Origin of the sequence: Paenibacillus sp. ALJ109b, from assembly GCF_010747435.1 — a bacterium.
Taxonomy (GTDB): Bacteria; Bacillota; Bacilli; order Paenibacillales; family Paenibacillaceae; genus Paenibacillus; species Paenibacillus taichungensis.
This window is the reverse complement of record NZ_JAAIFP010000039.1, coordinates 1-57,671: the sequence shown is the minus strand read 5'-3', so window position 1 is coordinate 57,671 and position 57,671 is coordinate 1. Positions and strand designations below refer to the sequence as shown.

General features: G+C 46.9%; 59 protein-coding genes. 44 read left to right on the top strand and 15 right to left on the bottom strand.

What is annotated here, in order from left to right:
- Nucleotides 1–28: 28 nt before the first annotated feature.
- Nucleotides 29–1,243, bottom strand: coding sequence for a sugar efflux transporter (locus G3352_RS29840; RefSeq protein WP_163761602.1), 1,215 nt, complete (start codon nt 1,241–1,243; stop codon nt 29–31).
- 205 nt (nt 1,244–1,448) lie between these two features.
- On the bottom strand, nt 1,449–2,825 hold the full coding sequence (locus G3352_RS29835; protein WP_163761601.1) for an MFS transporter: 1,377 nt from the start codon (nt 2,823–2,825) through the stop codon (nt 1,449–1,451).
- Nucleotides 2,826–3,036: 211 nt separating this feature from the next.
- Between G3352_RS29835 and G3352_RS29830 the strand changes: the two genes are divergently transcribed.
- From G3352_RS29830 to G3352_RS29805, 6 genes are all read left to right on the top strand, one after another.
- On the top strand, nt 3,037–3,360 hold the full coding sequence (locus G3352_RS29830; protein WP_053780179.1) for an ArsR/SmtB family transcription factor: 324 nt from the start codon (nt 3,037–3,039) through the stop codon (nt 3,358–3,360).
- A gap of 141 nt (nt 3,361–3,501) precedes the next feature.
- The gene (locus G3352_RS29825) at nt 3,502–3,690 is read left to right on the top strand and encodes a hypothetical protein (RefSeq protein WP_072735590.1); all 189 of its coding nucleotides are present in this window, start codon (nt 3,502–3,504) and stop codon (nt 3,688–3,690) included.
- Between the two features lie 84 nt (nt 3,691–3,774).
- Nucleotides 3,775–4,695 (top strand): helix-turn-helix transcriptional regulator, encoded by a 921-nt coding sequence (locus G3352_RS29820; protein ID WP_163761600.1) that lies wholly within the window; start codon nt 3,775–3,777, stop codon nt 4,693–4,695.
- 25 nt (nt 4,696–4,720) lie between these two features.
- On the top strand, nt 4,721–5,719 hold the full coding sequence (locus tag G3352_RS29815) for a C39 family peptidase (protein ID WP_240343287.1): 999 nt from the start codon (nt 4,721–4,723) through the stop codon (nt 5,717–5,719).
- A gap of 13 nt (nt 5,720–5,732) precedes the next feature.
- A complete protein-coding gene (locus G3352_RS29810; RefSeq protein WP_163761598.1) occupies nt 5,733–6,749 on the top strand; it encodes a hypothetical protein in 1,017 nt (338 codons plus the stop codon).
- Between the two features lie 230 nt (nt 6,750–6,979).
- Complete coding sequence (locus G3352_RS29805) at nt 6,980–7,162, top strand: aspartyl-phosphate phosphatase Spo0E family protein (protein ID WP_163761597.1); 183 nt, start codon at nt 6,980–6,982, stop codon at nt 7,160–7,162.
- A gap of 61 nt (nt 7,163–7,223) precedes the next feature.
- Here G3352_RS29805 and G3352_RS29800 read toward each other — a convergent pair whose 3' ends face one another.
- Together G3352_RS29800 and G3352_RS29795 are read right to left on the bottom strand one after the other, a co-directional pair.
- Nucleotides 7,224–8,102 (bottom strand): ABC transporter permease subunit, encoded by an 879-nt coding sequence (locus G3352_RS29800; RefSeq protein WP_163761596.1) that lies wholly within the window; start codon nt 8,100–8,102, stop codon nt 7,224–7,226.
- A gap of 12 nt (nt 8,103–8,114) precedes the next feature.
- Entirely contained in the window at nt 8,115–9,074 is a 960-nt protein-coding gene (locus G3352_RS29795) for an ABC transporter permease (protein ID WP_371129284.1), read from the bottom strand.
- A gap of 265 nt (nt 9,075–9,339) precedes the next feature.
- Between G3352_RS29795 and G3352_RS29790 the strand changes: the two genes are divergently transcribed.
- From G3352_RS29790 to G3352_RS29750, 9 genes are all read left to right on the top strand, one after another.
- A complete protein-coding gene (locus tag G3352_RS29790; RefSeq protein WP_163761595.1) occupies nt 9,340–11,100 on the top strand; it encodes a sensor histidine kinase in 1,761 nt (586 codons plus the stop codon).
- Nucleotides 11,075–12,667, top strand: coding sequence for a response regulator transcription factor (locus tag G3352_RS29785; RefSeq protein ID WP_163761594.1), 1,593 nt, complete (start codon nt 11,075–11,077; stop codon nt 12,665–12,667). The genes G3352_RS29790 and G3352_RS29785 overlap by 26 nt, the downstream gene beginning before the upstream one ends.
- Before the next feature lie 99 nt (nt 12,668–12,766).
- Nucleotides 12,767–14,419: an extracellular solute-binding protein gene (locus G3352_RS29780; RefSeq protein ID WP_163761593.1), complete on the top strand. Its 1,653-nt coding sequence runs from the start codon at nt 12,767–12,769 to the stop codon at nt 14,417–14,419.
- A 303-nt stretch (nt 14,420–14,722) separates the two neighbouring features.
- Nucleotides 14,723–16,411: a DUF6138 family protein gene (locus G3352_RS29775; RefSeq protein WP_163761592.1), complete on the top strand. Its 1,689-nt coding sequence runs from the start codon at nt 14,723–14,725 to the stop codon at nt 16,409–16,411.
- Nucleotides 16,412–16,480: 69 nt separating this feature from the next.
- Complete coding sequence (locus G3352_RS29770; RefSeq protein WP_163761591.1) at nt 16,481–17,527, top strand: hypothetical protein; 1,047 nt, start codon at nt 16,481–16,483, stop codon at nt 17,525–17,527.
- Nucleotides 17,528–17,774: 247 nt separating this feature from the next.
- Nucleotides 17,775–18,533, top strand: a complete 759-nt coding sequence (locus G3352_RS29765) for a hypothetical protein (RefSeq protein WP_163761590.1) — start codon at nt 17,775–17,777, stop codon at nt 18,531–18,533.
- 42 nt (nt 18,534–18,575) lie between these two features.
- On the top strand, nt 18,576–19,538 hold the full coding sequence (locus tag G3352_RS31365) for a hypothetical protein (protein ID WP_240343286.1): 963 nt from the start codon (nt 18,576–18,578) through the stop codon (nt 19,536–19,538).
- A 51-nt stretch (nt 19,539–19,589) separates the two neighbouring features.
- Nucleotides 19,590–20,276 (top strand): hypothetical protein, encoded by a 687-nt coding sequence (locus G3352_RS29755; protein ID WP_163761607.1) that lies wholly within the window; start codon nt 19,590–19,592, stop codon nt 20,274–20,276.
- Nucleotides 20,277–20,294: 18 nt separating this feature from the next.
- Nucleotides 20,295–20,564 (top strand): DUF4176 domain-containing protein, encoded by a 270-nt coding sequence (locus tag G3352_RS29750; RefSeq protein WP_090904639.1) that lies wholly within the window; start codon nt 20,295–20,297, stop codon nt 20,562–20,564.
- Nucleotides 20,565–20,656: 92 nt separating this feature from the next.
- Here the strand turns inward: G3352_RS29750 and G3352_RS29745 are convergent, their stop codons facing one another.
- The 3 genes from G3352_RS29745 to G3352_RS29735 all read right to left on the bottom strand — a co-directional run bounded on the left by G3352_RS29745 (nt 20,657) and on the right by G3352_RS29735 (nt 22,889).
- Nucleotides 20,657–20,932, bottom strand: a complete 276-nt coding sequence (locus G3352_RS29745; RefSeq protein WP_163761589.1) for a WXG100 family type VII secretion target — start codon at nt 20,930–20,932, stop codon at nt 20,657–20,659.
- Nucleotides 20,933–21,159: 227 nt separating this feature from the next.
- On the bottom strand, nt 21,160–22,263 hold the full coding sequence (locus G3352_RS29740; RefSeq protein ID WP_163761588.1) for a stalk domain-containing protein: 1,104 nt from the start codon (nt 22,261–22,263) through the stop codon (nt 21,160–21,162).
- A 419-nt stretch (nt 22,264–22,682) separates the two neighbouring features.
- Nucleotides 22,683–22,889: a hypothetical protein gene (locus tag G3352_RS29735; RefSeq protein WP_063567093.1), complete on the bottom strand. Its 207-nt coding sequence runs from the start codon at nt 22,887–22,889 to the stop codon at nt 22,683–22,685.
- 335 nt (nt 22,890–23,224) lie between these two features.
- Here G3352_RS29735 and G3352_RS29730 point away from each other — a divergent pair, with 335 nt between their 5' ends.
- A complete protein-coding gene (locus G3352_RS29730) occupies nt 23,225–24,853 on the top strand; it encodes a copper amine oxidase N-terminal domain-containing protein (RefSeq protein ID WP_163761606.1) in 1,629 nt (542 codons plus the stop codon).
- Nucleotides 24,854–24,928: 75 nt separating this feature from the next.
- Here G3352_RS29730 and G3352_RS29725 read toward each other — a convergent pair whose 3' ends face one another.
- Nucleotides 24,929–25,564 carry a nitroreductase family protein gene (locus tag G3352_RS29725; protein WP_163761587.1) on the bottom strand — a complete coding sequence of 212 codons (636 nt, stop codon included), beginning with the start codon at nt 25,562–25,564 and terminating at the stop codon, nt 24,929–24,931.
- A 125-nt stretch (nt 25,565–25,689) separates the two neighbouring features.
- On the opposite strand from G3352_RS29725, the gene G3352_RS29720 reads away from it, so the two are divergent.
- The 5 genes from G3352_RS29720 to G3352_RS29700 all read left to right on the top strand — a co-directional run bounded on the left by G3352_RS29720 (nt 25,690) and on the right by G3352_RS29700 (nt 29,171).
- Nucleotides 25,690–26,040 (top strand): winged helix-turn-helix transcriptional regulator, encoded by a 351-nt coding sequence (locus tag G3352_RS29720; RefSeq protein ID WP_163761586.1) that lies wholly within the window; start codon nt 25,690–25,692, stop codon nt 26,038–26,040.
- A 127-nt stretch (nt 26,041–26,167) separates the two neighbouring features.
- Complete coding sequence (locus tag G3352_RS29715) at nt 26,168–26,620, top strand: disulfide oxidoreductase (RefSeq protein ID WP_163761585.1); 453 nt, start codon at nt 26,168–26,170, stop codon at nt 26,618–26,620.
- Between the two features lie 17 nt (nt 26,621–26,637).
- Complete coding sequence (locus G3352_RS29710; protein WP_163761584.1) at nt 26,638–27,084, top strand: FixH family protein; 447 nt, start codon at nt 26,638–26,640, stop codon at nt 27,082–27,084.
- Nucleotides 27,085–27,257: 173 nt separating this feature from the next.
- Nucleotides 27,258–28,739 carry an alpha/beta hydrolase family protein gene (locus G3352_RS29705; protein ID WP_163761583.1) on the top strand — a complete coding sequence of 494 codons (1,482 nt, stop codon included), beginning with the start codon at nt 27,258–27,260 and terminating at the stop codon, nt 28,737–28,739.
- A gap of 24 nt (nt 28,740–28,763) precedes the next feature.
- Nucleotides 28,764–29,171 carry a MerR family transcriptional regulator gene (locus G3352_RS29700; RefSeq protein WP_163761582.1) on the top strand — a complete coding sequence of 136 codons (408 nt, stop codon included), beginning with the start codon at nt 28,764–28,766 and terminating at the stop codon, nt 29,169–29,171.
- A gap of 118 nt (nt 29,172–29,289) precedes the next feature.
- Here G3352_RS29700 and G3352_RS29695 read toward each other — a convergent pair whose 3' ends face one another.
- The 4 genes from G3352_RS29695 to G3352_RS29680 form a co-directional block, all read right to left on the bottom strand.
- Nucleotides 29,290–29,967: a M14 family metallopeptidase gene (locus G3352_RS29695; protein WP_163761581.1), complete on the bottom strand. Its 678-nt coding sequence runs from the start codon at nt 29,965–29,967 to the stop codon at nt 29,290–29,292.
- 95 nt (nt 29,968–30,062) lie between these two features.
- Nucleotides 30,063–31,031, bottom strand: coding sequence for an ABC transporter ATP-binding protein (locus tag G3352_RS29690; RefSeq protein WP_163761605.1), 969 nt, complete (start codon nt 31,029–31,031; stop codon nt 30,063–30,065).
- A 22-nt stretch (nt 31,032–31,053) separates the two neighbouring features.
- On the bottom strand, nt 31,054–31,854 hold the full coding sequence (locus tag G3352_RS29685) for an ABC transporter permease (protein ID WP_072735579.1): 801 nt from the start codon (nt 31,852–31,854) through the stop codon (nt 31,054–31,056).
- Entirely contained in the window at nt 31,851–32,627 is a 777-nt protein-coding gene (locus G3352_RS29680; protein ID WP_024631448.1) for an ABC transporter permease, read from the bottom strand. The genes G3352_RS29685 and G3352_RS29680 overlap by 4 nt, the downstream gene beginning before the upstream one ends.
- A 305-nt stretch (nt 32,628–32,932) precedes the next feature.
- Here G3352_RS29680 and G3352_RS29675 point away from each other — a divergent pair, with 305 nt between their 5' ends.
- The 10 genes from G3352_RS29675 to G3352_RS29630 all read left to right on the top strand — a co-directional run bounded on the left by G3352_RS29675 (nt 32,933) and on the right by G3352_RS29630 (nt 41,962).
- Nucleotides 32,933–33,775: a DegV family protein gene (locus G3352_RS29675; protein ID WP_163761580.1), complete on the top strand. Its 843-nt coding sequence runs from the start codon at nt 32,933–32,935 to the stop codon at nt 33,773–33,775.
- 135 nt (nt 33,776–33,910) lie between these two features.
- Nucleotides 33,911–34,630, top strand: a complete 720-nt coding sequence (locus G3352_RS29670) for a response regulator transcription factor (protein WP_345940825.1) — start codon at nt 33,911–33,913, stop codon at nt 34,628–34,630.
- Nucleotides 34,627–35,559 carry a sensor histidine kinase gene (locus tag G3352_RS29665; RefSeq protein WP_345940824.1) on the top strand — a complete coding sequence of 311 codons (933 nt, stop codon included), beginning with the start codon at nt 34,627–34,629 and terminating at the stop codon, nt 35,557–35,559. Before G3352_RS29670 ends, G3352_RS29665 begins: the two co-directional genes overlap by 4 nt.
- Before the next feature lie 129 nt (nt 35,560–35,688).
- Nucleotides 35,689–36,612 carry an ABC transporter ATP-binding protein gene (locus G3352_RS29660; protein WP_163761579.1) on the top strand — a complete coding sequence of 308 codons (924 nt, stop codon included), beginning with the start codon at nt 35,689–35,691 and terminating at the stop codon, nt 36,610–36,612.
- On the top strand, nt 36,605–37,303 hold the full coding sequence (locus tag G3352_RS29655; protein WP_163761578.1) for an ABC transporter permease: 699 nt from the start codon (nt 36,605–36,607) through the stop codon (nt 37,301–37,303). Before G3352_RS29660 ends, G3352_RS29655 begins: the two co-directional genes overlap by 8 nt.
- 104 nt (nt 37,304–37,407) lie before the next feature.
- Nucleotides 37,408–38,220, top strand: coding sequence for a bifunctional hydroxymethylpyrimidine kinase/phosphomethylpyrimidine kinase (gene thiD / locus G3352_RS29650; protein ID WP_063567104.1), 813 nt, complete (start codon nt 37,408–37,410; stop codon nt 38,218–38,220).
- Nucleotides 38,221–38,462: 242 nt separating this feature from the next.
- Nucleotides 38,463–39,143: a response regulator transcription factor gene (locus G3352_RS29645; RefSeq protein ID WP_076291204.1), complete on the top strand. Its 681-nt coding sequence runs from the start codon at nt 38,463–38,465 to the stop codon at nt 39,141–39,143.
- Nucleotides 39,092–40,897 (top strand): ATP-binding protein, encoded by a 1,806-nt coding sequence (locus G3352_RS31645; RefSeq protein WP_163761577.1) that lies wholly within the window; start codon nt 39,092–39,094, stop codon nt 40,895–40,897. Before G3352_RS29645 ends, G3352_RS31645 begins: the two co-directional genes overlap by 52 nt.
- A 20-nt stretch (nt 40,898–40,917) precedes the next feature.
- Entirely contained in the window at nt 40,918–41,463 is a 546-nt protein-coding gene (gene pssA / locus G3352_RS29635; protein ID WP_063566539.1) for a CDP-diacylglycerol--serine O-phosphatidyltransferase, read from the top strand.
- 13 nt (nt 41,464–41,476) lie between these two features.
- The gene (locus G3352_RS29630; RefSeq protein ID WP_053780148.1) at nt 41,477–41,962 is read left to right on the top strand and encodes a DedA family protein; all 486 of its coding nucleotides are present in this window, start codon (nt 41,477–41,479) and stop codon (nt 41,960–41,962) included.
- 138 nt (nt 41,963–42,100) lie between these two features.
- Here the strand turns inward: G3352_RS29630 and G3352_RS29625 are convergent, their stop codons facing one another.
- Complete coding sequence (locus G3352_RS29625; protein WP_163761576.1) at nt 42,101–43,291, bottom strand: cation:proton antiporter; 1,191 nt, start codon at nt 43,289–43,291, stop codon at nt 42,101–42,103.
- Nucleotides 43,292–43,665: 374 nt separating this feature from the next.
- Here G3352_RS29625 and G3352_RS29620 point away from each other — a divergent pair, with 374 nt between their 5' ends.
- From G3352_RS29620 to G3352_RS29600, 5 genes are all read left to right on the top strand, one after another.
- Nucleotides 43,666–44,250, top strand: coding sequence for a DUF420 domain-containing protein (locus G3352_RS29620; protein WP_170867957.1), 585 nt, complete (start codon nt 43,666–43,668; stop codon nt 44,248–44,250).
- Nucleotides 44,251–44,322: 72 nt separating this feature from the next.
- A complete protein-coding gene (gpmA, locus tag G3352_RS29615) occupies nt 44,323–45,066 on the top strand; it encodes a 2,3-diphosphoglycerate-dependent phosphoglycerate mutase (protein WP_063566542.1) in 744 nt (247 codons plus the stop codon).
- Nucleotides 45,067–45,292: 226 nt separating this feature from the next.
- Nucleotides 45,293–45,466: a hypothetical protein gene (locus G3352_RS29610; protein ID WP_163761566.1), complete on the top strand. Its 174-nt coding sequence runs from the start codon at nt 45,293–45,295 to the stop codon at nt 45,464–45,466.
- 153 nt (nt 45,467–45,619) lie between these two features.
- Nucleotides 45,620–46,528 (top strand): aldo/keto reductase, encoded by a 909-nt coding sequence (locus tag G3352_RS29605; protein WP_163761575.1) that lies wholly within the window; start codon nt 45,620–45,622, stop codon nt 46,526–46,528.
- Between the two features lie 84 nt (nt 46,529–46,612).
- A complete protein-coding gene (locus tag G3352_RS29600; RefSeq protein ID WP_024631432.1) occupies nt 46,613–46,939 on the top strand; it encodes a thioredoxin family protein in 327 nt (108 codons plus the stop codon).
- Between the two features lie 208 nt (nt 46,940–47,147).
- On the opposite strand, the gene G3352_RS29595 is transcribed toward G3352_RS29600, so the two are convergent.
- Complete coding sequence (locus tag G3352_RS29595) at nt 47,148–47,936, bottom strand: undecaprenyl-diphosphate phosphatase (RefSeq protein ID WP_240343288.1); 789 nt, start codon at nt 47,934–47,936, stop codon at nt 47,148–47,150.
- A 239-nt stretch (nt 47,937–48,175) separates the two neighbouring features.
- On the opposite strand from G3352_RS29595, the gene G3352_RS29590 reads away from it, so the two are divergent.
- The 5 genes from G3352_RS29590 (at nt 48,176) to G3352_RS29570 (ending at nt 51,695) form a co-directional block, all read left to right on the top strand.
- The gene (locus G3352_RS29590) at nt 48,176–48,808 is read left to right on the top strand and encodes a TetR/AcrR family transcriptional regulator (protein ID WP_163761573.1); all 633 of its coding nucleotides are present in this window, start codon (nt 48,176–48,178) and stop codon (nt 48,806–48,808) included.
- Nucleotides 48,809–48,982: 174 nt separating this feature from the next.
- Entirely contained in the window at nt 48,983–49,816 is an 834-nt protein-coding gene (locus G3352_RS29585; protein ID WP_163761572.1) for a substrate-binding periplasmic protein, read from the top strand.
- Between the two features lie 31 nt (nt 49,817–49,847).
- Nucleotides 49,848–50,492: an amino acid ABC transporter permease gene (locus tag G3352_RS29580; RefSeq protein WP_024631428.1), complete on the top strand. Its 645-nt coding sequence runs from the start codon at nt 49,848–49,850 to the stop codon at nt 50,490–50,492.
- Nucleotides 50,493–50,508: 16 nt separating this feature from the next.
- On the top strand, nt 50,509–51,255 hold the full coding sequence (locus tag G3352_RS29575; RefSeq protein ID WP_163761571.1) for an amino acid ABC transporter ATP-binding protein: 747 nt from the start codon (nt 50,509–50,511) through the stop codon (nt 51,253–51,255).
- Between the two features lie 17 nt (nt 51,256–51,272).
- A complete protein-coding gene (locus tag G3352_RS29570) occupies nt 51,273–51,695 on the top strand; it encodes an OsmC family protein (protein WP_053780142.1) in 423 nt (140 codons plus the stop codon).
- Between the two features lie 93 nt (nt 51,696–51,788).
- On the opposite strand, the gene G3352_RS29565 is transcribed toward G3352_RS29570, so the two are convergent.
- A complete protein-coding gene (locus G3352_RS29565; RefSeq protein WP_163761570.1) occupies nt 51,789–52,400 on the bottom strand; it encodes a TetR/AcrR family transcriptional regulator in 612 nt (203 codons plus the stop codon).
- A 144-nt stretch (nt 52,401–52,544) separates the two neighbouring features.
- Between G3352_RS29565 and G3352_RS29560 the strand changes: the two genes are divergently transcribed.
- The 3 genes from G3352_RS29560 (at nt 52,545) to G3352_RS29550 (ending at nt 57,298) form a co-directional block, all read left to right on the top strand.
- Entirely contained in the window at nt 52,545–53,723 is a 1,179-nt protein-coding gene (locus tag G3352_RS29560; RefSeq protein WP_163761569.1) for an MFS transporter, read from the top strand.
- A gap of 193 nt (nt 53,724–53,916) precedes the next feature.
- Nucleotides 53,917–55,707, top strand: a complete 1,791-nt coding sequence (locus tag G3352_RS29555; protein ID WP_163761568.1) for a sensor histidine kinase — start codon at nt 53,917–53,919, stop codon at nt 55,705–55,707.
- Nucleotides 55,700–57,298: a response regulator transcription factor gene (locus G3352_RS29550; protein ID WP_163761567.1), complete on the top strand. Its 1,599-nt coding sequence runs from the start codon at nt 55,700–55,702 to the stop codon at nt 57,296–57,298. The genes G3352_RS29555 and G3352_RS29550 overlap by 8 nt, the downstream gene beginning before the upstream one ends.
- Nucleotides 57,299–57,671: the final 373 nt, after the last annotated feature.

Here is a 57,671-nt window from a genome sequence, read left to right as displayed (position 1 = left end):
ATTCACTCAGGATTGCATGCGGGTTTACTTAGAGTGAAAGTGTCTGACGTTTTTCTTTTGATAATTGTTGTGTGACAACAAGCATACCTAATGAAATCAGAACAAGGAGTAGACATACCCAATAGGAATTTCGATACCCCCACACTCCCGCTGTCCATCCCCCGACCAGACTACCAAATAATCTTCCCAACGTGGAGGCATTGGAATAGAGAGTTGACGCATAACCGGGCATGGACGGAAGCAGATCCTGCATGTAACTGATCCCGATAGCAGAGATGACGGCGACAAAGAATGCGAGCAATAGTTGTCCGGCCAGCAAGTGCCACAGTTCCGTGGAGAACAAAACGATTACATAATAAGCGGCACCCATCAGGGAGCCCCATAACATGAGTGAGCGGTTGGGATATTTTGAGGCGAGCAGACCCAAACCTAGCATAATGGGAATTTCAAGCCCCGCGCATAAACTGGAGATCCAGCCAACTTCCCGGGTTCCCCCACCCAGATGATGAATAATGAACAGAGAAGCATTCAGGTTATTCATCCAGTGTGCCATATACAGAAGTGTGGTAATGAGAAACGGCATGTAGATTCTTGCATCCTGATGCAATTTTATGTGTATGCCACCCGAAGATGCACCGATGGAGGAAGGCTCGGGAGCTTTTTTTAACAGAAAGAAAAATAATAACGCATTGATCAAAAAAATAAAACACGTTGAACTGAAAATGCCGATGTACCCAATATACGCAATCAATAAAGTTCCGAGTAAAGGTCCCGTAATAAACCCCAATGAAAACGCGGAGCGCAGGGTTGAATTGGCCACAGCATGATCTACGTCCGTTGCGGAATTAACCGCTTCTCTTGCAGCTGCGAACAATTGTGGCATAGCGGGAGATCCGAGCGCAGTCAATACCGTCATATAGATGAATAATAAAGTGAAGTCGTGAATCCACAGATACCCGGCAAATGCAAGAGCATTGCAAATCATGGCAGACACCAGAATTTTTTTGCGAGCCCCGGGTTGATCCGATCGTCTGGCGATCCAGGAACTGAACAGCACACCCGCCATAAGTGTTACTGCAGTGAATAATCCGAATGTTGCGATGGATACTTCAAGGCGGGTTGTAAAGTAGACCGCAAGAAAGGGCGCGCTGATTGAAATAGCCATACCTTGCAACAACATACAAACGAGAAACAGCCGGTATGTAGGGATACGAAATAGTGAATTAAACTGTTGAAGCTTCATGTGCGAAAGACATCCCCTTGATTTTATCATTTTCAAAATATCTATACGATCTGTTTATAATATAAGAATAACAGAGATAAAGTAATACGTATTGATATCTTATAGTCTAATAACAAACAAAAAAGCCAGAGATCAGACCCTATCGGTCCAATCCTGGCTTTCTTATATGAAGAATCTATTATAAGTAAGATCCTTTAAAACCTGCTTAGTGTGAAGCAACGGTTTTCTTCCGAGACTGCATTCTCAGATACACCTGGGAGAAAACAATGGATGCCAGAGCAACCACAGTCATGCCCCAGAAAATATTTGTATAAGCTGATGATAATGGCAATTGCTGCATGGCTGTCAATGCGACGCCAGTTACGGCAACACTAAATGCTCCACTGAAGAACTGGCTAAGCTGGAACAGTCCCATGCCTGCGCCTACCTGATCCATCGTCAGATTGCCCGACAACTCATTGGATACACTCGTTGTCAGTGCAGAGAAGCCTACGCTAAGCAGAATGTATACGGCCATAATGGCATAGATGCTGTCGTCTGCAAAAAGAGCAAACAATCCGGCAGCAGCGAGCAGCAACCATGGTGCGAACTTGAGCAGTTGTGTATTTCCGTGTCGGTCAATCATGCGGCCAATCCGATTGGATAACAGCATAGATACGATTGCACCCGGGAAGATGACAAGCCCGGACTGGGCCGGAGTCAGGCCATACAGATGTGCCAAAATTTGCGGCAATAGGAACAGCGTCGAGAAGTTGTTAATATACGATACAATCCCCAGTGAGCTGAGCATCATATATTTTTTGTTTTTGAACAGAGCTGGTTGAACAAAGGGATCAGCCGCACGGCGAATTCGTAACCAGAACAGGACGAGTGCAGCCGCACCAACAACGAGGGTTACCCATTCACGTGAAGTCAGGAATAGCAGGACACCGGTTGTTCCGATCGCCAGTAACAGCGCGCCGAGCAAGTCGAATGAACCCTTTTGCGGCATCTCACTTGGAAGCAGTCTGAAAAATACAGGGATCAGAAACAAGGTTAGTCCGGTAACGATAAACAGATCATGCCATCCGAGGAACTGTGTAATACTGCCACCGATCACAGGTCCGAGTCCAAGACCCAGTGAGCTGGCAGACATGACAACAGCCATGGATTTACCTCGGCGGTCACTCGGAATGTAACGAGTAATAAGAACAATAGCAAGCCCGGGTACAGAAGCTGCACCCGCAGCCTGAATCAGACGTGCAAGGAGCAGAAGGATAAAATGGTTACTGAAGAAACCAAGAACGGATGCCGCACCAAGCAGTGTAAGACCGGTCGTAAACAGAGTGCGAATTGGCACAAAATCCGATAGACGTGAGAACGTGATCGAGGAAATAGCAAAAACGATGGAATAACCGGTGACAATCCAGGAAGAAGAGACAGATGAGAGCATAAATTCAGCTGCAATTTTGGGCAGGGCCAGATTGAACATCATCGTATTCATAACGACAAGCACAACCGTAAAGCCCAGCAGACTTACGATTAACCCTTCCTGTATTCCTGCTGTCCGTTCCCCAGATGATGCAGTTGCGGTGTTGTTCATAAAAACCTCCTAGATTGATGTGTATTTCGCAACATTTCAGAAACGGTGTGTAACATTTGCAAAATGTGGTATAGAGTGAATCCCATGCTTGGCAGCAGGGGATACATAAACGAAATATGTTTGTAAGTTCGATTGGTATCGAACATTAGAAATATATCATGGAATTATGCTAAAATACAATGGATAGTCTGAAAAAAAGGAGACTACAACGATGAAAATTTTGCACCATCCTCAAGTGGAGGATATTGAACTTTCTTCCGTATTGTACGCTTTAAGTGATCCCATCCGTCTTGGGATCGTAACAGAAGCAGCCAGAAATGGTGAACAGCCATGCAGTCATTTTCGTGCACCTGTTGTGAAATCCACGATGTCACACCATATTCGGACACTGCGGGAAGCCGGAGTCATTCGAGTGAGAGTACAAGGTACACAGCATTTCCTGACACTAAGATCCGAAGATCTGGAAGTGCGTTTTCCTGGTCTGTTGCAGCCTTTGTTACAAGCGGCAGCTCAGTCCGAAATACATGATTCCTAGATAATGTCCTTTCTTCAAGTTGAAGAGGGGACATTTTTTTATGCTTGGTATATTCCATACTGCTGCGACATTCTATGTCGTACCACGTCCTCTATAATAACGGTGAACACACAAACCATATCGAAAAGAGGTTCACAAACGTTGGCAAAAACAAAAAGAGGACGCGTCCTGTGGAATCTACCATCCCGAGGAAGAGGAACTTGCCCGGTGTGCAGCAGCACCCGGATTAAATTGTTGTATTCGCAAACGAAAACAGATGGTACGAGTTTGAAAGTATGCAAAAAATGTTCCAAAGCTGTGCAGTCCAGAGTGGATAAGGTAACCGTGTAACATAACAGGCCTGTTCTTCGGAACGGGCCATGTCTTTTGGTATAATACAATTACGAAATACGGAATGAGCCAGGGGGCAGGGAAATGAGCAATATGCATCGTATTCATTGGTTTGACGAACAGATTCGGAGTGGACGTTTTCCGAACAGCAGCTGGCTTGCACGTGAATTTGAAATATCCCGGCGCCAGGCCCAGCGTGATATTGAATATATGGCGATTTCTCTCCGTGCCCCCCTGGTGTATATAGCAAAATATCGGGGGTATTGTTACGAGGATCAGACCTACCGGCTGCCCCATTTATATATGACGGAAGAAGAACAGCGGGTGCTTAAGTATCTGGCACATCGTTATCGGCATTACAATTATGATCAATCAGATGCGGTAAAGCGTGTGGCGCATTTGCTGGAGCGTTTTACGCTCGAGGAACAGCAGACAGGAAGCAGTCAGCTTCCTGTGTTTAAAGCAGATCCGCAGCAGCTTCAGTTCTTTGAGATTTTGTCCCATGCGATTGCCGAATCCCGCAAAGTACATATCCATTACAGAGATCATGCCGGAGAACGGCAATTTACCTGGTGTCCATTGAAGATGCTGTCCCAGTTCAACGCCGATTACGTGGTTGGTTATGAAATGGACCCTTTACAGCAAACGGCCATCCGGCTGGAGGGCATGATTCATGTGCAGATGATGAACGAGACGTTTCAGTGTCAGACAGACGGGTTGCTGGGTGCATGGGAAGAGGCGCTGCCTGTCCGTAAACCGTTTGTCGCTGAGATAAGACTGAGAGAAGTGCAGCAAACAGAGCTGTGGCAAGGATATCGAATTCGAGAGAAGCAAGATCAGGTTCACTGGATTGAATTTTATGATACGGATGCTTTCCTACAGCATTTGTTCATTAGCGAGTGGGAGGAACTGTTGTCTCCAACGTGGCTTAGACGAAAGCTTCAGCAAAGTGCTGAAGGCATAATCGATAGGCTCGCCGTACAGCGCAAGGCCAACGTGAATTAGAACAACCATGGAGAGGGGATTTTTTTTGACTGAAGTTGTGTTAGACAACCTGATCATGAAGAGGGAGTCCAAATCGTATGTGGATAGCCTACACGCTGTATTGACCCATGCGGGTCTGTTTCAGGGTTCCAAGTATGTGCTCGCTGGATATACGGGTATGGCATTCAAACTTTCAGTGCATCGCAGACTGCTGCCCATGTCGGTTACAGCCTATGGTCAATGGGGAGAATCTCATCGCCCTGGGATCGATAACTTGGGGATATTCACGATCTGGGATGGGGGACGTACACGTCATCCCACATTTGGGTATTACCAGCGGGATGCGGTAAATTGGGTGAAGCGCAGTCTGGATGAAGGCATCGGGGTGATCTACTGGATTCCGGAATTTGGTGTCATTCATGGGTATGATGACGGTGATCGCATCTTTTATGTGCAAGATGGCTGGAGCAAGGAACCACAGATTATGCTGTATGACAATTTCGGATTAAACTTCACCGGGTTCTGGTATTGTCAGGTCTTTGGTGAGCAGGTACATATCCCTGAACAAGAGATGCTGTTGGAATCATTGAGATTGGCGATTGAGGATTGGGATATCCCTTATCGTCTACTGCCTGATCGGAATATCGCTTCGGGCAGACTGGCGTATGATGTGTGGGTGCAAGCCCTTCGGAGTGGAGATTACGATGAATCGGGTGCTGTGTATATTTTGGAATCCTATTGCCAGTCCCGAATTGAAATTCAGATGTATTTGCAGAATGCGCGGGGGATATGGACCGAACTGGACCAAGCCTATGCATGTTATGAACAGCTTGGAGCATTGATTATGCAGATGAAGGGATGCCTGATTCAGGAACATAACAGATGGATTATGCAGGCAGACGCCACAGAGAAGCTGGCACAGGCTTTATTTGAAGCGAAAGTATTGGAAGAACAGGCTGTGGATTATTTTCGTTTGATATCCCTAAAGTATCCTGACCGCAAACGTTCCACTGTGCCACGTTGGGGAGCGCACTCGGCGAGATAGGAAGGAGGAAAGGATGGGAAGCAAAATACTGCCGGATTGGATTCATTCTACACAGAGCAGGAATTCTTCACGTGAACACGTATCATGGAACGGAGCGGGCTCCTATACAGATGCGATGTACCGAATTCTGGTGCATAAACAGTGGACGGATTTACCGCGTCACATGATTGCGGGCATGACCGCAAGCGTGTTTCGATTAGTAGTGGATCGGCGTCTAACGACAGAATCGATTTCGGCGTACAACTGGATGGCCGAGAACTTTGTAGCTTCTGATTTCATTGGTGTCACGACCGGACAACACGGGGGATTTTCGTTCGTGCCAACCTTTCCGCTCTATCAGAAGCAGGCCCTGCTGGATATCAAGGCTTCTATTGACCGGGGTGTGGGCGCTATTCTTTGGCATGATCAGTTTGTTATTTGTGCTGGATATGATGATGGGGAGCAGATGCTGTTCATTTGTGAAAGTGAAGGAGATGAGGTTGTTCATCTGCCCTATGATTCTTTTGGTCGGAACAGTACACCATACTGGTACTACCAGGTGCTTGAATCCCATGCAACCGTAGACGTATGGGAAGTGTGTAAGGAATCATTAATTCAGGCTGTGTACAAATGGGAGACCCATGATTACATGCTACCACCTCAGGATTACGCCTGTGGACCCGCTGCTTATGCAGCTATTGCTGATGCCCTACAATCTGGTGCATATGAAACCGATCAAGCTACCATTGTTTTGCGCTATTATGCCCAATCAAGAAATGATATGGCCTCCTATGTTGCAGAGCTTGAGCATTTGTCCAGTCAGATGAATCATGTGGTGCAGGCGTACGCGTTACTCGCAGACCTATATGCTCAGATGATGGAGAAGGTTGAGGATTCAACAGCTTGGGATGCGAAGGAACCAGGGCATGTGCTAAGGGTAATCAATCTGATTGAGCAAGCAGGGGAAACGGAACAGCGCGCCATTGATGCCATTAAACTGGCCTTCCCAGAGACGATTGGTAACCGTTTTGAGGATATTGGATTACGATGAATGGGCAGCGCATGGGGACAAAAAATACCGGATAAGGCTGGAAAGCCTATCCGGTATTTTTTTGTATTTTGCCACATCTGAGTCCGTTGCTCATCCTTATTTCAACCTGTACAAGAAAAAATAACCATAAATTTGATTTTGGGGTAATGTACAGCTCCCTTTGTTCCGAATATTATAATAGATGGTCTTTTTTGGATGGAGGATATTGAAGGACAACAGGGGGCGGGAGTATGGTGCATAATCCGGAAACCATTCAGGAATGTATCGAAAAGGCACGACAGAGACTCTACCAGATTGCAAATTCTCATAAAGAACTGTGGCATCCGGAGGTCATTCGTCAATCGATGGTTCTGGATGAACTAATTAATCAATATAACAATGCCATTCGCGGAAAGTCATCCCGAAGTAAATAACAGCGCGTTATAAATCTCGGGATGTAATGATGCGAATGCATTCAGTTATAGTATACGAACCCTATTCTTTTACAGCCCCAAGCACAATTCCTTTTACAAAGAAACGCTGCAAGAATGGATACACGAGCAGGATTGGCAGTGCCCCAATAAAGATCTGGGCTGCGTTAACGGTACGCTGCGACATGTTCTGAAGCTGCGTCGCATCGACATTCATATTGGAGAAATCCTGCTGCACAATAATGGTTTGCATTAACGTAGCGAGCGGGTATTTGGCTGCGTCATTCATATAGATCAACCCGTCGAACCAGGAATTCCACTGCCCCACCATCGTGAATAGAGAGATCGTAGCAATGGCCGGCATGGACACAGGCAGATAGATGCGGAACAATGTGGTGATATGGTTGGCGCCATCGATGAACGCTGCTTCTTCGAGCTCTTTGGGCACGTTACGGAAGAAGTTCATCATGAGAATCAGGTTCCAGACTGCCACAGCGCCCGGCAAAATCAGAGCCCACAGGGTGTTGATCAGTCCCAGCTTTTGAATCAGGATATAGGACGGGATCAGTCCGCCGCTGAACAGCATCGTGAAGATGAAAAACCACGCATACAGCGAACGTCCCTTGAAGTTCAGACTTTCCTTGGATAAAGGATATGCCGTCAGGGTGACCAGCACCATACTGAGCAGCGTACCGAACACGGTACGTTGCACTGAGATCCAGAGCGCGCTGAGAAAGTTACTGTTACCAAACGTTTTGGTATAGGCATCGACTGTAAAATCAATCGGCCAGAGCGTTACCAGATTGGCGGAAGCTGCCGCTTTACCGCTGAAGGAAACCGCCAGAATGTGGATAAGCGGCAGCACACACAGCAGCGAGACGGCCGCGATGAAGAACAGGTTGAAGCCGTTAAATATACGGTATCCGGTCGTTTTGTGATACACCTTAATTCCTCCTTAGAAAATGCGGTAATTGGCGATTTTGTAAGCCATCCGGTAGGCAGTAATAACGAGGAACATAGCAACAAAGGATTTAAACAAACCAACCGCAGTCGCAAAGCTCATTTTGCCATTCAAAATACCCATCCGGTAAACAAACGTGTCAATAATATCGCCTTTATCATATACAAGTGGATTGTACAAGTTAAAAATCTGGTCAAATCCGGCATTAAGAATATTCCCCAGTGATAGCGTTCCCACCACAATGATCATCGGCACGAGTGCAGGCAGCGTAATGTGTAGGGTCTGTTTAAGTCGTGTTGCCCCGTCAACTTCGGAAGCTTCGTACAGAGCAGGGTTAATGCCCGCAAGGGCTGCTAGAAAGACAATGGTACCAAATCCGAATTCCTTCCATACATCACTGATGACCACGGTTACACGGAACCAGTCGCCATCTCCCAGAAAGAAGATCGGTTCAACGCCAACGGCCGCCAGAACCTGGTTAATCAGTCCGCCTTCGGGGGAAAGCATGTCCAGCAGGATGCCGCCCAGTACAACCCAAGACAAGAAGTGGGGAAGGTATACCAGCGTCTGTGAGAACCTTTTGAACGTGGAGTTCCGTACTTCATTCAGCAAAATGGCAAACACAACCGGGGCCACGAGTCCGGCCACAATTTTCATGGCAGCAATCAGCACCGTGTTCCAGATGACCTGAACACTGTCCGGATATTCGAACATGAATCGGAAGTTATCCCATCCTACCCATTTGGAGCCGGTGAATCCCAGCCATGGTTTGAAATCCTGAAACGCAATAATAATGCCGCCCATAGGCACATAGGCGAACAACAATGTGAGCAGTACCGAAGGCAGCAGCATCAGATGCAGCGGCCAATTGCGTTTGAAATTCCAGCGGGTACGTTTACGTGGATTGTGTGTTGCCTGCCGCACCGGCGTATTGGTCGTTAGTGGTTGTTCCATAGCCATCAGGTCCCTCCTTTATATCGTCCAGCCTCTGCATAATGAGGCCAGTCAGCCTCTGCAAATAGTGGAGCAACTGAATTATAGCAATGGAAACGAGCGGGCTATAGAACAACATTTCAAGGCGGATGTTGATTTATTAACTTGTTAAAAATGTATACCGAATAGTGACTCATTTGAAATTCAGTATAGATATGTAAGGGGTTTCAATATAAAATAGGACTTCGATGTGTATCTTTACTTTAATCCGGGACAGGGTGAAGCAATGAAATTTACAGTATTCTCAAAAACAGTCATACTGCTGGTCTGCTTGCTGGTACCAATCTTGTTGCTCTATACCTACGCGAATCAGGCGAACGTGGATATGATCGTCGAGGAGAAGCAGCAGTCCAGCTTGAACCAGTTCAATTATTTTAGCTCTCAGGTGGATAAAAATATTGAACAGCTCTCGCTCTATGGGCTGACTTTACTGCGTGATCCAAGCATTCTACACTATCGTTACATGACAGAATCGACCAGCCAATATGAGAAAAACAGCATCTATCTCGATATTCTCGACAAATTGTCACTATACCAGTCCACCAGTCGTTGGAAGAACGATATTACCATTGTGCTGCCTCAGGCAGAGTTGGTATTGTCCACCATGTCGAACCGGACGGTCTTCAATGAGAAGATGTTGAAATTTCCACAGCCAGGGCGATGGCAGTTGGACGAAGGCAGCTTCACTTATTTCTTTACGGATAACTACGAGTGGAGTGAAAAACCTGTGACCACGGATGTACGGACGGTGATGGAGATTGATTTTGACCCGATGAACATTGTTGCCATGCTGGATGATTTCAAGGAGGCTCAGGGTGGAGATCCTTTTCTTCTCGTCCCTGGAAACGAGCCACTGTTAAATCGGAGTGCGGACCCCGAGCTCGTGGAAGCCGTGATGCGGGACATGCCATTAACCGAATTGGATAGTGAAGGCAACCATCAGCTAGAGGCGGGGGGCAAGCAGTACTTGGTCAGTTATGTGCTCTCCAAACAGCTAAACGGAATTTATGTTAACCCGGTTGTGCTGGATGATTTGCTCACGCCGATGGACAAGAGCCGAAATATGTTTATAACCTCGATTTTGCTGCTGCTTGTGCTCAGTATTGGCGCTGCTCTCTTGTTATATCGAAAGGTACAGGTGCCGATACAACGTCTAATGAGGGGCTTGCAGCAGATTCGCAAAGGACAGCTGTCCACACGAATTCCCGTCGATCATTCCCGTGATGAATTCGCTTATCTGACGCAGAGCTTCAATCACATGGCCGAGCAGATTCAGGAACTGATCGAAAAGGTATACGAGGAACGCATTCGCTCACGGGAAGCGACGTTGAAGCATCTGCAATCACAGATCAATCCTCATTTCCTGTACAATTGTCTGTTTTATATTAAAAATATGACGCAGCTCGGCAACCGCGAAGCGGTTATTGCCATGTCGCTCAGTCTGGGAGATTATTATCGCTACATCACACGTGATGAGAACGATATGACGACCGTGGAAGAGGAAATCCGGTTGTTGGACAATTATTTGTCCATCCAACAGATGCGAACCAACCGTTTGTCGTATGAGATTGCCGTACCGCAAGAACTGATGCAGCAGCACATTCCAAGGCTGCTGATCCAGCCTATCGTGGAGAATGCAGTCATTCACGGCATTGAACCGATGGAGGGTAGCGGTCACATCGTAGTTACAGGCATGGCAGCACAAGAGCAAATCGATGGAAGGGAATACACACGATACAGTCTGTTTGTCGATAACGACGGTGTCACTTTGACGCCGGAAGAGATTGCTAGTCTTGAACGGGAAATTAATGAACCGATGGGTGAAGAAATAGGCACGGGTACCTGGAATGTACACCAACGACTCGTTACACGATATGGTCATTCTTCAGGGCTTCATTTTGGAGCGATCCCTTATGGGGGTCTCAGTGTGGAAATACGATGGTTTGAGGAGGAATATCCTAATGATGAATCTAATGGTCGTGGATGATGAACATTCAGCGGTGGAATCGATTGCAGCCTCCATACCGTGGAGAGAGCATGGGATTGGGCATGTATATAAGGCGTACTCGGTGAAAGAGGCATTGCAGCAAATGGCGGCACATCAGGTCCATATTATCATCACCGATATTCGTATGCCGGGCTTGTCCGGTCTAGATTTGGTGAGTCATATTCGTCAAAAGTGGGAACGGACTAAATGTATTATTTTATCTGGACACGCATCCTTTGATTATGCGAAGCAGGCACTCCGGCATGGAACAGTGAGTTATCTGCTGAAGCCAGTTCGGGATGAGGAGCTGATCGAAGCTGTGCAGCAGGCCTCCGTCCAGATTCGGCTGGAGGGAGAGAAACAGTTGATGCACCAGCGCGCCATGTATTCGGTGAGGGAACATTTACCGGAGAAGCGGGCGGGATTAATGAAGGATGTACTGCTCGGACATAAATTTGTAGAGAGCGAACTTGTGGAGAAGCTGGAGCAATTAGAGATTGGATTCCGTCCCCAGGATAAAATGCAGCTGTTGCTCATCCGTTATGATGACCCACAACCAACGCACAAAGCATTCCGTTTGATGAAATACGCCATCTCCAACGTCGTGGAGGAAATCTTTGGCAGCAGTTATCATCTCTGCCATACGGACGATGCGTATGATGATCTCGTCTTCATGGCAAGTCCGAAACAGGCACAGTCTGAACCTGAACTACTGATGGGGCGGCTCGGAGAACGGCTGCTTCACAGTGTGAAGCAGTATTTGAATGCGACGATTTCACTGTCAGTCAGCCGGATAGGCCGTTTTCCAGAGCATGTTCCACAATTGTATCATCAGGCTGTGAGTGCCTTACGCAAGCAGGCGGAAGCAGGCAAAGGACTACATCTCAATGTGGCTGCCGGCTCCCATGGAGCAACATTGAAATCACTTGCTGCGCTGTATGAGCCACCCGGATTAACCTCACTGTTGGAAGCAGGACGGATGGAGGATGCAAATCGCAAAATTGATTCGATTTTCGCGGAGTTATCGGATAGCGTGTTCCCGGAGCATGTCTATGTTGCTTTTCACTATCTCGCAGCCGCTTTCTCGTACATGGCTCATCGGGAGGGCAGACAGTTATCGGATGTCCTTGGTGAGCAGTATCAGCAACTGTTGAAGGATGGTTACGGCGTGTCACTTCGTAGTCTGGAAGCATGGACCCGGAGCGTGATGGAACAATGGGCTCTAAGCACAACCGACACGGGCCAGGAAAGTGGATCGAGCATGATCAGGCAGGTTCAGCAATGGATTGACCATCATCTGGGCGAAGATCTTTCCTTGCAGGTTATTGCCGGGGAGGTACATCTGCACCCGGTATACTTATCCAAAATGTATAAACAATCGACGGGTGAAGGCATCAGTGATTACATTATCCGTTCCCGAATGGAACGTGCTGTTCACTTGCTGAAGCACACGGCTATGAAGATTTATGAAGTCGGTCAGGAAGTGGGATATAACAATACTCCTTATTTCATTCAAGTATTCCGCAAACATTATGGCTTGACCCCGCAGGATTTTCGGAACGGTTAACAAATCAATATGAACATTGAAATTGTGATATATGTTTGCTTCCCCGGCTGCACTATCCTTTTCATGTAAGGGCATTCAAAGTGATTGAGGAGGGGTTTCATGTATAGAAAAATGATGACTGCATTGCTTGCACTGACGATGGTTGCCGTAACGGCATGCAGTTCGGGGGCAAAAGAAGAACCATCCAAGGAAGCGGCTACGCCACTTGCGCTGCAAGACGGTAAGTATGAACCTGCGGTTCAGATGAGCTATTTGCGAGCCTGGAATGATGATACAAAGTTTAAGAACGGAGAGACTGCACAGAACAACGTGCACACCAAATGGGCCAAAGAACGTTTGGGCATCGACCTGACCACACCGTGGGCTGTCTCCGTGACCAATGATGCTTTTTACACGAAGCTTCGTCTCTCCCTGTCAGCCAATGAAGAGCTGCCGGATATCGTCTCCATTCGTGGTGACTACAATCTGGTACGTGAGTTGATTGAGTCGGGTAAATTCGCCGATGCAGGTGAACTGTTCGACAAGTATGCATCCGACACATGGAAAGGGGCTGCCGAATCCGCACCGGAAGAGTGGTACCCGTACATGTATGAAGGCAAACGGTATGGTATCCCGATCTTCGACTATGCCTACAACGGCGACCCGGTTATGTTCATCCGTGAAGACTGGCTGAAGAAGTTGGGACTGGAAGAACCTAAAACGATCGATGAGCTCGTCACGGTGATGGATGCATTCACGAATAAAGACCCGGATGGTAACGGTAAGAAAGATACGTACGGTCTGACGGTCGGCATGAAAATTGCTCTCAATACCTGGATGACCGAATCCGGCTGGATCTTCGGAATGTATAACACGATGCCAGGACAGTGGAATCTGAATGCAGAAGGAACACTGGAATACGGCTCGATTCAACCGGGTGTGAAAGAAGGACTTGCAACGATGAAAGACTGGTTGTCCAAAGGCTATCTGCCGAAGGAAGCCGGCGTATATGATGAAATTAAGGCAGCCGAGCTGTTTACAGCAGGAAAAGCCGGAATCATTGTGGGACCACACTGGATGCCGAACTGGCCGATTGATGATGTGAAGAAAAATGTGGACGGCGCTACCTACAAAGCAATTGCCCTACCAACCGGACCGACTGGCGAGAGCCATCACCACGGTTCAGGTGCCGGCAACGGGGTCGTGTTGATCAATAAGGATATGGCAAACCCAGAAATTTTCTTCACATATCAAAATTATTTGTTTGATAACTTCGCCAATCCAGAAGTGGGTGGGGAGTTCGAACATGGCTTTGCCCAAGGGTATGACTTTGATATTGTAGACGGCAAAGTGCTTGGTGAAGCTGATTTGAAAGACGGCGTATCCCCGCTGAAGTATACACTCACTTATGATGGTGCGCGTATTCCGAACCTGATGATGGATACACTGGCTGAGCTTGCTACAGGCAAGGAGCCTGAAACACCATTTGAGAAAAATACAAGTATTGCAAACAAACCGGAAGTGTTCGCTGCGGCTCAAGTCGTGGTAGCTCATAAGGATGATGCAATCAAGAACAAATTCACGGGTGCACCTACGGATACGATGAAAATGAAGAAAGATGCGCTCGACAAGCTGGAGAAAGATACGTTCAGCAAAATTATTTACGGTCAGGTTGGCATCGATGAATTTGACGCGTTCGTGACTAAATGGAAATCCATGGGCGGCGATCAAATCACAACGGAAGTCAATGAATGGTTCAAAACAGTTAATTAATACCGTGAATAATTCACCAGATGAATCATACTAAAGTAATACAAGAAGGAAGAAGTATTTCGTGAATATACCGGATTTGGGCGGAAAGTCGCCTGAATCCGGTGTTTTTGTTTTGTGTACGGAATGCTTAGACATGTAAGAAAGAGCTTATCCATTAATTTCTCTGCGTACAACCGTGCGTAAGACTTATTGTTTCGCAGATGCGTGAGAGAGTAAGATAATAGGTAATATACGAACATCAATACGTATTTTTAGCATAGATGGTTTGAGGAATGATCTGATAAATGGGAAGGCGGTCGAAGCATGAGTACACTCTATGATCAGGCAATGGAAGAGATGATTGAGGTCATTGAAGAATGGTTTAGTGAACAGATGAAGCGGGATGACAAGGAAAAGGCCGTGAAGCGAACAACGCTGCAAATGGGGATCTTTAATGATATTTTGCTGGATTACAGACCTGGACGGACCACGGTAGACAGTGTGGATCTTGGATTGGATGAGGGATTGAAATCGAAGAATCCTGGTCCCTTTACGGGGGAACAGGTGCGGAATGAGATCCAGCCCAAGCTTGTAGAAGTGATTCAAGAGAAATTGGACAAGCTGGCGGATACACCGTTGATCGACTATCGGTTTACCTTTCGCGGGAAATTCCCAACGACAGAAGGAAAGCTGCAAGTGACCATGCTCGAATATATCAACGAAGAGAAAAGGCAGCAGTTGCTTGAGCGCATTCATACATACGTAGACCAGAAGCTGCTGAAAGGTTCATATCCAACAAAGCCGTTGGAATCCTTTTTTTTGACGCGTCACCTGCTTGACCCGAAATTGTTCCCTGAACTGGACGTAGCGTGGACTACAGCGCAATATGATCGCATACAGGAGTTAAATAAAGGGCGTCAGGAAGCTCTGGCGGAGCACCGTGGTGATATTATTCGTGCGATAACGTCATGGGCGGAGAATCATTTTTTGCCACGCTACTTTGATGTACAGTCTTCTGCATACAGCGCCAATGTATATACACTTAAGCCAGGTGCTTCTTTGGAGGAGGACCAGCCCCAGAGTGAGCATGGGCAGCATATGGCAAAGCCTATCGATCTGCTGCTATATGCAGCCGTGATGATTCTTCGTTATGAGCCTAGTTACAGTAAACCGAAAGGCCTTACTTTCTTGGAACTGGCCAAACAATTGGGCAGTAGCCGCGCGGTTCGTATGATGACGGAAGGTAGCGGAACCTATGCCAAGGAAGATATCCATTTGAAAAATGAGCAGGTGGAGTGCACCGCGAACGATGTGTTCTCGATCATTACTATCATCATTCGAAAGGAAGAAGTGTCTGCGTATGAACAGGCTATTGCTTTTATCACCCGTTTGTTGAAGCAGGGCTTCCCCAAAAGTTACAAGATCAAGCTCAAATCCAGCGTGAAGCAGTATCTGTCGATTAAAGGGCTTGCGAAGTCGGATACCCATCGATTTTTCGCAAACGCGCTGGAGTACCCGGAGCTGCGTCCACTGCTTGAAGAATATGCACGTGCAGCGATCGAAGAGTTCGAATTTTATGCAGATACAGAGGGTGAAAAGAACTGTATGCCAGGCAGCTATGCAACCTTCGGACTTGGGTTGGCAAATGAGCGGTATTTCCCGTTGGTTGAATATTACATGGGTGAAGTGGATGATGAGCACCAGTTGGTACAGGACAAATTCACCGTTGCCTTTGCTGAGACTCATGGTGTAACGGCCAGTTCCATACCTGCATTAGTTGCCTGTTTGCGTCGTTCTACGGATTCCCTGAAGCTGAAGATCCAGCCTGAGCTGGAGGATGAGGAGAAGCTTGAACTTCTGGTCCAATCGCTGCAAGGAATGGAAACCTATGAAGTGGAGCGTGTGGTGTATCCGATCTGGGGAAAGGTAGAGAAGCTTGCAACGCTATCACGCAAGGCTGAGGGAAGACGGAAAGAATTACTGTTGGGGCTGTTAAAGGCTGCGGGGAAATAAGGATATGGCCGTGAGGGCTCTACAAGGTTGATGTGATGTATAAGGATACAAGTAAAGGTGGATGAATGTATGAAGCCATTAAATCGGGATGTATGGGAAGGGATGTCCGCTCAGGAAAAGGAGGAGCGGCTGCGTGATTTGGTCAGTCATTTTCCCACAGGTATGAAGTATGGAGGATTGGAGACATTTGAACGATTCGGTCAGCGAATCGAGACAGTTGTATTTTCGTATGATGAGCAGAGATTTGTGTTTGTGCCTGGTGATCGGGTGACACTCGGCTGGGATCGTTGGCAGGATGGGATGAATGAGCAGACCTCCTCAGATTTACTGGAGACAGTCAGTGAGTATGGTGTGGAGGACGTGGATTCTTTTTTAAGTAGCCAGATGTCCTCGGTTAGGGAAGTGAACATTGCTCCCATGCTGGTGGAGTGCAGCAACCATTCACTTGGTTGGTTTGAAGTGACGGAAGCTGAAGCGATGGCACAAGAGAGTACCTATTTTGTAGAAGAGTTGGAGAAGTTTAAGCTGTCCGATCTGAACCAGTATGAACTGCATCAAGAGTTCCGTCTGGTTCGTCAAGGTGAGGCAGTACAGATATTTTGGTTCAATGAAGATTTGACGTTGGAGTATTTAATCGAGGAAGAAGCAAAAGCGGGTTTTGGTTTGCTTACTGAAGATGAGTGGGAGTATCTGTACGGAGGGGGTTGTCGCACGTTATTTCCATGGGGGGACAGCTTCGACTACACGATGAAATTGAAATATTTTGGAAGCCTCGAAGAGGTGGAGGGGATTGTGGAAGAATCGGCAGAGTCGAACCCTTCTCTAGTAGTCGAGAATGACCGTCCGTATGATCTGGAGCTGCCCAATTTTTTTGGTGTCCAGTTTGCTGGAGATCCCTATAACTATGAGCTTACGCTTGATGTTTCTGGAAACATGATACCCAAAGGTGGCGACGGTGGCGCGATGATCTGTGGTGGCATGGGTCCGTTGGTCGGTTTCCTACCTGCTGCGGCCGTATACTATCAAGACGGTAATACAGGGGAGTTGGACTGGGAGGATATGATCGATTATATGAACTATCGGAGAGTGATTCGTTTAGCGGATTTGGTAAGTTGAATTTTATAGTGGACAAATTAGTAGGGAGACGGCGTCATTTGCTGTGCCCCTATGCATTTTTTGGGTAAATATAATCAGGTTGATCATCCCAATATCAGGAGCGTGGGCGCATTGAGCACAGCTACATATCCTTTTACAATAAAATGATAGACTTTTCCATATCATCTTTAACCCTATACTAAGGAAAAGAGGGAATGACTTGCCTTCATATACATCGTTTGAATGTTCCGGCCGAGAGGCCTTGTTTTTGTTTCAACTGATGAATATTCCCGAAGCGGACCAGCTTATCAGGGATCTGAATGATCCTTCATTGGAGGGTGAGCAGGCGGAGTACATGTATAAACAAGTTGTTAACCGTCTGGTTAAAGATAGTGTCATTGAAGTAGATGATGGACAAGTCACCCTAGATCCGCAAGTACATAGCCTGCTGATGGGGTGTAAGCTTAGTAGTGCAGTTACCCGACTTGATCTGCATATAGCGGATGGTGAATCGTCCGTGACTTATGGTTTTTTGTCAGGCATGCAAATTGTAGAATGGGTATGGGTACTCACACGGGATCAGGCGGTACTATCTTCTTACGAGGAATTGCAGGATCTGTTCCAGGTCATCGGGAACCGGATTGAGTTGCCCGATACGGCAGAGGAAATGATGCGCACACCCATTCAGGCAGAAACATTGCAGCAACTATCTGCGTTACCGATCGGATCAGACATCGAGACCATGCAATCGATTCTACAGCAGGACCATCATCTCAATGAATCGTTGATCAACGAGTTATCCCATGCTTTCGAGACGATCCGGAAACGGGGACAATTTGACGTGTACACTCGCGGCACGGAGGGTAAGCCGCAAACCATATACTTTCTGGGCAGTACCAATGGCAATTGGTTATTCCTTGAAGGGAAAGATACAGATCTGACAGCATTCAAGGTGACCGAAGAAGAGTTGGTGCAGAGTCTGTTTTTACTAACGACACGTTCATTATCTACGTTGCCTGTGGTCTAAACCACATGGAATCATCTACGTAAGTTGAAGGAGGAAGTCCAGTTGACCAAAATTATCATGAAAGCGGACTACCTGAACTCCCTTGCACAGCAGATTGAACAGGTTACCGCACAGCTGCAGCAGGTAGATGGCACTCTGCAACGTTCCATTCAGGGTGCAGCCTGGCAGTCGGGGAATCGTGAAACTATCATCGGGTTATACCAGACACACCAGCAACGGTTTCAGAACGCTGGACAGAATATGCAGCAACTGGCGGCATTTGTGAAAACCACCCGTGAGCGAATGGAACAGGAGGATCAGTCAGGTGGTACATTTGGGCTGACCGGAATTAATCCAATCGCTCCATTTGACGGACCAGGAAGTACGGTAGGAACACTGACGGGAGCCGCGGCTGTTGCCCGGTTGGGATATCGCGTGAAAAATGGCTACATGGTCAAGCCACAGCTGGACCGGAATACGCCACGTATTTTGGTTCGTGAAAGTTACGATTCGGTCAAAGATAACAAGATTGTGAACGGCAGACCAAGAGACTACAAAATTCATTATGTCCGTGACATCGAAGCCAAACTTACCAATGGAACCGCTACCCCGCAGATCAGGGAAATAGCATCTATGGTCAAGCCGGGTTATGCGGTCAAATCTGCATTAACAGACAAGCTGGGATGGGCAAGTGTTGGCATTGATGTTTTCACAGATACCCAGGAGAACATTAGCCATAATGCATCTAGTGACAAAATTGCTGGCGATATTATCGGTAACGTTGTTGTCGGCGGAGCAACAACCGTCGGCGCGACACTCCTGACAGCGGCTATTCTGCCTGCAGCAGCACCTGTGTTGGCAGTAGGCGCAGTTGGTTTGGGCGTATCCGTAGGCCTGACTTATCTTGCGGAAGGAGTAACGATGAATATGGATCTGGATGGCGATGGGAAGGATGATTCTGTGAAGGATGTCGTTAAGCATGGTGCAAAGAAAGCCTGGTCTACAGTAGCGGGGTGGTTTAAATAAATGGCAAGCAAAAAACGTAAAACTTCAACGACCATCGCCTCGGTTTCTGCGATGTATGAAGGAACGCCCTATCATCGGGATACATTCGAAAATTATCTGGCTGTATATGCGGTAGATGGCATTCGATTCAGTGCAGGGACGCTGGTGCTTTTCTTTCTTAATATATTCCTGTTAATTCCCGTATTCAGTGTTCCGTTCCAATCCGCATACGCCTATATTCTCCTGCCACTGCTAGCCGTGATGAATGTGTGGGCCATCGCGCTGATTGTGGCACCACGAAGGTTGCAGCTGAATTATGTCCTGTTTCGGGGTGTGTTTGGGATCGTCTGTTCTTTGGGTTTTATGGTCATTGTGCAAAAGTTCGCATATGGCATGTTAGGCCTTACAACGCCGTGGTACGCCATTGGATCATTTGTCTTATATGGATTTGCCTTATATCAGTATGCGAAGTTTCATTTGCGTAAACTGCAACAGTACCCTCAGCGGAAAAAAGGGGATACGGGCGCTAGAATGCCAGTAGCTACGCTAACGATGTTAACGGGAGCTGGATATCTTCTGGCCAACATTTCACTGGCGTTTGTTACGCAGCAGACCGTAGCTGTTGTGCTCATCTGTGTGTACATTATGCTGGCTTTTGTCGTATTTCACTTTATTATGGATGTGCACCGATACTACTGGCTTCGCCGGGTGTTGATCAAGTCTGATGAGGTTCATGCCAATAATAAAAACATAAAATGATAAAGGAGGACGATCACTATGGAAAAAGAAACATCCACTTTATTGCCTACTGGCTCCGTCATCCTTTTAAAAGAAGGCACCAAAAAGCTGGTCATCTATGGACGCAAGCAAATGTTGATGACGGAACCACCACGTCAGTTCGATTATATTGGCTGTTTGTACCCGGAGGGGTATATCAATGCGGATTATACGTATGTATTTAATCATGAAGATATCGAAGAGATTATTTTCAGGGGTTATGCAGATGAGGAAGAAGAGGCGTTTGCTGTAAGTTTGAGTGAATCATAGAAATTGCAAAAAGCCATGGCCTTGAAGGAATGATAACTCATCTTCGGGTACATGGTTTTTTTTGGCAATGTGATGTGGAATGTGCTTTTGCGTTATCGGGACTGATCCGCTTCACGAAAACGGGTCGCCGTCTGCTGAAGACTATTGCTTGTCTCCTGCAAACCACGCAAATAATGGCTCACAGACGTCAGGCTATCATTCATTCGTTGTAGAAACTCACGCTGACGCTCACCTTCCCACTGACCTTCAGACTGGTCAATCATCGTTTTGAGCTGCGTAAGGATATCATGTCCATTCTGCGAGGCCTTGTTAAATTCACTTGCAAGTTGCTGCAGTTCCTCTGGGGATAGGTCGATCCGCTGGTTCATTAAGTACACTCCTTATCTTTTCTTCTGTTAGGTGCAGTATACTTCATTATAACGCTATTCATTATGAAATGAATCCGGACAAAAGCAGTGTTTTCAGAATCATAGAGATCATCTTGTATAGGACAAAACACACATCTAATCTGTTCCTCAGCACAGGAAGAACAGAGTGATATGTGTTTGTTATGTTGTATGATTTTCCGTATGATTCCTTGATTTTTGCTGCGAAATTATTTCACTTTTTGCACAGATACAGCCATTTGTTCCAGCTGTGTGTGAGTCAATGCATTATTTGCCGAGCTGAGGGTCACATAGCGATCATCCAATTTGAACGTCAGCATGTCGGTTTGATCCGGTGTGTACCACTTGCCGGTAACGCCGTTTGGCAGTTTAACATTTTTGCCATCATAGCTGAAGGAATAGTCTTTAGGTGACACCGTGACATTCATGTGATTGAAGACAAAGTTTACACCATCACCGCCAGCAGCAACACTTTTGAATGAATCCCCGGCAATCATGTGTTGTGGTGCGTAAGCAGTCTCAAATCCTTGGAATTTCGCAAATGCTTTGCGGATGGCAGCCGACTGGTCTTGTGTATATTTCACATCAGCGAAGCCCGTAACGCCCTGATCGTTACCTTGTACCTTTTGCACAGATACAGCAACTTGCTGCAACTGAGCCTGAGACAGCTTATGGTCAGGTGAGCTTATTGTGACATAACGATCATCCAGTTTGAACGTGAGCATACCCGTTTGATCGGGTGTGTACCATTTGGCTGTGACGCCATTGGACAATTTTACGTCTTTGCCATTGTAACCGTCCGAATAATCTCTTGGAGACACATCCACTTTCATATGGTTAAAAGTAAAGCTTACTCCATCTCCGCCAGCGCCTACACTTTTGAACGTATCACCTGCAATCATCTGTTGAGGAGCGTATGCTGTCTCGAAGCCATCGAACTGTGCAAACGCCTTTTGAATGGTTTCTTTTTGCGCTGCGCTATAGGTTACATTGCTCAATGTGGAAGGATTGCTTGGAGCTTCTCCGATGATCACCTGTCCTTTTTTACCGTCATACGATACAGGTACATGCAGCGCATCAGCAATCGCACGTACAGGCAGATAAGTTGAATTGTTGTAAGTGATTGGAGCCAGTTTCTTGCCGTTGCCATCCGTTGGTGAGTATGCCGCACCATTTACATTGAAGCTGATCCCATGATTGAGATATGCCGAGATTTTCTCGAGTTGTGTTCCTGCGAATACACCCGTTGCTCCTGTTAATGTCATGCCCAGTACCATCATCGTTGCTGCGGATTTCTTCAAGTTTTTCTTCATGTGTATAACTCTCCTTTAAATTGTGTTTTTTATAATGGCTTGCTGTCCTTATGGCTTTATATTACCCGCTGAACATATCCAGAATAATTCTGAATTATCTCCAACTTGTAAACATGTGTAAGGATCTTGGCATTTGGAATTTGTTATTTATAGAGGAGAGCATTCACATTATAGATGTTGAAGAAGCAAGGAGAGAGAATTAGAAGAGATTGCAGCTGACTTTGAACAGGGATATATACAGGAAGGTAAGTCTTTCCGCAGGAAAAGTCTTTACGAACAATTACATACGTGGGTGATACGTGGACTCTTGGCCATCATAAGAGAGAGGGGAATGGTTCGCCAAACCATCCCATATGTACAACGAAACCTTGAATTAATCAAAAAGTTCAGGCATGTACTTTGCTGAGAGTAAGGGCTATTCAGTTCACTAAATACAGGACGAAACCGCCTATGCCGAGAACGATGGCACCAACGTATACATAGGTAAGTTTGCTCAGATTTTGCTTGGTCCTGCGATCATACTCGGGATTACTGGTTTGATTCGCTTTTGAATTCCCGATGATCATGGTAGCAATTCCACCAAACAGGGCAATGCCAATAATTAAAATATAGGGCAGCAATGTCATGCGATGACCTCCTTCATTGAAATCAATCGTTCTTTTCATTGTACTTCAAGTTCACCTTGGATGTAAGCTTTTATTGATAAATTAAGGAAAATAAAGTTCTTCACTTACAGTATGTATGCAGTGCTGAATGGAGTGGATCACTATAATTTTTAAAATTTTAAATTTGAGATATACATTGTTGTGGCGCGTATTTGCGGCTTTCCTGGACGGAGGCTGCAATTTTTTTGACCAGAGAGGTGATCCAGATTAAAGAACCCTGCGTTACACCCTATGAAGACGACGACGAGGAAACAAAGGATAAACAAAACTAACCGAGGAGTGAACACGTAATGAAAATGAAAATGAAGAAATTTATCGCACCTATGCTGAGCTTGACGTTATTGATGCCAGGAATCGCCGGGGCTGCTGCAGCACCACAGACACCAATGAATACAATGAAGGCAAGTGTAAATACACCTGCTGCTGACCTGAGAGCGAGCCTGGATCACCTGTTATCCGAACACTTTGCACTCGCAGTAACCGCAATGGCGAAGGCATACGATGGAGCAAAAGATGCAGACGCAGCTTACAAAGCACTCGACCAAAATGCTCTGGATATGCAGCCGGCGATCGCTTCCCTATACGGTGATGCAGGAGCCAAAGAATTCGAACGTATCTTCCGCACTCATAACAACTATACAGATGATCTTGTGAAAGCAACTAAGATGGGTAACCAGGCTGGAATCAAACAGGCACAGAATAATATCAACGGTTTTGTAGAAGAATTCTCTACATTCCTAAGCACCGCAACGGAAGGCAAATTGCCAAAAGCAGCAGCCAAAAATGCTTTGAAAGTACATGAAGATCTCGTGCAAAAAGTATTTGATGAATATGTCGCTGGTGACTACACCGATGCATACAAAGCTTACCGTGAAGGTTTCAAAGAAATGTTCGATGTGAGTAAAGCACTTTCCACTGCAATCACAACACAAATGCCTGAGAAATTCGAGAACAGCAAAGCGGATACACCAGCAGCTAATCTGAGATCTGCACTGAACCACTTGGCTTCCGAGCACTTCGCTCTGTCGGCTCTGCAAATGCAAGAACAATATGATGGCCGCACAGCAGCATCCAATGCACTGGTTACAGCTGAAGCTGGAAACACAGCAGATTTCAAAGCAGCGATCGCTTCCATATACGGTAATGACGGTGCCAATGCGTTCGAGAAAATTTGGGTAACCAACCACGTGAATGCACAAAGCGACTATGTAACAGCCGTTAAAAACAATGATGCAACGGCTCGTGCAGCTGTCGAGAAACGTATTGACGGATTCACGACGGAGTTCGCGACATTCCTGGATTCCGCTACAGCGGGCAACCTGCCAAAAGCTGCCGGACAACAAGCTTTGACTACACATGAGAAGCAAGTACAACAAGTATTGGATCAGTACGCTGCGGCTAACTACGAAGGTTCGTACACGACTAACCGTGAAGGGTTCAAAGTGATGTTTGGTGTAGGTCAAGCCCTTGGTAATGCAATTGTGACGCAATTCAATGATAAATTCCAAGAGCAACCCACTACACCAACAATGCCTGAATCAGATACAACAACCGTATGGATGCAGCTGAACAGCAAAACGCTGAAAATCAATGACAAAACAACCAACATGGACACCACGCCAATGCTCTGGAAAAACACAACCTACATTCCACTGCGCTTCTTGAGCGAAGGGATTGGTGCAACTGTGAAATGGGATAAAAAAGCACAGCAAGTAACCGTTATGGCTGGTAATGATACATTGAAGTTCTGGGTGAACAACAATGTTATGGAAGTGAACGGCATGAAGAAAAATGTGGGTGCAACGGTCTTTGTTAACAAAGACGGACGTACACAAGTGCCACTGCGTTTCATCGCTGAGCTTCTTGGCTGGGATGTAAAATGGGCGCAAAAAGATGGCTCCATCACACTGACTAAATCCATGTAATCGTAAGAGTCAACAAAACGAAACAGTCAGGCAAAAAAACAAAAAGAGCTGCCCCATACGGCAGCTTTTTTGTTGTTATAATAAGGAGGTGATTGTGTTTCGATACATAATCTTATTAACAGGGTGACGTACCGTTTGATGTCCATTTTTCGTACTTTTGCCAATCGCGATCAGCATGACATCCAAATATCTATCGGAAATATTCAGGCTGTTTTTTAATTGGGCGGAATTATAACCTGACATGGTAATGGTTTCGAAACCGGCTTCATTTGCGAGCAGAATGAATGACATTGATGCCAGGCTTACATCTCGGGTTAACTCCAACTTCAGTTCTTCATTGGATTTGGTTGCATAATACTGGATTGCAGCATTCGCCAGATAATCTCTGAGCGATTCATCAAAGAAGCCTGCCTGAAAGCCTTCTTCGTGGATTTTGATGATATTATCTTGTTCAAATGCCCGATAATCTCCCAACATGACCACCAAAGCTGAAGCATCTGTCACCTGTTGTTGATTAAAAGCTATAGGTAGTAATGCCCTTCGCAAGTCGGGCTCATCAATAATAAGGTAACGGGTGGCTTGAATGTTATTCCCGTTTGGTGACTTGCTTGCAGATTCAATTAAAGAAGTCAGAACCTCTGGTCGTATCGTATAGGTTGAATCAAAATGCCGAACGGACCGTCTTTTTTCCAAAATGCTCTGTACACTCATAAGATCATCTCCATCGTTGTTATTTGAGGCTCCTTTGAATTATAGTAGGCAATAACAAATGAGAAAATAACGCACAAAAAGGTGGTATAGCCACTTTAAAGTATCTATTGGGGAGGGACGGCACATTGGTTAAATATAATACCGGAATAAACATTTTTATGGATGTCGCTGGAGGAAAATGGAAGTGTCTTATCCTTTTTTTTCTGAGTCAGCAACCGGTAAGAACTAAAGAATTCTATGAATTGATACCTGGAATTACACAAAAGGTGCTAACCGATCAATTGAAACAGTTGGAAGGCGGTGGACTTGTCCGTAGAGAAATATTTAAAGAGGTGCCGCCAAAAGTGGAATATAGTTTAACTGAACTCGGACGATCATTTATTCCGGTATTAAACACGATGTGTGAATGGGGGAATACCTACGCAAGGTTAAAGGGAATGGGACAGGATGAACAAATCCAATGCGACCATAAATGAGCCCAAAATATCAAATATTTGGTATAATTATCGTATAACACTCTACATAACGACTTAAATAGCCCTTGGCGTCATGAATGATGTATGATAATCCGGTATGAGCAAAATGTCAGAGGAGGACAGATGAATGAGTACACCATTGGAGCCCGAGCGTACAGCGAGAAATGTGGATACCCGGTTATTTATTGCCTGGGCCGTTTCCGTCATCGCAACGGGAGGCAGTCTTTATTTCAGTGAGATTAAAGGATATATTCCTTGTGATCTGTGCTGGTTTCAGCGTATCTTTATGTACCCTCTAACGATTTTACTTGGCATAGCCTACTTCAAGGATGATGTGGGAATCACCAAGTATGTTCTTCCGCTGAGTTTCATTGGAGGCGGAATCTCGTTATATCATGTAACGATTCAGCGTATTTACTCGGCTACGGGCAGTTCAGTGGCATGCGGCCAAATTCCGTGTTATACCGATTACTTGAACTGGTTTGGTTTTATCACAATTCCGTTACTTGCACTGATCGCATTTATCATCATTATTGTTATGCTGTGGGGAATTGGCAAAACACCAAAATCTTCTTCATAAGAAAGGACAGATGATTGATGAGCGGACAAGTCCGTTGGTTCATGCCCTTCATCATTCTGACCCTCCTGATCGTGGGGTGTTCGGAACAGAAGCAGACCCAGTCAGATGAGATGCCGGAGATGATCAAGGTGAAGCTCATGGTACCGGACAAGGTATCCATTAAGGAAAATGTTGCCCTGCAGATCCAGCTTACGCAAGGGGGGCAGCCTGTGAATGATGCGGACCATGTGCAGTTTCAGATTTGGAATGAACAGGATGAACCCGAGGCACCATCTCTGGAACAAGGCATGATGAGTGCAGAAGAGCTTGAAGCCAAGGGAGCCATCACCGCGAAATCAGCAGGTGAAGGTTTGTACGAAGCAAGCTACGCGTTTGAGCAATCCGGAGTCTATATCGTTCAGGTCCATGTCACTGTTGGTGCAATGCACACCATGCCCCGAACGAAGGTAACTGTGGAAGAATAAATCGATAAATACAACCCGATAATGTTTACGTACAAGCCACTTCCGGCTGCGTCGTTTATCGGGTTTTTGCATGTGTAATTCGTAATTATAAATTTCTCATTTCTATACCTTGACCTTGAAGTATACTTCAAGGTTTATCCTTGATGTATTACAACATGTTGGAGGTAAGATCGATGAGAATTTTGGAATGGATTTTGGTCATTGTGACGGTTATTAGCGCAGTAGTCATGTTGGTGGCTCCCAAACGTCAGGCAGTGAAAGTGGGGACGTTGTCGGCACTGGCACTGGTTATTCTATTGCATGGGGTAGTCGATCATTTTCGTGTGCAGCTGCTGCCCACCTATATCGTAGCCCTTGTTTTACTGATTGTATTGGCGATTCAACTAAGGAAGTCCGGACGCCGTATGCAGAACACACAAAAATCGAAACGTCGTTCGTGGTTCAAAACCATCTTGGCATCCATTCTAGTGCTGGCTCTCAGTGCAGGTTCAATGGTGCTGACGTCGCTTTTCCCTGCATTCACGATGCCTGAACCGACAGGTTCGTTCGCCGTAGGCACCTATTCGCAGCAGTTAACGGATGAATCTCGGGAAGAGACCAAGACGGCTGAAGCGGGTGATAAGCGAGAACTTATGATTAATGTCTGGTATCCTGTAGATCAGGAAAAAGCCAAAGGATTACCGCTAGAACATTATCCTGCCGAGTTGGGAGAGGCGATCAGTCTCGTATTTGGAATTCCACCGATGGTGTTCAGTTATCTCGATACCATTCCCACGCATGTGGTTAAAGGCGCTGAGGTGTCTGCCGCACAGAGCAAGTATCCAGTATTGCTGTTTTCACCTGGAATACGCTCTGCACGCTTTCAAAGTATGACCGCGATTGAAGAACTGGTAAGCCACGGCTACATTGTTGTTGGGATCGACCATCCGTATACCTCTGCTCAAGTGACATTCCCGGATGGACATGTTGCTTCTTATGAGCCGGATCCTGAAGATCTAACGTCAGAGGAAGTGTATCAACATAATATAGAAGGTGTTGGCATTCGTGCAGCTGACGCAAGCTTTGTACTGGATACGCTCACCCAGTGGAATAAACATGATCCGAATCAACTGCTCGAAGGCAAGCTTGATCTGGATCATGTGGGTATCTTTGGTCACTCCTATGGTGGTGCGACAACAGCGGAAGCACTGGCCCAGGATAGCCGTTTCAAAGCAGGACTCAGTTTGGAAGGCGGATTCTGGGGAACTGTATCCACGACAGCCTTGCAACAGCCGTTTATGTATATCATGTCGGGTGGAACAGCCAAAAGTTTGGACCCGAACGCCACTGCCAAGGATAAAGTGTTTTATCCCGAGTTTGAAACGGATTTGGATCAGGTGATGACAAGCAGTCTCAATGACACGTATTACTTGACAGTGGATCATTTCTTTCATCAGAGTTTCACGGATATTCCGTTAATTTCACCTATCATGTTTGCCAAAGGCATAACACCAGAGCATAATGTGGACATCACAAGATCATATACATTGGCCTTCTTTGACCGTTACTTGAAGGGAGAAGAGCAGCAGCCTTTGCTGGAAGGGCCGTCAGAACGTTTTTCCGAGGCTACTTATGATACCAAGTATACCAAGCTGCGGAACAATCAGGCGGAATAACGCGGAGATGGATGGAGGAGTAGCATGAAAACCATGACAAGAGGAGAGTTAGCCAAACGTACGGGTGTGAGCATGGCAACGCTCCGGTATTACGAGGACAGTGGAATTCTGCCTGCTCCCCGTCGTTCGTCCAACGGATATCGTGTGTATACCGAGGATTATCTGGTTAAGGTCAAATTCATTAAGGATGCTCAATCACTGGGTTATTCCTTAAAGGAAATACAGGATACGTTGCAACTGCTCAGCCAGGAGGACATGGAGAGTGAAGCACTAAAAACACTTGTACGTGACCGAATTGAAGAGATCCAGCTGCATATCAATAACCTGCAGCAGATGCAGACGCTTCTTGCGGGGTTGCTCCTGACGCCAGAGCATGATATTCACAATTACATTGAATCTTTCCGGATCAACAAAGAAGAGGGCAATTCATAAGATAACCCAACCCTTTAACCAATAAACACCTTCGAAGATCATCCCTGACGCGTCTGGCGTGAGAAATATCTTTGAAGGTGTCTTTATGCTTCCGGCTATTTATAACGATTCAAGCAATTCAAAACAGGCCTGCTTCGCGCAGGAAATGGTGCACAATTTCCGTATGATACTTGATCCGGTCTGAACGTTTCAGGCTCCAGCAGGTCTCCACAGTAACTGAGCGTGAGTGAAGGAGTCGAGCTGCGGCTGTGCGCGCAGAACCGGGCAGCTCATGCTGCTTCAGGTTGAAGTGCCTGTCACGAATGGGAATGGACCGATTCATACGCCCTATAACTCGTCTACATACCGGAACAGCCCCACTGCCTGGATTGGTGATCAAGGTTTGTCCGAGTACCCGCGAGCTGCGTTGGGATAATCCATTGGCTTCATGCAGGTCCAGCCACCAGGCAGGTCCATATTGACGGGCAAGTCGAAAGACAGCGGAAGCAAGCGGATGTTTGGCTTTGCCAGAAATATGCCGCGGGAAGGTGCGATTTAAATCAGGTTTTCCTCGGCTTTTGTTTCGGTAAGCCTTTTGATTCACTCGTGGAATAATAATGAGGAGTCCGCGAACCACGTGCCGACGCCCTGCCATGCAGTCATTAGCCAGCTTCTGCGCAGCGGCCATGCTGGCGGTTTCATTTCCGTGAACTCCCGATGTAATCATGATGACGGGTCCGGGCTTCGTTCCTCGAACGAGGTAATAGGGAGTGGCGTGTGCACTGGATGCAGTAAGTGTGTGTTTGGTAACAAGCATGACACTTCACCTCCGCTATTACAGTACGTCATGTCCTTCCCGCATGTAACGGCATTTGAACAGGCCCTCATCCAGTTCTGAATAAAATAGGCCAGTCAGTACACTCGATGAATAATATCCTCGAAATCTGGTTCTTTCATCTCGACATCCTCAATCTCGCCCCATTGTTCGAGCTGCTTCAGAATGTCCATCGTGCTCCACTCTTTTCGATTTACCTCCACAGTGACGATCTGGTTCTCTGTCCCTGTGATCTGAATGGCGGATGATATAGCGTCCGGGATGTGATACGAACCTCGATACGTAACTCGAATAAGTGTTGGCAGACCGATGGTGTCGCGCAGAGAGGGGATGGAGCCGTCATACGTAAGTTGACCGTGATTAATTACCATAACCCGGCTGCACAGCTGCTCAATGTCGTCCATGTCATGGGTGGTCAGCAGAATCGTTTTGCCAAACTCTTCATTTAACGTACGAAGAAATTGACGAATGTTCCGCTTTGCGTTCACATCCAGTCCAATCGTCGGTTCGTCGAGAAAAAGCAGTTCCGGGTCATGCAGCATGGAAGCTGCCAGATCCGCACGCATCCGTTGTCCAAGCGAGAGCTTGCGGACAGGCGTAGCCCAGAACGATTCCAGATCCAGCAGCTCGGCGAACTGGGCTAATCGTTTCGTTTTGTCCTCGGCACGGACTCCGTACATTTCGGCCAAAATATCATACGAATCCTTCACGGGCAGATCCCACCAGAGCTGGCTGCGCTGTCCAAACACGACACCGAGGCGTCCAACCGTGCGGCGTCTTTCCTGATGTGGATTCATGCCACCGAGCAATACCTCACCCGAGGTCGGATGAAGGATACCCGTCAGCATTTTGATCGTGGTGGATTTGCCAGCCCCATTGGGGCCGATATATCCAACAAATTCTCCTTTGCCAATATCAAAGCTAATGTCTCGAACCGCTTCCTTGGACAGATACTCACGTGAAAACAAGGTGCGAAGCCCGGAAAACCGGCCCTCGCGTACCACAGGGGTTTTGAACTCCTTTTGCAGATGCCGCGCTGTAATCATAGTCATGACGATATTCTCCTCCTTAGCTACCTGTACTTTGATATTTGGTTAAACCGAATTTCCAGAAACGCAGACTTGCGGCCAGACTCAGGACGGCTACAACGATAATGGCACCAAGAACCCACGCACCTAGTTCGCCGCGAAGCAAATAGAGTGACGGAACATAGTTGACGAAACCCACCGGGATTACAGTCAGCAGAATGCCAGACATCCATTTGGGATATAGTGTCAGTGGATATTGAGCAGCCGTACGCGCCGCATCCTCGGTGATGGTCTGCAGTTCTTCAATACGTGTGGTCCAGAATCCAAGCGTTGCCGTGGCAAGCCCAATCGAAAAAAGAATAATAGCTCCGGTTAGGATGACGAGCAGAGAGAAGGGGATGACAGTCCAACCGATCTGTCCGCTATGCATCATGCCTGCCAGAGACCAACAGAGAATAAACCCGCCTTGTAACACTTCACCAGCCATGATGCGGAAGTTTTGTGGTAGTAAGGCCAGCAATACGGGCATAGGACGGGTTAACAGTTGATCGAGTTCGCCGCCGACCAGATATTTTTCCAAATGATGCACTTCGTTGCCAAACGTTCGATATAACGTCTTGGATAGGGTCATGATCGCGAAGAGGTAACCAATTTCATGAAGGGACCAGCCTTTAATGGCTCCGAATTTGTGCAGCACCAGAGCAACCATCAGAAACTCGGAGATTTGAATCAATGCGGCCAGAACGGAGGCCATGACGAAATTGAACTTGTATTGCATCCGACTGCGGATGCTTGTTCGAATGAGCATTTTATATAAAGTGAGCCAGGAAGTTGTTTTCATCCGCCCTGCACCTCCACTTTACGGCGTAGTACCTGGGTGATCGCCAGACAGACGAACGTCATGAGGACGCACCAAATCAAGGTTCCCCATAACAAGGAGCCATTTTCATAACCCAGATAGATTCGGGTCGGGACATAGAGCAGGAAAGGATAGGGAGATAACCAAGCAATTCGTTCCAACCAGTCTGGCAGCCATTCCAGCGGAATGAAGAAACCAGCGAGCAGATTCATCATGGCGTGATTACCCCAATGCAGCCAGGAGGACTCCGTAGTCCACATCGCGGTGGCGCCAATAATGTAATTCATACAGATGGATAAATAGGATGCGCCGGCAAGACCAATTGCGGCAAATAGCAGGGTTGAAGCTTCTGAGGGCCATTGCAGAGAAAATACGATGGAGAAGAGCAGGTAAATCGGAATGCTTTTGTACACGAACTGGTAGGCAATCTGCCCCCATTCACGTGCCATCAGGTGGGTGAACAGATGAACCGGCCTCATGAGATCAAGCGCGATCTGCCCTGTCCTGACCGTGAGTGGAATACCAAGTCCATTGGTGAGAAAACCCGAGATCCAGAGAGAGGATTGCGTAAACGCAATGTAACTGATCATCCCCTGTGTCCCGTATTCTCCGAGAGAATGATCGGCCCCGATGCCAATCCAGAGACAGGCATACATGTAACCGAACATGGCGCTTGCCAGGTTATGTACCATGTGGGCCCCGCGGTATTGCAGGTTCCGGGAGTAGGCTTTGGAAGCCAGAGTGAAATAAAGCATGTGACACCTCCGATAAGTTGGTTGAACGGCGGTTCCGTTCACTTCAGTCAAGGCGAAAAAGAGAGAAGGACAACAGCATACCAATATATTCCTTCACAGGCAAGACATTTTTTTGGCATATACCGGAAGAAAAGAGGCTGTTCAACAATGCGCCACAAGACAGTGGTTTGTCCGTTCCTTTATAATTGGGGAGCAAAGACGCAAACGTTTACAATATGAACTATTCAAATTTTAAATAATCCGCCGGGCATGTGCCTGACGATTGAGGATACAGCTTCAACAATCCGGCAAGAGAGAAGGTTGGAATGAGGAAAATTGCATGGGTCACGGACAGTACGAGCACACTCGATCCGCTATTTGCTGAGCAGAATCATGTGTACATCGTACCGCTGCGCATCGTTTTTGGAGAGGAATGTTATCGGGAGACAGAAGACATCTCGTCGGAATTGTTCTATGAGAAACTGGATGGGGCTTCACGCGCAAGCAGTTCACAGCCGCCAATTGGTGAATTTATTGAACTGTATGAGTCGTTGAAGGACCAGTACGATGAGATCATTACCATTCATTGCTCCACTGCGCTTAGCGGTACGCTGCATACATCAATGCAGGCTGCAGAGATCGCAGGTGTGACGGTTACCGCTATTGATTCCAGAGCAGGCGCTTATCCGCTGCGAGAGATGATTTTGCAAGGACTGGAATGGCAGAAGCAAGGCCAGACAGCTGCCGAGATCAAACTTCACATCGAACAGATGATAGATAACATGTCCTTTTACCTCATTCCGGCCAGTCTTCAGCATTTACACCGCAGTGGGCGTGTGTCGGGGACCCAGCTTATTCTAAGCCAATTGTTGAAAATTCATCTGCTGCTTCGATTCGAAGAGGGCAAAGTGGTTGTGAATGAGAAAATTCGTACGTTCAAACGGGCCAAACAGCGTATGCTGGATGTGCTCAAGGTGGATATGGGGAAAGTGAAGCATGTATGCATCATGCATGCAAACAATCAGGAAGAAGCCGTTACAATCAAACAGCAGATTGCTGATCTGCTTCCCCGCCTGAAGACGGAAATTATGCCTTTTATACCTGTGGTAGGAATTCATGCAGGTGCGGGAACGATTGGGCTGTGCTGGATACGAAGCGAGACGGTATAAGGTTGTAAATGAGACCTGGCAGGAGGTTCACTTTGAAACATGAAGTGGCGATCCTGTCGGGTTTTTCGTATTTCATTGCCAATTGATGCAAACTGTGAGGTAATAAAGGAAAACGTTCATGTTGGAGGGAATATCGTGTCAAGTTATCGCTTGCTGCTTGTTGAAGATGATCGCTCAATTAGTGAAATGGTCGGTCCTTATTTGGAAAAAGAGGGCTATGACGTCTCTTATGCATATGACGGACTGGAGGCGGAACGTCAATTCAGCCAATCACCGTCAGATTATGACTTGGTCATTCTCGATCTGATGCTGCCACACAAAAATGGGATGGAAGTGCTCCAGACCATCCGTGCCACCAGTCTGGTGCCAGTGCTCATCCTGTCTGCAAAGGACGGAGAGGTGGACAAAGCCCTCGGCCTGGGATTCGGCGCTGATGATTACTTGAGCAAACCATTCTCGCTGATCGAGCTGACCGCTCGGATCAAGGCGGCTATTCGTCGTGCCAACTATACCGCACAGCCTGCAACGGAAACTACTCCAAAGGCACAGCGCATTCACATTGGCGGACTTGTGGTTGATACGGAAACGTATGAGGTTGAGCGTGATGGCATACCTGTAAAGCTTACTTCCAAGGAATTTGGCATTCTCAAAATGTTTGTCACTCACCCTGGCAAAGTATTTACCAAGGCTCAAATCTACGCTTCTGTCTGGAACGATCATTATTATGGCGACGAAAATATCATTAATGTTCATATGCGTCGTCTGCGTGAGAAGCTGGAAGTTGACCCATCCAATCCCCGGTATATTAAAACATTGTGGGGCATCGGCTATAAGCTGGAGGTGGACCCGGCGTGACGTTGATCTTGGCCTTTTCTACCGGGATATTGGCTCTTATCGTCATTCTATTGAGCGTAAGGCTGCATAAACGTAGTATCCATCTAACTTACATACATGAGAAATTGACCTCTATTATAGATAAAGGTACATTTGAGCGTCTGCTCGTCTTTAACAGTGACCCCCAAATCAGCCAGCTCCTTAAGGACATGAATCAGTTGCTGGATCATGCACATCGGGCTGAGGCCGGTTACACCAATCAGGAAAAGGAGATGCGCAACATGCTCTCCAATATTTCACATGATCTGAAGACGCCGCTTACGGTTGTGCTTGGTTATAGTGAAACGCTGCTGCATAGCACTTCCCTAACCGATCAGGAACGCGTAATCATGACCGGCAAAATCCAGGATAAGGCGCAGGAAGTGCTGCGTCTGATTCATTCCTTTTTTGATTTGGCGAAGCTGGAGTCGGGGGATAGCGAGCTTGCTCTGACCAGAGTCAATGTAAGCGAATTGTGTCGCTTGAAGATGATCTCTTTTTATGACATGTTAACGAATCTGGGGCTGCAAGTGGAGCTGTCCATTCCTGAAAGTGATGTCTTCGTGAAAGGCAATGAGGAAGCGCTGGACCGTGTGCTGGATAATCTGATCACAAATGCTATGAAATATGGAGCAGATGGCAAGGTACTTGGCATTTCACTGGAGTATTCAATAGGGGAACAGGTGACACTTAACATCTGGGATCGGGGCAAGGGCATTCCTGAACAGGAGCACAGCCGTGTATTTGAACGTATGTATACGCTGGAGGATTCTCGTAATCGTCTCTACCAAGGCAGTGGTCTGGGTCTGACCATTACAAAGCGGCTGGTGGAGCGGATGGGCGGAAGTATTGAGTTGCATAGCGTACCTTTTGTACGAACTGTATTTTCGGTTTCTTTAAAACCTTGTTAGGTGCAGTTTTTAGCTTTTACGATAAGCTTAAGGTTTTTGTAAGATTTGATTAATAAAAAAGAAGACTTTTCTCTTTACAATACAGATATAAGAACCCGACAGGGACGATCGTAAAGGAGAATAAAGAACATGACATATATTGCGCGGACCATAGGTGTGACCAAGACGTATGCAGGGGCAGAAGTTGTATCAAACGTCAATATGAGTATCAAGCAAGGGGAGATCTACGGGTTTCTTGGTCCGAATGGAGCGGGGAAAACAACGATGATGAAGATGTTGACCAACCTCGTGAAGCCGACTGTAGGCGAGATTGAGTTGTTCGGAGAAAAGCTCACGCCTACTTCCTATGAATTGCTGAAACGAATGGGCAGCATTATTGAATATCCTTTTTTCTACGATAATCTGTCCGCCAAGGAAAATCTGGATCTCCATTGTGAATACATGGGGTTTCATAACAAGAAGGTCATTAACGACATGATGGAAAGTGTAGGTCTCAAGGACACAGGCAAGAAGCCTGTTCGTGACTTCTCTCTGGGAATGAAACAGCGTCTGGGCATCGCTCGTGCGCTGATCACAACACCAGAACTGCTCATTCTGGATGAACCGATCAATGGGCTCGATCCTGTAGGAATCAAGGAGATGCGCGATTTGTTCAAACGTCTCAGCTCCCAGTATCGCATTACCTTGTTGATCTCCAGCCATATCCTTGGGGAAATCGAACAGGTTGCAGACACTGTTGGCGTCATACGAAATGGGCGACTGGTTGAAGAAGTATCGATGGACAGCATCCGTGGGAGCCACAGCGAGTACATTGAGCTGCAAACGTTGGACCCGCGTAAAGCGACCTATGTGATGGAACATCAGCTGGGGTTGAAAAATTATAAAATGATCGATGACCATACCGTACGCATCTATGATCCGGGCATTGCTCCATCGGAATTGACAAGCAAGCTGATCGGGCATGGCGTTGAGATTGAATCCATTTTCAAGCGGGCTCATTCATTGGAAGAACACTTCATGAGCTTAATGAAAGGGGATGGGGACGTTGCTTAAACTGATCCAGCTGGAACTGCGCAAACATCGGTTTGCCCGAAATTTCAGAACGGCAGGTATCGCCAATCTCGCCCTTATCCTGTTTCTCATCATGATTGGATTCACCGATCTGGGGGCTGAAGATTACGCTTTTGCCGATTACCACGTCTCCTTCATGTTAATAGATACGTTTGCCAGAGCCGTGTTTATCATCTTTGGCGGTGCGCTGATAGCGAAACTGATTATTAGTGAATATCGAAATAAAACGATGAACGTCATGTTTACCTATCCGATCAAGCGCCAGAAAATCATTGCTGCCAAGTTGATTATCATCTTTATTTTTACCTTTGTGATGATTTTGTTTACCGATCTGCTGATGGGAGCCTTGCTGGTTATCACAAACCAATTCTACTCCTTCATTCCCGACACTTTGACGATGAGTGATGCACTGGTACTGCTGCTGAAGTACACGATTAGTTCCTTGTCCGCTGCGGCCATGGCTCTGATCCCTCTATTCTTCGGAATGCGCAAACATTCGGTCACGACCACACTGGTATCATCCATTCTGCTTGTGCTTGTGGTGTGTTCAGGATTCAACGGTCCAACGTTCTCCATCAACACGGTTATCGTGATTCCATTAACACTGGGGGCGATCGGACTGTGGATTGCTTCGCTGTCCATGATTCGTCTGGAGACAAAAGATGTGAACTGATTCCTTTGGAAACCATACTCCGTATGGCTTCACATGCCATTGACATCTGCTCTTACAAGGGATAGGATAATGTCAACTGAAGGACGAAGGAGAATGCAACTACCATGACGATTCCAAAAACATTAACAATCGCTGGTTCGGATACGAGCGGCGGTGCTGGGATTCAAGCAGATTTGAAAACTTTTCAGGAGCTTGGTGTGTATGGCATGACTGTGCTGACTACTGTTGTGGCTATGGAGCCTGATACGTGGGATCACCAGGTCTTTCCTGTGGAATTAAATGTAGTCGAGGCTCAATTGCGCACCGTTCTGGATGGTATCGGCTTTGATGCAATGAAGACGGGCATGCTGGGTTCTGTAGACATCATTGAATTGGTTGCGAAGCACATCCGCCGGAGCGGACTGCCACAGATCGTTATCGATCCGGTAATGGTCTGCAAAGGTACGGACGAAGTGTTGCAACCTGAGAATACAGAAGCAATGATCGAATTCCTGTTGCCGGGTGCTGACTTGGTTACCCCGAATCTGTTTGAAGCATCCCAGCTCGCGAAAAGTGGACTGATCCGCTCCAAGGAGCAGATGGAAGCTGCAGCAGCTGTCATTCACGATCATGGGGCGAAACATGTCCTGATCAAGGACAGAGGCGTTATTAACCCGGGTAAAGCAATGGATCTTCTCTATGACGGAACGAACTACGAATGGTTTGAAGCCGATGTTGTTGGCTCCGGATATACACATGGTGCAGGCTGCACCACATCTGCGGCAATTACCGCAGGTTTGGCGCGCGGTCTTACCGTAAAAGAGGCTGTACGTGAAGGTAAAGCCTTCGTGACCAAAGCGATTGCTGGCGGATTCCCGCTGAACCGCTTTGTTGGCCCAACGTTGCATGTAGCACACCGACTGGAGAATCAACGCTAAGCGGTGCGCACATGTAGTGTGTAATCGCGGAGAAAAACGTGGTCTCAGCCGGAAGTAGCTGTCAATGAGCAGAGGATTGCTCGTTGGCGGCTTCTTTTTTGTGCGAAAACGTATGGAATTTAGTAACTTTTGGTATATATTAATCGTATATAAGATGGAGTTCATTCCAGAACATGGCTGGACACACGGACGACACACGGAATCGTTATGTTAACAACAGAATGCTAAAAGGAGAGTCGGCCATGGTCAGAACAGTGCTTCTGGTGGAAGACGAAAGCCGCATTCGTGAGATTGTGGCCGATTATTTCATAAAAGAACAATGGAACGTTATTGAAGCAGAACATGGGGTAGAGGCGCTGGAATTGCTGGCACTGCATGAAGTGGATCTGGTCATCCTGGATGTGCTGATGCCTGAAATGGATGGATGGACCCTCTGTGGGCATATTCGTTCCCAGTCGACCGTACCTATTATAATGCTGACTGCCCGATCGGAAGATGATGACAAGATCCATGGCTTCCAGCTCGGCGTGGATGATTATGTTACGAAGCCATTCAGTCCTCGTGTGCTGGTGGCACGTGCAGAGACATTAATGAAGCGAGTAGAGGGTGCCGTTAGCAAGGAGCAGAGTGTGATCCGGTTTGGATGTGCCACTCTTGATCCATGGGCGCGGCGGCTTGAGAAGGATGGAATTGAAGTGGAGCTTGCTCCCAAAGAATATGACCTTCTGCTGTATTTAACCCGCAATCAGGGAATTGTACTTTCCCGTGATGCCATACTTAATCGGGTATGGGGATATGATTTTGAGGGTGATTCGCGTGTGGTGGATACCCATATCAAAAAGCTTCGCAGCAAACTTGGGGATGAAGCCAAGTGTATCCGAACGGTTATCGGTACCGGTTATCGATTCGAGGCCGAGGCATGAGACGTAACGGTGTAACGATGAAACTGTTTCTGGTCATGGCCGGATTTCTGCTTCTTCTATATGGAACAACGGTGATTGCTCAACTGGTTTGGTTCCCGGACTTTTACCAACATCAGAAGATCAGCAGCATTAAGAAAAAATTGACGAAATTCGAACAACAATATTCCACTGGACATTGGAACGATGTGCAGCTGGCCAAGGAAACCGGGAAGTTCATGCGGCAGAATCAGTCACATCTGGTCATCCTGACGAATACAGGTAAGCTGGTCAATGACCCATTCCACATCGTGCTTCTGCAAGAAGATGGCAAGCAGGTAAATATATCGCTGTCGTTGTTTATCAACAGTGAGAACGCAGGATGGCTTGCTTCACACTTGAAGTATGGTCAGCAATTGACCGTTACAGGCTCGGCAAGTGGAATGAATGATCCTATGGTCTATCCGCTGAAGATAAAGGATCAGAACTCCGTGGTCAGCGGAACGGAAGATTTTCAGGAGTTAACGGAGCCGGTAGAAGAATGGTCAGGAACATTGAAGGACGTTGTTCTTCCCAACCTGGGGACATGGAGTCAGAGACAGGGTCTGCTCGTGCAGGCGCTGGATAGCCGCTTCCCACTATCTACGGAAGACCAGCTCAGTCTCGCCAATGGAAAAATGATTAATGAGGAATGGACCGATAGCTGGAGTGGTGTACGAAATGTGCTTACCATTGCTCCGGTGCACAGCTCCGGACCCCAGCAGCAGCTCATTTTTTCCCTGACTTCCCTGCAGGAGATGAGGGAGGCGAGTGAAGCTACACAACTATTTTATGCGTATTTTGGTATTGCTGCATTTGTGCTGATTGTGTTCCTTTCCCTGCTTCTGTCCCGAATTGTCACCAAGCCGTTGCTTGCCCTGAACCATGTTGCCAAAAAGATGTCGACCCTTGATTTCACAGTGAAATCGCCCATCCGCCGCAATGACGAAATTGGCAGTCTGTCCAATAGTCTCAACGCGCTATCCACGACATTGGGTCAGACGTTGGAAGAACTAAGGCAGGCGAACAGTCAGATGCGCACCGATATGGAGATGAAGCAGCGGATTGAACAGCGTCAGCGAGAGTTTTTTGCCGATGCATCCCATGAACTCAAAACACCTATCAGTATTATCAAAGGGTACTCCGAAGGGCTGAAAGATGGTGTCAGTGAGAGCAAACGTGAGCGTTACATCGAGATCATTGCCGATGAAGCGGTCAAGATGGAAACGATGGTCGAAGAGATGCTGGATCTGGTACGGTTGGAATCCCAAGCGATTAAGCTGAACACCGATGCAGTGGCTCTTGGAGATATGATCGAAGATATTGCCGGACGTCTGGGCCCGCAATTGAAGGAAAAGGAACTGGAAGTCGTATTGGTCTCCACCACCGAGCAGACCGTTGAGGGAGACCGCAGCAAGTTGGAGCAAGTCATCTATAATATGATGATGAATGCTATACGTCATGCTGTCCCTAAGACCGATATTATGATTGAGATCAGCAGGCCGGAAGGGCAGGTTCGAATCTCCATCGAGAATCAGGGTGAGCAGATCTCGGAAGCGGAGCGGCAGTACATCTGGGAAAGATTCTACCGCGTGGAACGCTCACGTAATCGCAAAATGGGGGGGACCGGGCTTGGCCTGGCCATCGCGAAGCAGATTCTCGATTTGCATGGATGCAGTTATGGCGTGGAGAACACGCCGGACGGAGTCCGTTTTTATATTATTTTTCCTAATGCTTAGTACGAAGGGGAGTCAAGTCTATGAAATCTTTACCGTCCATTCTAACGTTGGGCAACTTAACTTCAGGCATGTTGGCTGTCATTATGGCTATTCATGGCGAGTTTGCGCTAGCCGTGACAATGATCTGGGTAGCTATGTTCTTTGATCTGTTTGACGGGTTTGCAGCCCGCAAGCTGCATTGTGAAGGGGAATTCGGCAAAGCGCTGGATTCATTGGCTGATGTTGTTTCGTTCGGCACCGCACCCGTGTTGATCCTATATTTGAACTCCATGAATGAGGTAAGTGCACTGGGTATGGCGCTGACAGCATTATTCCCGGTTTGTGGTGCATTGCGTCTCGCCCGTTACAATTGCCAGAAGACAGCAAGCCATGGTTTTGTGGGTATGCCGATTACGTTTGCAGGCGGTCTTATGTCCTTTTTCGCGCTCTGGAGTCCTTATTTTACTCATGGTGTAGCCTATCTTGTCATTATCGTATTATCCGGTCTAATGGTTAGCCAAATCCGATTCCCGTCTCTAAAACAAGTGCTAGCCCCCCATGAGAAGGATATTGTGGAACCGAAATAAGGAGCGAGTCAGTATGGAATTTGCAAGAGAATTTATTGGTCAATATGGTTATTTCGCAATTTACGGACTGCTGGCTCTTGGCGTGATTGGCATGCCTATTCCGGATGAGGTGATGATGACCTTTGTCGGTTATCTCGCCTCCATCTCGGTGCTGAATTATTCGGTGTCCATCGTTGTCAGTTTTGGTGGAGCGTTTACTGGAGGTCTTCTGAGTTACACCATTGGCAAGAAGGCCGGCCGACCACTGGTTGAGAAATATGGTAAATGGGTGGGGGTCAACGCCAAACGGCTGGGCAGGGTGGAGTCCTGGTTTTTGAAATACGGGTACTGGTCCATCATACTGGGCTACTTCATTCCAGGTATACGTCATCTGATGTGCTGCTTCTCCGGAATCAGCCGCATGGCAATAGGACGATACGTCCTTGTCTCCAGCATTGGCGCGTTTATATGGTGTGTTGTCTTTATATCGATCGGCTTTTACGTAGGTGTGTTAACTTAAAATGGGACAGCCTGTTATGAACAGGCGAGGATAAAGACCTCTTGTTAATGGAGCGGTCTTTTTTTGTTGTGTTTAATTAACTCCCTTGAAAAATGAAAAGCCCACCGCAACATCACGGTGAGCTGATAATAATTTTATTTACCCGCTTAGATGGGATTCCTCAATCCCTTTTTCAACACGAGTTTCCCCTTTTTTGCGAGCAAAGGTGATTTTGAGTAAAGGTGGCGTTACCAGCGTTGTAACGATAACCATGATAACCACACTGGTGAAATATTCGCTGTCGAGTAATCCGGAAGCAAGTCCGGTGGAAGCAATAATAAGAGCAACTTCACCCCGGGAAATCATGCCTGCTCCAATGGCGAGGGAAGATGAGCGATCAAATCCGGTCAGACGCGCACCTGCTCCTCCGCCCAGAAGCTTGGTTACAATGGCAATCAGACTGATAACGATAATGAACCAGATTTGTGAACCCACGCCGTCAAAAGTCACGTTCAAACCGATGCTTACAAAGAATACCGGAACAAAAATCCCGTACGCGATCGGTTCAAGTTTCGTTTCGACCTCATGTTTGAAGTTCGTTTGTGAGATGGCGATACCTGCCGCAAAGGCCCCGATAATGCCTGCAACACCCATCCATTCCGCAAAGTACGAAAAGCCAAAACAGATGATTAATCCGGCTGTAATAACGGTCTCCGTGACCTTCAGCGGTGCCATCCACTTCATAATGCGAGGAACAAGGAACCAGCTGGCAGCGATAATGACAACAAAGAATAGCAGCTTCTTGCCAATGAGCAGAGGGATTGAAGTATCAGTTGCCCCTGTTCCGAGTAAACTCATCATGACAGCGAGGATGACAACAACCAGTACATCATCGACGACAGCGGCTCCAAGAATCGTTGTACCCTCACGAGAGCTGAGCTGATTCATATCTTTGAGCGTTTGAACCGAGATGCTGACCGAAGTGGCACAGAACAACAGTCCAAAGAACAAAGCGTGTGTCTGCGACATACCGAACGCAGCGGCAGCGCCATAACCTCCGATGAATGGCAGAATGATACCACCCACGGCAACCGCAAAGGCTGCCTTCCAATTTTTCTTCAACTGCTCCAGATCCGTCTCAAGTCCGGCAATGAACATGAGCAGCAATACCCCGATTTCAGCCATGTAATGGACGAAATCACTTTGTTGCACCCAACCGAGCATGGCAGGACCAAGAATAACACCAACGATCAATTTGCCCAATACCGATGGCTGACCAAGTCTTACGGATAAATCACCAGCCAACTTGGTGAAAATCAAAATAAGTGCAAGAACCAAAATAAATTCCATAGGTGTACTCCTCTCCAGCAGTAGCGTATATAGGATTACCAGTCCAAGGGCGCATCATTCCAGGCCTCAAGAACAGAAAAAGGCATAAAACGGCGCTTGTAAAAGTGCCGCTTTATGCCTTAAAAAAGACAAGGAGGGCCCTTGGTGACAGGCTCCTCCAGTTCAACGCGTATTTGATTAATTGCATTAATTATACCACAAATACAGGATGGGGTAAACCAGTGAAGGTGTGCTTTTAATGAAAATGGCCTTATGTGGGCATTTTAAGGGTACCTGGCGAGCCTTTTGTTCAGAGTGTTGTCACTTAACAGTCGAGAAATGGCAAGATATAATGAGATAGAACATAGAAGTTAGGATATGAGGAGGATTTTTCATTGGGCAAACAGGACAAAGGGGACCCGAACATTCAATCCAATCAGATTGCCCCGACCAGTAATAAAAATTTTGCAGGTCTCATTATTACCATTTCCATTATCGCCAATGTCATTATTTTATTGTTGTTCTTTGCACCGTCGATCGGATACAAAGGCGATGTAGCCTTTGACATTACAGTGTTGCCACGGTTTAACGCCGTGTTCAACAGCTTCACCTTCATTTTCCTGCTGGCGGCCCTGATTGCCATCATTAAGCGGAATGTGAAATTGCACAAACGTTTCATCCTTGCTGCATTTTCAACAACCCTTTTATTTCTCGTTACGTATCTGTCGTTCCACTATCTGTCTCCGGAAACGTCCAAATACGGCGGAGAAGGCATTATTCGTTCCATCTATTTCTTCATTCTGATCACACACAGCATTCTGGCAGCGATTATTGTGCCGCTTGCTTTGTTCACTCTGGTATGGGGCTGGACGAATCAATTGAAGAAACACCGTAAAATTGCTCGCTGGACGATGCCAATCTGGCTCTACGTGAGTTCCACGGGTGTAGTTGTATATCTGATGATGGCACCGTACTATTAATAATTTCAAATATCATGGGCATATCCGGCTCGCCTTGCGGGTAATGGTTTCATGGAAGGAGGATTCACGCTTATGTACAGAGTCGTATTGATACGCCATGGACAGAGTATGTGGAACGTGGAGAACCGTTTTACCGGTTGGACGGATGTGGATCTGACGACCGATGGATACGGAGAAGCGCGTAAAGCGGGAAAGATCCTGAAGGAACAGGGTTTTGATTTTGACTACGCTTATGCTTCAGTACTCAAACGCTCCATTCGAACACTGGATATTGCACTTGATGAGATGGACCGGATGTGGATTCCGATCACGAAGACGTGGAAGTTGAATGAACGTCACTACGGGGCACTGCAAGGACTGAATAAACAGCAGACTGCTCTGAAGTACGGTGAGGATCAGGTGAAGGAATGGAGACGCTCCGTTAGCGTATCTCCCCCAGCGCTGGACGAAACTGACGATCGGTATGTTCAGGATCAGGACAAGTATCAACGGCTGGGCTGCACCATCCCGCGTACCGAGAATTTGATGGATACATCGAAACGGGTGCTGGAGTATTGGAATGCAGAGATCAAACCGGTTGTGTCAGCGGGCAAAAGAGTACTCATTTCCGCGCATGGCAATACGCTCCGTTCACTCGTTATGCATCTGGACCAAATGTCCGAAGCAGACGTAATGGCGCTTAATATCCCGACAGGCATTCCGCTGGTCTATGAACTGGATGAAGATCTGCATCCGATCGGGCATTTCTACCTGACTGCGGATGGATCCACGTACAAACATGAGGAAATGACTCATGTCGCACCACCATCTGATTGATTGGACGATTGTTATGACCAGGCAGGTTATACAGTAGTAACGATGATTTCGACTTATACTTATACTGCACGTTAGAAGATGGCTCCTGAATTCTCAGGTGGCCATCTTTTTAAGTTATAATAGCCATTCTCTAATTTTAGCGATTACATCAGACGTTTCGTTTTTCTCCTAGAGGGTAATCTCAAGCAAGACACGATGTACATTAATCCTGAAGGAGGAACAACATATGTCTAAAAAAAGTGGAATTATTGTAACAGCCATTGGAGCAGGCGTGACTTACTTGATGAGGAACAAACAGGCAAGGGATAAGCTGTTCAGTACGGTGTCAGGACTGATGAAAAATTCAAGTTCATCTTCAAACCCGTCTTATGGAAGCAAAAAAGGTTCACGTGTGATTTAAAATAGATTTTGATATAGGAGTCAATTAGCATGAGAAGCCCGGAGCTGGTATGGTCCCGGGTTTTTGTGTGTGCTCATATGTTACATGCGATTTTTGCCAGCAAGAATGATACAATGGAAACTTGCAGAACGTATGGAAGGGGATGTACAACATATGAAGAAAAATCGTCTGGGTTCATCCGAACTCATGGTAGGTGAAATTGGTCTAGGCTGCATGTCGCTTGGAACCGAAGTGAAACCTGCCGTAGCCTTGATTCATGAAGCATTGGATCATGGCGTTAATCTTCTGGATACCGCTGACCTGTATGATGCTGGATTAAACGAAGAAATCGTGGGCCAGGCTATCCAGGGACGCCGGGATCAGGTCATTGTGGCGACCAAGGTTGGTAATCGTCGCATACCAGGAAAAGAAGGCTGGTCATGGGACCCGTCCAAAGCCTATATCAAACAAGCTGTACGAGACAGCCTGAAACGGCTGCAGACGGATTATATTGATCTGTATCAGCTGCATGGTGGCACTTTGGATGATCCAATCGAAGAGACGATCGAAGCCTTTGAGGAACTGAAGCAGGAAGGTCTTATTCGGTATTACGGCATATCCTCCATCCGGCCTAACGTGATTCGTGAATATGTGCAGAGAGCTTCCATTGTCAGCGTGATGAATCAATACAGCGTTGCGGATCGCCGGGCCGAAGAGGAAGTATTACCTTTATTAGAGCAAAAGGGGATTAGCGTTATCGCTCGTGGACCTGTGGCAAGTGGGGTTCTCGCCGATTCTGGTGCTGCCAAGGCAGATAAGGGTTATTTGGATTATACTCCTGAGGAGTTGCACATCATACGAGAAGGCCTGAGCCGGTTGGTTACAGACAATCGCAGCATGGCTCAAACGGCCATTCGTTATGCTTTGGCACATCCCGCTGTTGCGGCTGTCGTGCCAGGTGCCAGTTCGAGAGAGCAATTGTTGCATAATATTGCTGCTTCGGAATCTGCACCACTTACGGCTGCGGAGATTAACGAAATACGGGAGCTAAGTCCCGCCAATCTCTACAAGCAGCACCGTTAAACGTTGGTAGCCTATTTTCAATTGTAACTATACGAGGTACAATGAAGGTCAACCATAAAGAATCAAATAAGGGAGAGAAGACATATGGAAAGAATTCAAAGTGAACAACAATATCGCGATACAATCAATTCTGACGGGCTGACCGTCATTAAATTTGATACAACTTGGTGTCCGGATTGCAAAAACCTGGATCGCTTTATCGGGGACGTGATCGACCAGCATGCGGATAAAACCTTCTATGCACTGGATGCAGAAGAGTTTCTGCCGTTTGCTGAAGAGAACGGTGTACGCGGCATTCCAAGCCTGCTCGTATTCCAAAATGGCAAGAAAATTGCACATCTGCACAGCAAATGGGCAAAAACGCCTGCTCAAATCTCGGAGTACCTGCAGACTTTGGAGTCCAAGGTATAACCATAATCAGTTCGTTTAGATCGCAGTAGTTATATGGAACGCCTCCTATCGCTGATAGGGGGTGTTTATGTTATCTGGACGAGGGGGTAGGGTGTGGTTCAGAAATGAAATCATTTGTTGATGAGATTGTGCAAATTAAAAATGGCAGCCTGGTTCCGAAGGGAACAGGTTGCCATTGGCTTTTTTGTTACATGACTTGAAGATAGGGTTACGTCATTAAAATGATAAAGAATACGGCTGCCAGCACGAAGCGATAGATTGCAAAGACGGTCAGACTCAGTTTTTTCAAAATGGATAGGAACGTCTTAATGGCAAGCATGGCTACGATAAATGCGGCAATGAATCCAATCGCGAAGATTGGGAAATCGCTGGTATTCAGATGATCGATACTTTTGTATAGATCATATCCTGTGGCTCCAATCATAATCGGCACAGATACCAGGAATGTAAATTCCGCTGCAGCAACCCGGCTTACCCCCGCGAACAGACCGCCCGAGATTGTCGAACCGGAACGGGAGAAGCCTGGCCATAATGCGAGAATCTGAAAAAGACCCACTACAAATGCCTGTTTATACGTAATATCGTCTACATCATGGGTTGTAATGCGTTCGCTGCGGTGGCTCCAACGTTCAGCGACAATCATCAGAATACCACCAATAACAAGACTGTACAGCACCGTTTGTGCTCCAAACAGATGCGCCTTAATCCAATCCCGGAATACAAGTCCAATGACCACGGCAGGAACCATCGCCAAAAAGATATGTATGAGGTTCAGACGGGAGGTGTAGCTCCTTTTGCCTCCGGTGAAGCGGAACATATCAATGAATTTGTTCCAGTACAGCACAACGACAGCTAGTACAGCTCCGAGTTGCACAACCACCTCAAACGTTTTGACTGACTCGTTGTCCTCCGATAATCCCAGCAAGTGGGCAGTCAGAATCATGTGTCCGGTCGAGGACACGGGCAAAAACTCAGTCAAACCTTCGATGATGCCCATAATAATCGATGATATAAAGTCCAATTCTCTTCCTCCTTGAAATGCAGATGACAGCATATAGGCTGTCCTGCGTGACAATGCCCGCTCATTAGAACAAGGCTATCATCTATTATGATCACAAATGCGCTCAACTTCAACTTATGCTCGTAATGAATTGTTTAAAACCATATTGACAAAAACCTAGTTATCCAATAGGATATACATTAACTGACTGACTGATCAATCGGGAGGATAGGCAAATGTCTAAAAACAATCATTTGGAACCCGGAGAAGAACGCCGGGACCAAATTATACGCATAGCGATGGAACGTTTTGCGACCCAGGGCTACCATCAGACGAAAATTTCCGATATCGTCCGGGAAGCGGGCGTCGCGCAAGGCACTTTTTACTGGCACTTTAAAAGTAAGGAAGCCATTGCCTCGGAGATTGTGTTAACCGGCAGGGAGAAGTTGCTTGAAGCGATTGGACAAGGCTACCGCAAGGATGCCGGATCGGTTGAGGATATGGTAAGAGCTTCGGAACGACTGTTTACCGACTTATTCTCCTTTGCAGAGGACAATCGTTATTTTATGGAATTGTTGCTTAAAGGTATCGTGTCAGAGGATTCGGTACGCCGTCTGGTCGAGGAGACACGGGGGGCAGTAGAACAGGCGTTTCGCCACAACATGCAACGGGCCATTGAGCTGGGCATGCTGCCTGATTCCATGAATGTACCGCTCCGTGCTGCGCTCCTGGTTAGCATGATTGAAGGCATGATTACGCGCTGGCTGTTTGGTTCGGAGGAGCTTCACAGCGAGTTCTCATCAATGTCAGCAACGACGTTAGCTGCGGAAGCGGCAAGCTTTGAGTTTTACGGACTGCTCGGCACATAAAGTGTGCTGGCCCTGGATCTTTCTTTTCAATAACTGGATTAAATATTCACATGATTAAGCCAGCAGCAGGGAATAATGGGTACAACTGCGGTTTAGGAAGACAGGAAAAGAAGTTTCAACAAGACATGACTACATGGATGAGAGGAAGTTAATGACATGAATAAATCATATGGAATGAAATCTCGCAAAGGCTGGACTTTAACAGCCCTGCTGCTAATGACCGTGCTGGTTCTCAGCGCTTGTGGCAGTAAAGCTACGGACAATGGAAGCAGCAATGGAGCACAGGCGAACAATGAACTGGAGCAGATCAAGTCTGCTGGCGTCATCAAAGTGGGCATGATGGGCACGTACGCTCCATACAACTTCCTGAACGATAAGAAAGAAATGGACGGCTACGATGCAGATATCGCACGTGAGGTTGCGAAGCGTCTTGGGGTTAAGGTTGAATTTGTATCCCAGGAGTTCTCCGGCCTGACACCAAGTCTGCAAGCCAAAAAGCTGGATGCCATCATCAGCCAGATGACAATTACCGATGATCGCAAGAAAGTACTTGATTTCAGCGATCCGTATATTACGAACCAAGTCAAAATTATTGTGAAAAGTGATAACAATGACATTACCAAGCTGGAAGATTTCAAAGGAAAAACGATCGGTGTAGGCCTCGGTACCAATGATGAAACGTATCTGCGTAACGAAGTGCTGCCGAAAGTGGGCGACTTCACGATTAAAACCTATGACGATGTTATCTCTTCACTCAAAGACCTGAATGCTGGACGGATTGATGCCACAATCAACAACATGTATGCATTGAAACCCATTGTGGATGCCAACGGATTAAAAATCAAAGCTGTAGGTGAACCGATTAAGAGTGACCAGGCAGGTATTGCTGTGCGCAAAGACAATCCGGAACTCGTAGCAGCACTGAATGATGCTCTCAAAAGCATGAAAGATGATGGTACGTACAATACCATCTTCAAAAAATGGTTTGGTGAAGAGCCTGCGCAATAATGAACCGGCAGGGCGAAGGGAAGTTTGATCCATGGAATTGGTATTTGAAAATATCCCCTTCTTTCTGAAGGGGGCGTATTACACGCTGTATGTAACTGTAATTTCAATGTTTTTTGCTTTTATCATCGGGGTGCTCGTCGCTATCGCGCGTCTGAAAGGACCGATGTGGCTTAGAATGATCGCCCGTTTCTACGTATCCATCATGCGGGGAACCCCGCTGCTGGTGCAATTATTCGTCATTTATTATGGGCTGGTCGATTATGGCGTAACCTTGGGATCGCTCACCGCAGCATGTCTGGGACTGAGTCTGAATGCAGGTGCGTTTCTGTCGGAGACGTTCCGCGGAGCGATTCAGGCGGTACCGAAAGGGCAGACGGAAGCTGCATACGCAACGGGAATGACCCCGGCTCAAGCGATGAGACGGATTATCTTCCCGCAGGCTGTGCGCATTGCCATCCCGCCGATGGGCAATACCTTTATTGGCATGCTGAAGGAAACATCACTTGTGGCGGCGATCGGTGTCACCGAGTTGTTGCGGTCAGCACAATTGCTTGTATCACAATATGCGGTGAATATGCCGTTTTATCTGGCGATTGGCGTGATCTACTGGATCATGAGTATCGGATTCTCGGCCATTCTGGAACAAGTGGAGCGCCGGCTGGCCCGGGCTTACTGATAGGAGGGGAGAACCGTTGATTACAACAACAGGATTGACCAAACGTTTTGGGAAAAATGAAGTTCTCACAAATATAGATCTGCATGTCGATGCGAAAGATATTGTTGTTCTGCTGGGACCCAGTGGATCAGGCAAAAGTACGCTGCTGCGCTGTCTGAACGGCCTGGAGGAACTCTCTGGCGGCAAGATTGAAGTGAATGGTGTTGTAGTAGACAGTACCGATTCGCAGCGAATCCAGCGGGCACGGGTACTTGAAATCCGTCGGCAGACTGGCATGGTATTCCAGCAGTTCAATCTGTATCCGCACAAGACGGTGCTTGGCAATGTGATGGAAGGGCTCGTGACTGTGAAAAAAATCAAGCGGGACGAAGCGGCCGAACGCGGCCGGATTCTGCTGGATCGAGTCGGTCTGTCGGACAAGCAGGATGCATATCCATCCCGTTTGTCTGGTGGACAGCAGCAGCGCGTAGCGATTGCTCGAGCACTTGCCATGGAGCCTGAAGTGATGCTGTTTGACGAGCCTACCTCAGCCCTTGATCCCGAACTGGTGGGAGAAGTGCTCTCCGTTATGAAGGAACTGGCACAGGAAGGCATGACAATGCTGGTGGTCACACATGAATTGAAGTTTGCCCGGAATGTGGCGAACAAAATCGTCTTTATGGCGGATGGATCGATTGTGGAAGAAGCAAGTCCACAGGCCTTTTTTGAACACCCGACCCAGGAGCGGACACGTCGTTTCTTGCAGCAAATTACTGAATTCTAAGAAAGAAGGATAACATCATGAATGTAACAACGGTATGGAAAGGCAAACGCGCGTTTACTTCCGAAGGACCCTCTGGCTACGCGGTTGGCATGGATGCCACAGCAGCCTATGGTGGTGACAGCAAGGGTGCTACACCCATGGAATTGTTACTGGCAGGTCTCGGAGGTTGTATGGGGATCGATATCACGATGATTCTGGATGCTTTCCTGGACAAAATTACTGGCATTGAGATTGAAGCACAGGGTACACGCAGTGAAGGTATGCCGAAAGGTTTTACTGCCATTGACCTGATCTTCAAGGTAGACGGCGATATTCCGGATTATCGGATTTGGAAAGCCATCCAAATGGCTGAAGAGAAGTATTGTGCAGTTTCCGCTTCACTTAGCGCAGATATTCATCCCAAGCTGATTCTGAACGGGGTAGACACACCACGTCCATAACGGCACATGGATAAATGATATACTGAAGAGGCACTTCCAATCGGGGAGTGCCTTTTTTGGCTGTTCTAACATTTCAACCATTAGGAAGTAAGGTCATGCTGGTTGTTGAGCAAGGTCCCAGATGCCCATGATTTCCGTGATAGCCTGATCAAGTGTTGCATAAGGAACGCCGTCCCGGGCTTGTGTAGAAATACCCTGCATAAAGGTATCAAATACGGTGGTCAGCATCGAGACATTTGTGGAGGCAGGTAGTTCGCCAATTTCCACAGCATGCTGGATGCATTCCTGCAGACGGTTGCGAGTCAGCTTTCTTTTATCGGCGGTAATATCACGGATATGATTGTTTTTGGAAGAACATGTGCTGGCTGACAGCACAATTAAACAGCCAGATGGATGTGCGCTGTCTGTTTGCATTTTGGCGGTACTTCTTAAAGTTGTTTCAATCGCTTCTCTTGGAGATAGCGTAAGATCCGAGAAACTTTCTGTAACGCGTCCAAACGTACCCATATATTGTTCTACCGCTTCTTTATACAGAGCTTCTTTGGATTCAAAGGCTGCATAGAAGCTGGCTGCTGAAATATCTCCCATGACTGCTCGAAGCTGAAGCAATGAGGTGGCCTCGAATCCTTGTTCCCAAAAGAGCATCATTGCCTGCAACAGAGCTTCATCCCGATCAAAAATACGCGGACGTCCGGTTCTTGCCATAAGAGATTCCCCCTCGTTTTTCTTAATTATATACTAATCGATCCAAAAGTCGTTGACAAGGTGGTAGAGGGTGGATAATATAAGGAATGATCGATCCATAATTCGATTCTATGTCCTATATTATCTAAAAAAGGAGCTGCACAGATGCCCGATAAATCTTATCAACGTTTCCCATGGTTGGGGTTGCTGGCCTTGGCTATGGCTGGTTTTATAGCTATTATGACTGAAACTCTTCCCGCGGGGTTGCTGCCGCAAATCAAGGAAGGACTGCAAGTCTCGGAGGCAGGGGCAGGGCAGCTTGTCACATTTTATGCAGTAGGATCACTCATTGCCGCCATACCTGTGGCCGTGCTGACAAGGGGCTGGCGACGCCGTCCGCTTTTACTCCTGGCGATTATCGGTTTTCTGATCTTCAACACCATTACAGCCCTCTCTTCAAACTATGTACTGACACTTGTCGCTCGTTTTTTTGCTGGTGTTGCAGCCGGTGTCTCCTGGGGACTGATTGGTAGCTATGCACTACGGATGGTGCCTGATCATCTCAAAGGCAGGGGCATGGCTGTTGCGATGATCGGTACACCGATTGCCTTATCGTTCGGTGTTCCTGCAGGTACACTGCTCGGTTCCTTTATGGGCTGGCGCTCGGTATTCTGGCTGATGTCGCTGCTGGCGTTTGTACTGATTTTCTGGGTGCTCTGGAAAGTACCCGATTATCCGGGACAGTCTGCTGATCAACGCATTTCTTCAATAAAGGTGCTGCTGACCCCTGGCGTCATTCCCATTCTGGCTGTCGTTCTGGCCTGGATGCTGGCTCATAATATTTTGTACACCTATATCGCTCCTTTCCTTGCCGATGTCGGTTTGGAATCAAAGGTTGGATTCATGTTACTTGTGTTTGGCCTGATGGCATTGGTCGGCATCTGGGTTACAGGTATTCTTATTGATCGTTGGTTGCGTATGCTGGTTCTCATCAGTCTTGCGGGATTTGCCCTGATCTCTCTGGTATTGGGTCTTTGGAGTGAGCACGCTGGCGTTGTCTTTGGTTCAGTTGCGCTCTGGGGTCTGACATTTGGCGGTGCGGCTACACTGTTGCAGACCGCCCTTGCCCAAGCTGCCGGGGAGCAGGGTGTAGATATCGTTATGCCGATTAATACGACCGTGTGGAATCTCGCTATTGCTATTGGTGGATTGGCGGGAGGTGTGCTTTTGAATCAATGGGGAGCCTCGTCCTTTACCTGGGCCATCCTGCTCCTATCACTTGTGGCTCTGATTGTTGCGCTGCGTGCCAAAGGACATGGTTTCCGCTCAGCACGCAGCCGCTAAGCCACCTGTTTTCCTTCCTATATTAGAAATAGCTATTCAAGCTTCATGTTTGTTTTATCATTCAGCATACAGCCTTTTTTTGAAGCCCTCTTGCAGGGCTTTTGCTGTTATGTGGTATGATGAATTGGAAGGGCAGGCGTAATATGTACTGACCTTTATATGTAAGCGCTTATAAGCGACGGAAGGTGCAGATATGTTTAGAAGGCTCATTCGAACATCCAACAATCTTAAATTAAAGCATAAATTGCTCATATCCTATGTACTTGTCGTCATGATTCCGGTACTGATTATTGGACTTGCTGTAACCGGATACTTTCGTAAGCAAGCGCTGGACAATGCAATAGGACAGACGATCAACAACGTGGAGAAGGTAAAGAGTCAGACCGCCACACTGCTGCGTGTACCCACAGATATTTCCAACATTCTGATGTTCAACAATGAATTGAAGGAAATTGTGAACAAACGCTACGAAAGCGTTGTGGAGCTGACGTCGGCGTACCTCGCATACAAAGATTTTCAGGAATACAAGCGTCTGTACCGTGAAGTTGCGGGCATCCGGTTTTACTCGACCAATCCGACGCTGATCAACAATCTGGAGTTCATTCCGGTGGACAAGCAGACCAAGGAGAGCTACTGGTACCAGAAAGCGCTGCAAACGACAAGCATCGGTTGGTTCTACATTCCTGACAAGGGAGATAATCCGGTGCACAAGCTTAGTCTGGTGCGCAAAGTGCCTTTTGCCGAATATCGGACCGAGGGTGTACTGATGATTGTAATCAATCAGGATGAGCTGAATGGATTGTTACGTCAGGAACCGTTCGAGACGTTGATTACGGACGAACAGGGTTATGTGGTTGCTGCCAAAAATACCGAGCTTGTGGGTAAGACGCTGAACGAGCTTGATTTTGGTGTAGATCTGCAAAACCAGGCCAAAGGTACACTAGAAGCTGATTTTCAGGGCGAACCATCCAACATTATCATTGATGAGATCAGTCCTGGATCGAGCATGAATAGCCTGAAGATCATTTCTGTTTTTGCCACCAAAAATATTGTCAAAGACGCGAATACCATTAGCATGATCGGTATGCTCTTTATTACGTTAGTGCTGGTCATTGCATTGTTGCTTGTATATATCATTTCATTTCTCACATCGAACCGATTGTTACGCCTTAGTAAACACCTGAATAAGCTCGCACTGGGTGATCTTAACGTTACTTCCCGCATTGATGGAAATGATGAGATCGGGCAACTGTCCAGGCAGTTCAATTACATGGTGAAGAGCATTAATGAACTGATGACTCAAGTGGTAGAGGCAACGGAACAGAACAATCAATTGGAAATCGCGCAGAAAGAGATTAAACTGAAAATGATGGCCAGCCAGATCAATCCTCATTTTTTGTTTAATGCACTGGAGTCGATCCGCATGAAAGCCCATATCAAAGGGGAGGCGGAGATTGCCAATATTGTCAGGCTGCTAGGCAAACTGATGCGCAAGAGCCTTGAGATTGGCAGCGGCAAAACGACGTTCAGAGCCGAACTGGAGATGGTACGTTCTTATCTGGAAATTCAGAAATTTCGTTACGGAGACCGTCTTGCTTTCCAGATCCATATTGATCCGGAGGTGGAGAAGATATACATCCCTCCTTTGATTATTCAGCCTCTAGTTGAGAATGCGATTGTGCATGGTTTGGAAAATAAAGAGGGTACGGTCCGTGTGAATATAAATATTCGTTTGGTTGAGGAAGTTGTCCAAGTGTGTGTCGATGATGATGGAGCAGGCATTACGCCGGAGCGTCTGGCTGAAGTGATGCAGTTCCTCTGTGGACCGGAAGAGCAGGAGAAAAGCCGGATTGGCATGCGTAACGTACATCAACGTTTAACGTTGACCTACGGCGAGCCATATGGGTTGCAGATTAAGAGTGTATACGGGAAAGGAACAGAGGTTTCTTTCACCTTGCCTGCAGGAGGAGACCAGCATGTATAAAGTGTTATTAGTAGATGATGAACCGAGCATACGTGAAGGACTGACAACGATCATTGATTGGGAAAAATACGGCTTTCAGGTAATTGCTACAGCTGCGAGCGGGCGTGAGGCCATTACCCGCTTCGAAGAGTTGGAACCGGACTTGACGATCATTGATATACGCATGCCCGGCATGACCGGACTGGATGTCATTGAGGAAGTGCGGCAGCACCATCCGGGTTCGCATTTTCTAATCCTGAGTGGGTACGCCGATTTTGATTATGCCAAGAAAGCCATTAGTTTTGGCGTGGATGGATATCTGCTCAAGCCGGTGGATGAAGAGGAGATTATCAGTGAGCTGGAGCGGATCTCTGTGATGCTGACACGGGAACGTGAGACACTGGCCCGCCATGCTGGTGAGGATACGGCCTACCGGGAGCATCAGATTGAAGCATTGCTTTTTGAAGGTACAGAAACGATGGAAGCAAATGCTCTAGGGTTGAACTGGTCGCAGTATCAGGTCGTGCTGCTGGAGATGCATGCCGAACCTGATTTACAGCGTGGTAGTGTGGTGAAACGCAGACTGGCGGAAGCTTTTGACCAGAAAGATCGGGGCATTGTGTTTTCGTTCCATTCCGGACTGGGACTGTTATGTAAAGAGCCTATTTTGACTGTACAATCTGCCCAGAGTTTATATGATGAGTTGGAAGGGCTGCTGGGAGAGTGGAATATTCTCATGTACGCGGCAGCAGGTCAACCAGTAGACTCCACAGCAGACATCGCCCATTCCTATAATCAGGCCAACAGTGTATTGGGCGGACGTTTCCTGTTCGCGGAAAAACGTATTATGTTATGGAACGAAGACGAAAAGAGCAAGATTTCTTCTGGGTCCATTGTTGTCAATGAGGAAGAAAGCGATGAACCGGATGAAGCGGAGCTGGCGGACAAGCTGTATTATGCGCTCGACATTCGAAGTAGCGAGTCCGTGATGCGTGTGCTGACGGAGATGGAGGAACGACTGATTCCACATCACCAGACAGAACAGGCGATTAAGACGGCGTTCTCTCAAGTCTTTTCATTGGCGATTAACAAACTTGCAGCAACCAATCAGCATATGCAATCCCTTATGCAAGAGCATTCCGTTCTCATTACGGAGGTTTACCATCAATTAACGTTGCTGGATCTCAAAGTGATGGCTGCTGAACACCTCAATCGTCTTATTCAACGCATGGGTGGAGGCAGCAAAGATACGGTACTGAAACAGATGATTGAATTTATCCGTCGTAATCCGGGCGAAAATCTCAAGCTTGAGGTACTCGCAGAGGTATTTAACTACAATAGCAGTTATCTGGGCAAGTTGTTCAAAAATCATACCGGGGAATATTTCAATGCATTTCTCGATAAGGTTCGAATGGAGAAGGCGAAGGAACTGCTCGATGAAGGCTTAAAGGTGCACCAGGTTGCCGCGAGAGTGGGGTATGCCAACGTGGATTACTTCCACGGCAAATTCAAGAAGTATGTAGGGGAATCACCTTCCGCATACAAACATGCAAGAGAGCTTGCGAGATCACAGTCCAAGGATTCTTCTTCAGGAGAGCCGGAACGGGAGTAGCCCATGTTCGGAGGGTAGTGCCTTCTATCGTTGGGATTTCTCCTGATTAGTTGAAAAACGTTTTCGAACTTATAGTCTATTGAAAGGACCCTGGAGGTCCTTTTTTCTTTTTAATTTTACATAAAGTAAACGATTTCTATAAAACGTTTTCGTTAATTACCATTTTCAAATTAAATTCCCTTTTAATTTCATTAATAAATAATAGACCGCGTCATTATCACTAATTTTATCGATATAATATCGGTTTTTATAGGGGGATATCTCATTTTTATATGATTTTCTCTAAAATCCAGCTGGTATTTTGAAAACGCTCTATCAGGTATGATTATTTTATAAATCAGAGGAGGGGGAACGGCGATGGAAACGCTAACAG

Coding starts and splice junctions, on each gene's coding strand:
- G3352_RS29840 (WP_163761602.1), bottom strand. CDS start 1,243: ATGAAGCTTCAACAGTTTAATTCACTATTTCGTATCCCTACATACCGG.
- G3352_RS29835 (WP_163761601.1), bottom strand. CDS start 2,825: ATGAACAACACCGCAACTGCATCATCTGGGGAACGGACAGCAGGAATA.
- G3352_RS29830 (WP_053780179.1), top strand. CDS start 3,037: ATGAAAATTTTGCACCATCCTCAAGTGGAGGATATTGAACTTTCTTCC.
- G3352_RS29820 (WP_163761600.1), top strand. CDS start 3,775: ATGAGCAATATGCATCGTATTCATTGGTTTGACGAACAGATTCGGAGT.
- G3352_RS29810 (WP_163761598.1), top strand. CDS start 5,733: ATGGGAAGCAAAATACTGCCGGATTGGATTCATTCTACACAGAGCAGG.
- G3352_RS29805 (WP_163761597.1), top strand. CDS start 6,980: ATGGTGCATAATCCGGAAACCATTCAGGAATGTATCGAAAAGGCACGA.
- G3352_RS29795 (WP_371129284.1), bottom strand. CDS start 9,074: ATGGAACAACCACTAACGACCAATACGCCGGTGCGGCAGGCAACACAC.
- G3352_RS29790 (WP_163761595.1), top strand. CDS start 9,340: ATGAAATTTACAGTATTCTCAAAAACAGTCATACTGCTGGTCTGCTTG.
- G3352_RS29785 (WP_163761594.1), top strand. CDS start 11,075: ATGATGAATCTAATGGTCGTGGATGATGAACATTCAGCGGTGGAATCG.
- G3352_RS29780 (WP_163761593.1), top strand. CDS start 12,767: ATGTATAGAAAAATGATGACTGCATTGCTTGCACTGACGATGGTTGCC.
- G3352_RS29775 (WP_163761592.1), top strand. CDS start 14,723: ATGAGTACACTCTATGATCAGGCAATGGAAGAGATGATTGAGGTCATT.
- G3352_RS29770 (WP_163761591.1), top strand. CDS start 16,481: ATGAAGCCATTAAATCGGGATGTATGGGAAGGGATGTCCGCTCAGGAA.
- G3352_RS29755 (WP_163761607.1), top strand. CDS start 19,590: ATGTATGAAGGAACGCCCTATCATCGGGATACATTCGAAAATTATCTG.
- G3352_RS29750 (WP_090904639.1), top strand. CDS start 20,295: ATGGAAAAAGAAACATCCACTTTATTGCCTACTGGCTCCGTCATCCTT.
- G3352_RS29745 (WP_163761589.1), bottom strand. CDS start 20,932: ATGAACCAGCGGATCGACCTATCCCCAGAGGAACTGCAGCAACTTGCA.
- G3352_RS29740 (WP_163761588.1), bottom strand. CDS start 22,263: ATGAAGAAAAACTTGAAGAAATCCGCAGCAACGATGATGGTACTGGGC.
- G3352_RS29735 (WP_063567093.1), bottom strand. CDS start 22,889: ATGACATTGCTGCCCTATATTTTAATTATTGGCATTGCCCTGTTTGGT.
- G3352_RS29730 (WP_163761606.1), top strand. CDS start 23,225: ATGAAAATGAAGAAATTTATCGCACCTATGCTGAGCTTGACGTTATTG.
- G3352_RS29725 (WP_163761587.1), bottom strand. CDS start 25,564: ATGAGTGTACAGAGCATTTTGGAAAAAAGACGGTCCGTTCGGCATTTT.
- G3352_RS29715 (WP_163761585.1), top strand. CDS start 26,168: ATGAGTACACCATTGGAGCCCGAGCGTACAGCGAGAAATGTGGATACC.
- G3352_RS29710 (WP_163761584.1), top strand. CDS start 26,638: ATGAGCGGACAAGTCCGTTGGTTCATGCCCTTCATCATTCTGACCCTC.
- G3352_RS29705 (WP_163761583.1), top strand. CDS start 27,258: ATGAGAATTTTGGAATGGATTTTGGTCATTGTGACGGTTATTAGCGCA.
- G3352_RS29700 (WP_163761582.1), top strand. CDS start 28,764: ATGAAAACCATGACAAGAGGAGAGTTAGCCAAACGTACGGGTGTGAGC.
- G3352_RS29695 (WP_163761581.1), bottom strand. CDS start 29,967: ATGCTTGTTACCAAACACACACTTACTGCATCCAGTGCACACGCCACT.
- G3352_RS29690 (WP_163761605.1), bottom strand. CDS start 31,031: ATGATTACAGCGCGGCATCTGCAAAAGGAGTTCAAAACCCCTGTGGTA.
- G3352_RS29685 (WP_072735579.1), bottom strand. CDS start 31,854: ATGAAAACAACTTCCTGGCTCACTTTATATAAAATGCTCATTCGAACA.
- G3352_RS29680 (WP_024631448.1), bottom strand. CDS start 32,627: ATGCTTTATTTCACTCTGGCTTCCAAAGCCTACTCCCGGAACCTGCAA.
- G3352_RS29675 (WP_163761580.1), top strand. CDS start 32,933: ATGAGGAAAATTGCATGGGTCACGGACAGTACGAGCACACTCGATCCG.
- G3352_RS29660 (WP_163761579.1), top strand. CDS start 35,689: ATGACATATATTGCGCGGACCATAGGTGTGACCAAGACGTATGCAGGG.
- thiD (WP_063567104.1), top strand. CDS start 37,408: ATGACGATTCCAAAAACATTAACAATCGCTGGTTCGGATACGAGCGGC.
- G3352_RS29645 (WP_076291204.1), top strand. CDS start 38,463: ATGGTCAGAACAGTGCTTCTGGTGGAAGACGAAAGCCGCATTCGTGAG.
- pssA (WP_063566539.1), top strand. CDS start 40,918: ATGAAATCTTTACCGTCCATTCTAACGTTGGGCAACTTAACTTCAGGC.
- G3352_RS29630 (WP_053780148.1), top strand. CDS start 41,477: ATGGAATTTGCAAGAGAATTTATTGGTCAATATGGTTATTTCGCAATT.
- G3352_RS29625 (WP_163761576.1), bottom strand. CDS start 43,291: ATGGAATTTATTTTGGTTCTTGCACTTATTTTGATTTTCACCAAGTTG.
- gpmA (WP_063566542.1), top strand. CDS start 44,323: ATGTACAGAGTCGTATTGATACGCCATGGACAGAGTATGTGGAACGTG.
- G3352_RS29610 (WP_163761566.1), top strand. CDS start 45,293: ATGTCTAAAAAAAGTGGAATTATTGTAACAGCCATTGGAGCAGGCGTG.
- G3352_RS29605 (WP_163761575.1), top strand. CDS start 45,620: ATGAAGAAAAATCGTCTGGGTTCATCCGAACTCATGGTAGGTGAAATT.
- G3352_RS29600 (WP_024631432.1), top strand. CDS start 46,613: ATGGAAAGAATTCAAAGTGAACAACAATATCGCGATACAATCAATTCT.
- G3352_RS29595 (WP_240343288.1), bottom strand. CDS start 47,936: ATGGGCATCATCGAAGGTTTGACTGAGTTTTTGCCCGTGTCCTCGACC.
- G3352_RS29590 (WP_163761573.1), top strand. CDS start 48,176: ATGTCTAAAAACAATCATTTGGAACCCGGAGAAGAACGCCGGGACCAA.
- G3352_RS29585 (WP_163761572.1), top strand. CDS start 48,983: ATGAAATCTCGCAAAGGCTGGACTTTAACAGCCCTGCTGCTAATGACC.
- G3352_RS29580 (WP_024631428.1), top strand. CDS start 49,848: ATGGAATTGGTATTTGAAAATATCCCCTTCTTTCTGAAGGGGGCGTAT.
- G3352_RS29570 (WP_053780142.1), top strand. CDS start 51,273: ATGAATGTAACAACGGTATGGAAAGGCAAACGCGCGTTTACTTCCGAA.
- G3352_RS29565 (WP_163761570.1), bottom strand. CDS start 52,400: ATGGCAAGAACCGGACGTCCGCGTATTTTTGATCGGGATGAAGCTCTG.
- G3352_RS29560 (WP_163761569.1), top strand. CDS start 52,545: ATGCCCGATAAATCTTATCAACGTTTCCCATGGTTGGGGTTGCTGGCC.
- G3352_RS29555 (WP_163761568.1), top strand. CDS start 53,917: ATGTTTAGAAGGCTCATTCGAACATCCAACAATCTTAAATTAAAGCAT.
- G3352_RS29550 (WP_163761567.1), top strand. CDS start 55,700: ATGTATAAAGTGTTATTAGTAGATGATGAACCGAGCATACGTGAAGGA.